Annotated in this window: 48 protein-coding genes, 1 tRNA gene and 1 pseudogene (1 of these 50 running past the window's edge); 41 read left to right on the top strand and 9 right to left on the bottom strand. The window is 72.9% G+C overall.

From position 1 onward, the window contains the following. Nucleotides 1-107, top strand: the 3' portion of a protein-coding gene (locus tag G8D98_RS14715) for a succinate dehydrogenase/fumarate reductase iron-sulfur subunit (protein WP_166105014.1). Its footprint begins 631 nt before the window's first position; 107 of the gene's 738 nt are visible here — the last part of the coding sequence; its start codon lies beyond the left edge, outside the window; the stop codon is at nt 105-107. A 318-nt stretch (nt 108-425) separates the two neighbouring features. Here the strand turns inward: G8D98_RS14715 and G8D98_RS14710 are convergent, their stop codons facing one another. Together G8D98_RS14710 and G8D98_RS14705 are read right to left on the bottom strand one after the other, a co-directional pair. Continuing rightward, nucleotides 426-1,172, bottom strand: coding sequence for a CPBP family intramembrane glutamic endopeptidase (locus tag G8D98_RS14710; RefSeq protein WP_166105011.1), 747 nt, complete (start codon nt 1,170-1,172; stop codon nt 426-428). A 59-nt stretch (nt 1,173-1,231) separates the two neighbouring features. Further along, entirely contained in the window at nt 1,232-1,834 is a 603-nt protein-coding gene (locus G8D98_RS14705; RefSeq protein WP_166105009.1) for a DUF4126 domain-containing protein, read from the bottom strand. Between the two features lie 184 nt (nt 1,835-2,018). Between G8D98_RS14705 and G8D98_RS14700 the strand changes: the two genes are divergently transcribed. The 7 genes from G8D98_RS14700 to G8D98_RS14670 all read left to right on the top strand — a co-directional run bounded on the left by G8D98_RS14700 (nt 2,019) and on the right by G8D98_RS14670 (nt 10,786). Then, nucleotides 2,019-2,810, top strand: coding sequence for a GNAT family N-acetyltransferase (locus tag G8D98_RS14700; RefSeq protein ID WP_166105006.1), 792 nt, complete (start codon nt 2,019-2,021; stop codon nt 2,808-2,810). Between the two features lie 87 nt (nt 2,811-2,897). Further along, the gene (gene metG / locus G8D98_RS14695) at nt 2,898-4,697 is read left to right on the top strand and encodes a methionine--tRNA ligase (RefSeq protein WP_166105004.1); all 1,800 of its coding nucleotides are present in this window, start codon (nt 2,898-2,900) and stop codon (nt 4,695-4,697) included. Nucleotides 4,698-4,701: 4 nt separating this feature from the next. Beyond that, the gene (locus G8D98_RS14690) at nt 4,702-5,556 is read left to right on the top strand and encodes a TatD family hydrolase (RefSeq protein ID WP_166105001.1); all 855 of its coding nucleotides are present in this window, start codon (nt 4,702-4,704) and stop codon (nt 5,554-5,556) included. A 237-nt stretch (nt 5,557-5,793) separates the two neighbouring features. After that, nucleotides 5,794-6,957, top strand: coding sequence for a resuscitation-promoting factor (locus G8D98_RS15640; RefSeq protein ID WP_166104998.1), 1,164 nt, complete (start codon nt 5,794-5,796; stop codon nt 6,955-6,957). 101 nt (nt 6,958-7,058) lie between these two features. Next, nucleotides 7,059-7,931, top strand: a complete 873-nt coding sequence (gene rsmA / locus G8D98_RS14680) for a 16S rRNA (adenine(1518)-N(6)/adenine(1519)-N(6))-dimethyltransferase RsmA (protein ID WP_166104996.1) — start codon at nt 7,059-7,061, stop codon at nt 7,929-7,931. A gap of 79 nt (nt 7,932-8,010) precedes the next feature. Continuing rightward, nucleotides 8,011-8,940, top strand: a complete 930-nt coding sequence (locus tag G8D98_RS14675; RefSeq protein WP_166104993.1) for a 4-(cytidine 5'-diphospho)-2-C-methyl-D-erythritol kinase — start codon at nt 8,011-8,013, stop codon at nt 8,938-8,940. Nucleotides 8,941-9,004: 64 nt separating this feature from the next. Further along, the gene (locus tag G8D98_RS14670; RefSeq protein WP_166104990.1) at nt 9,005-10,786 is read left to right on the top strand and encodes an ABC-F family ATP-binding cassette domain-containing protein; all 1,782 of its coding nucleotides are present in this window, start codon (nt 9,005-9,007) and stop codon (nt 10,784-10,786) included. Between the two features lie 26 nt (nt 10,787-10,812). On the opposite strand, the gene G8D98_RS14665 is transcribed toward G8D98_RS14670, so the two are convergent. Continuing rightward, entirely contained in the window at nt 10,813-11,790 is a 978-nt protein-coding gene (locus tag G8D98_RS14665) for a helix-turn-helix transcriptional regulator (RefSeq protein ID WP_166104987.1), read from the bottom strand. Between the two features lie 101 nt (nt 11,791-11,891). Between G8D98_RS14665 and G8D98_RS15675 the strand changes: the two are divergent. Next, nucleotides 11,892-12,143, top strand: a pseudogene (locus tag G8D98_RS15675) (VOC family protein); the annotation flags it as partial. Between the two features lie 167 nt (nt 12,144-12,310). On the opposite strand, the gene G8D98_RS14655 reads toward G8D98_RS15675, so the two are convergent. Continuing rightward, complete coding sequence (locus G8D98_RS14655; protein WP_166104985.1) at nt 12,311-12,811, bottom strand: MarR family winged helix-turn-helix transcriptional regulator; 501 nt, start codon at nt 12,809-12,811, stop codon at nt 12,311-12,313. A 78-nt stretch (nt 12,812-12,889) separates the two neighbouring features. Between G8D98_RS14655 and G8D98_RS14650 the strand changes: the two genes are divergently transcribed. Continuing rightward, nucleotides 12,890-13,699 carry a methyltransferase domain-containing protein gene (locus G8D98_RS14650; RefSeq protein WP_166104982.1) on the top strand — a complete coding sequence of 270 codons (810 nt, stop codon included), beginning with the start codon at nt 12,890-12,892 and terminating at the stop codon, nt 13,697-13,699. Between the two features lie 43 nt (nt 13,700-13,742). Here the strand turns inward: G8D98_RS14650 and G8D98_RS14645 are convergent, their stop codons facing one another. Continuing rightward, a complete protein-coding gene (locus tag G8D98_RS14645; protein WP_166105062.1) occupies nt 13,743-14,354 on the bottom strand; it encodes a TetR/AcrR family transcriptional regulator in 612 nt (203 codons plus the stop codon). Nucleotides 14,355-14,476: 122 nt separating this feature from the next. On the opposite strand from G8D98_RS14645, the gene G8D98_RS14640 reads away from it, so the two are divergent. The 5 genes from G8D98_RS14640 (at nt 14,477) to G8D98_RS14620 (ending at nt 19,364) form a co-directional block, all read left to right on the top strand. Next, nucleotides 14,477-14,555: transfer RNA gene (locus G8D98_RS14640), tRNA-Gln, on the top strand. Between the two features lie 218 nt (nt 14,556-14,773). Next, nucleotides 14,774-16,252 (top strand): MFS transporter, encoded by a 1,479-nt coding sequence (locus tag G8D98_RS14635; protein WP_308788817.1) that lies wholly within the window; start codon nt 14,774-14,776, stop codon nt 16,250-16,252. A 15-nt stretch (nt 16,253-16,267) separates the two neighbouring features. Next, entirely contained in the window at nt 16,268-16,810 is a 543-nt protein-coding gene (locus tag G8D98_RS14630) for a universal stress protein (RefSeq protein WP_166104980.1), read from the top strand. 68 nt (nt 16,811-16,878) lie between these two features. Next, on the top strand, nt 16,879-18,363 hold the full coding sequence (gene glmU / locus G8D98_RS14625; protein WP_166104977.1) for a bifunctional UDP-N-acetylglucosamine diphosphorylase/glucosamine-1-phosphate N-acetyltransferase GlmU: 1,485 nt from the start codon (nt 16,879-16,881) through the stop codon (nt 18,361-18,363). Beyond that, nucleotides 18,360-19,364: a ribose-phosphate diphosphokinase gene (locus tag G8D98_RS14620; RefSeq protein ID WP_276509395.1), complete on the top strand. Its 1,005-nt coding sequence runs from the start codon at nt 18,360-18,362 to the stop codon at nt 19,362-19,364. Before glmU ends, G8D98_RS14620 begins: the two co-directional genes overlap by 4 nt. 101 nt (nt 19,365-19,465) lie before the next feature. Here the strand turns inward: G8D98_RS14620 and G8D98_RS14615 are convergent, their stop codons facing one another. Further along, nucleotides 19,466-20,029, bottom strand: a complete 564-nt coding sequence (locus G8D98_RS14615; protein WP_166104975.1) for a CGNR zinc finger domain-containing protein — start codon at nt 20,027-20,029, stop codon at nt 19,466-19,468. Nucleotides 20,030-20,143: 114 nt separating this feature from the next. Here G8D98_RS14615 and G8D98_RS15635 point away from each other — a divergent pair, with 114 nt between their 5' ends. The 14 genes from G8D98_RS15635 (at nt 20,144) to G8D98_RS14545 (ending at nt 36,416) form a co-directional block, all read left to right on the top strand. Further along, complete coding sequence (locus G8D98_RS15635) at nt 20,144-21,115, top strand: EamA family transporter (protein WP_262500244.1); 972 nt, start codon at nt 20,144-20,146, stop codon at nt 21,113-21,115. 197 nt (nt 21,116-21,312) lie between these two features. Beyond that, nucleotides 21,313-21,987 carry a 50S ribosomal protein L25/general stress protein Ctc gene (locus G8D98_RS14605; RefSeq protein ID WP_166104970.1) on the top strand — a complete coding sequence of 225 codons (675 nt, stop codon included), beginning with the start codon at nt 21,313-21,315 and terminating at the stop codon, nt 21,985-21,987. Between the two features lie 70 nt (nt 21,988-22,057). Further along, the gene (pth, locus tag G8D98_RS14600; RefSeq protein ID WP_188744902.1) at nt 22,058-22,672 is read left to right on the top strand and encodes an aminoacyl-tRNA hydrolase; all 615 of its coding nucleotides are present in this window, start codon (nt 22,058-22,060) and stop codon (nt 22,670-22,672) included. A 255-nt stretch (nt 22,673-22,927) separates the two neighbouring features. Beyond that, a complete protein-coding gene (locus G8D98_RS14595) occupies nt 22,928-24,457 on the top strand; it encodes a sugar transferase (RefSeq protein ID WP_166104965.1) in 1,530 nt (509 codons plus the stop codon). Between the two features lie 121 nt (nt 24,458-24,578). After that, on the top strand, nt 24,579-25,514 hold the full coding sequence (locus G8D98_RS14590; protein ID WP_166104962.1) for a sulfotransferase family protein: 936 nt from the start codon (nt 24,579-24,581) through the stop codon (nt 25,512-25,514). After that, entirely contained in the window at nt 25,511-26,458 is a 948-nt protein-coding gene (locus tag G8D98_RS14585) for a sulfotransferase family protein (RefSeq protein WP_166104958.1), read from the top strand. The genes G8D98_RS14590 and G8D98_RS14585 overlap by 4 nt, the downstream gene beginning before the upstream one ends. Continuing rightward, nucleotides 26,451-27,395 carry a sulfotransferase gene (locus G8D98_RS14580; RefSeq protein WP_166104955.1) on the top strand — a complete coding sequence of 315 codons (945 nt, stop codon included), beginning with the start codon at nt 26,451-26,453 and terminating at the stop codon, nt 27,393-27,395. Before G8D98_RS14585 ends, G8D98_RS14580 begins: the two co-directional genes overlap by 8 nt. Further along, nucleotides 27,388-27,894 (top strand): PssD/Cps14F family polysaccharide biosynthesis glycosyltransferase, encoded by a 507-nt coding sequence (pssD, locus tag G8D98_RS14575; RefSeq protein ID WP_166104954.1) that lies wholly within the window; start codon nt 27,388-27,390, stop codon nt 27,892-27,894. Before G8D98_RS14580 ends, pssD begins: the two co-directional genes overlap by 8 nt. Next, a complete protein-coding gene (locus tag G8D98_RS14570; RefSeq protein ID WP_166104951.1) occupies nt 27,891-28,439 on the top strand; it encodes a glycosyltransferase in 549 nt (182 codons plus the stop codon). The genes pssD and G8D98_RS14570 overlap by 4 nt, the downstream gene beginning before the upstream one ends. An 83-nt stretch (nt 28,440-28,522) precedes the next feature. Further along, nucleotides 28,523-31,021, top strand: a complete 2,499-nt coding sequence (locus G8D98_RS14565) for a hypothetical protein (protein WP_166104949.1) — start codon at nt 28,523-28,525, stop codon at nt 31,019-31,021. After that, entirely contained in the window at nt 31,018-32,640 is a 1,623-nt protein-coding gene (locus G8D98_RS14560; protein WP_166104947.1) for a tyrosine-protein kinase domain-containing protein, read from the top strand. Before G8D98_RS14565 ends, G8D98_RS14560 begins: the two co-directional genes overlap by 4 nt. Nucleotides 32,641-32,907: 267 nt before the next feature. Further along, nucleotides 32,908-33,930: a hypothetical protein gene (locus G8D98_RS14555; protein WP_166104945.1), complete on the top strand. Its 1,023-nt coding sequence runs from the start codon at nt 32,908-32,910 to the stop codon at nt 33,928-33,930. Further along, nucleotides 33,923-35,479, top strand: a complete 1,557-nt coding sequence (locus G8D98_RS14550; protein WP_166104943.1) for an oligosaccharide flippase family protein — start codon at nt 33,923-33,925, stop codon at nt 35,477-35,479. Before G8D98_RS14555 ends, G8D98_RS14550 begins: the two co-directional genes overlap by 8 nt. Before the next feature lies 1 nt (nt 35,480). Continuing rightward, complete coding sequence (locus G8D98_RS14545; protein WP_166104941.1) at nt 35,481-36,416, top strand: beta-1,6-N-acetylglucosaminyltransferase; 936 nt, start codon at nt 35,481-35,483, stop codon at nt 36,414-36,416. Between the two features lie 57 nt (nt 36,417-36,473). Here the strand turns inward: G8D98_RS14545 and G8D98_RS14540 are convergent, their stop codons facing one another. After that, nucleotides 36,474-37,376, bottom strand: a complete 903-nt coding sequence (locus G8D98_RS14540; RefSeq protein ID WP_166104939.1) for a glycosyl hydrolase — start codon at nt 37,374-37,376, stop codon at nt 36,474-36,476. Between the two features lie 553 nt (nt 37,377-37,929). Between G8D98_RS14540 and G8D98_RS14535 the strand changes: the two genes are divergently transcribed. Beyond that, entirely contained in the window at nt 37,930-38,796 is an 867-nt protein-coding gene (locus G8D98_RS14535; RefSeq protein ID WP_166104937.1) for a sulfotransferase family protein, read from the top strand. On the opposite strand, the gene G8D98_RS14530 is transcribed toward G8D98_RS14535, so the two are convergent. After that, nucleotides 38,732-39,796 (bottom strand): glycoside hydrolase family 26 protein, encoded by a 1,065-nt coding sequence (locus G8D98_RS14530; protein WP_166104935.1) that lies wholly within the window; start codon nt 39,794-39,796, stop codon nt 38,732-38,734. The genes G8D98_RS14535 and G8D98_RS14530 overlap by 65 nt on opposite strands. Nucleotides 39,797-39,980: 184 nt before the next feature. On the opposite strand from G8D98_RS14530, the gene G8D98_RS14525 reads away from it, so the two are divergent. Genes G8D98_RS14525 through G8D98_RS14510 form a run of 4 tightly spaced genes read left to right on the top strand, consistent with a single transcriptional unit; the run spans nt 39,981 to nt 44,227 of the window. Continuing rightward, on the top strand, nt 39,981-41,882 hold the full coding sequence (locus G8D98_RS14525) for a glycosyltransferase family 2 protein (protein ID WP_338088794.1): 1,902 nt from the start codon (nt 39,981-39,983) through the stop codon (nt 41,880-41,882). A gap of 12 nt (nt 41,883-41,894) precedes the next feature. Further along, complete coding sequence (locus G8D98_RS14520) at nt 41,895-42,746, top strand: sulfotransferase family protein (protein ID WP_166104932.1); 852 nt, start codon at nt 41,895-41,897, stop codon at nt 42,744-42,746. Continuing rightward, nucleotides 42,652-43,641, top strand: coding sequence for a sulfotransferase family protein (locus G8D98_RS14515; protein ID WP_338088793.1), 990 nt, complete (start codon nt 42,652-42,654; stop codon nt 43,639-43,641). The genes G8D98_RS14520 and G8D98_RS14515 overlap by 95 nt, the downstream gene beginning before the upstream one ends. Beyond that, on the top strand, nt 43,634-44,227 hold the full coding sequence (locus G8D98_RS14510) for a hypothetical protein (protein ID WP_166104931.1): 594 nt from the start codon (nt 43,634-43,636) through the stop codon (nt 44,225-44,227). The genes G8D98_RS14515 and G8D98_RS14510 overlap by 8 nt, the downstream gene beginning before the upstream one ends. Nucleotides 44,228-44,297: 70 nt before the next feature. Here the strand turns inward: G8D98_RS14510 and G8D98_RS14505 are convergent, their stop codons facing one another. Then, nucleotides 44,298-47,672, bottom strand: a complete 3,375-nt coding sequence (locus G8D98_RS14505; RefSeq protein ID WP_166104929.1) for a PKD domain-containing protein — start codon at nt 47,670-47,672, stop codon at nt 44,298-44,300. A 251-nt stretch (nt 47,673-47,923) separates the two neighbouring features. Between G8D98_RS14505 and G8D98_RS14500 the strand changes: the two genes are divergently transcribed. From G8D98_RS14500 to eno, 7 genes are all read left to right on the top strand, one after another. Beyond that, nucleotides 47,924-48,655 carry a hypothetical protein gene (locus tag G8D98_RS14500; protein ID WP_166104927.1) on the top strand — a complete coding sequence of 244 codons (732 nt, stop codon included), beginning with the start codon at nt 47,924-47,926 and terminating at the stop codon, nt 48,653-48,655. Between the two features lie 102 nt (nt 48,656-48,757). Further along, nucleotides 48,758-52,339, top strand: a complete 3,582-nt coding sequence (gene mfd / locus G8D98_RS14495; RefSeq protein ID WP_166104925.1) for a transcription-repair coupling factor — start codon at nt 48,758-48,760, stop codon at nt 52,337-52,339. Between the two features lie 19 nt (nt 52,340-52,358). Next, nucleotides 52,359-52,874, top strand: a complete 516-nt coding sequence (locus tag G8D98_RS14490; RefSeq protein ID WP_166104923.1) for a SurA N-terminal domain-containing protein — start codon at nt 52,359-52,361, stop codon at nt 52,872-52,874. Continuing rightward, entirely contained in the window at nt 52,871-53,821 is a 951-nt protein-coding gene (locus G8D98_RS14485) for a nucleoside triphosphate pyrophosphohydrolase (RefSeq protein ID WP_166104921.1), read from the top strand. The genes G8D98_RS14490 and G8D98_RS14485 overlap by 4 nt, the downstream gene beginning before the upstream one ends. A gap of 232 nt (nt 53,822-54,053) precedes the next feature. Next, nucleotides 54,054-55,208, top strand: a complete 1,155-nt coding sequence (locus tag G8D98_RS14480) for a PfkB family carbohydrate kinase (protein ID WP_166104919.1) — start codon at nt 54,054-54,056, stop codon at nt 55,206-55,208. Further along, nucleotides 55,205-56,134 (top strand): pseudouridine-5'-phosphate glycosidase, encoded by a 930-nt coding sequence (locus tag G8D98_RS14475; RefSeq protein WP_166104917.1) that lies wholly within the window; start codon nt 55,205-55,207, stop codon nt 56,132-56,134. Before G8D98_RS14480 ends, G8D98_RS14475 begins: the two co-directional genes overlap by 4 nt. A gap of 123 nt (nt 56,135-56,257) precedes the next feature. Next, nucleotides 56,258-57,547 (top strand): phosphopyruvate hydratase, encoded by a 1,290-nt coding sequence (eno, locus tag G8D98_RS14470; RefSeq protein ID WP_166104915.1) that lies wholly within the window; start codon nt 56,258-56,260, stop codon nt 57,545-57,547. The last annotated feature ends 124 nt before the right edge of the window (nt 57,548-57,671 follow it).

Here is a 57,671-nt window from a genome sequence, read left to right as displayed (position 1 = left end):
GCGGCTGCACGAACGTCGGCGCCTGCTCGGCGGCCTGCCCCAAGGGCATCCCGCAGGACGTCATCTCGACGCTCAACAAGGATCTGCGCGCGGCCCTGCGCGCCTGACCCGAACGCGGCCGCACGCCCCGACCCGGCGGCCGCCAGCCCTAGCCCCAGCGTGCCCGATTCGACCAATAGGTCACCTCAGGTACGTCTGGCGCCGCGCCGCCGTGTCTGGATCGACCAATAGGTCACGTCAGGTACGTCTGGTGTGGTGTCGCCGTGTCTGGATCGACCAATAGGTCACCTCAGGTACGTCTGGTGTGGTGTCGCCGTGTCTGGATCGACCAATAGGTCACCTCAGGTACGTCTGGCGCCGTGTCGGGATCGACCTATTGGTCGATCGGAGCACGGCGGGGAGGGGGCGGAGCCGGGAGCCAGGGGTCAGAGCCAGGTGACGTGCGGCGCGAGCAGGGCGTAGCCGACGAAGGCGACGACGTCGAGGATCGTGTGCGCGACGACGAGCGGCATGACCCGGCGGGTGCGGGTGTAGAGCCAGCCGAAGAGCAGGCCCATGACGGCGTTGCCGACGAACCCACCGAAGCCCTGGTAGAGGTGGTAGGTGCCGCGGATGAGCGCACTGGTGACGATGACCCGCCACGGCTGCCAGCCGGCCTGCGACCACCGGCGGAAGAGGTAGCCGACCATGACGACCTCCTCGAGCACCGCGTTCTGCGCGGCCGAGAGCACGAGGACCGGCACGGTGAACCAGGCGGCCCCGGCGAGGTTGGCCGCGGCGACCGTCGCGTTGAGCCCGGCGGCCTTCGCCGCGAGGTACAGCCCGAGGCCCGGGATCCCGACGACGGCGGCCAGCCCGGCCCCGCGCGCCACGTCCTGCCAGGGGCGGCGCAGGTCCAGGCCCATGGTGTGCGGCTCGTCCGGGTCCTCGCGCCGCAGCAGGTGGAGCGCGAGCAGCACCGGGACGAGGGCCAGCCCGATCCCCACGAGCTGGTAGGTGACGTCGAGCCACGGACGGTCCGGCGTGACCGAGGAGTTCATCGTCGCCGTCTGCTGCGCGAGGGACTCGGGCCGGGTCAGCCGCTCGACGATGCGCAGCAGGGCGTAGACCGCCGACGAGCCGAGGGAGACCCCGAGGACCAGCCAGGTCTCGGTGAGGTACCGGCGCCGCATGGGGGCCAGCGTAGGTCGGCCACCCTGGAGGTCTGCTGGGAGCCGTCGCCCGGCGGCGGTCAGGGACCCGCGTAGGACGTGGGCCGCCGCGAGCGGCGCCACTGACGCACCCGCAGGTACATCCACACGAGCAGCCACGCCAGCAGGGCCAGCGCGACGACCACGAACACCGGGGCGAGGACGGCCAGCACGGACAGCCCGATGGACGCGCCGTCCTCGACCGTCGAGACGACCGGCCCGCCGACCCCGACCGTGGCCCCGTTGACCACCGGCCGCGCCGCCATCTTCCCGGTGTGCACCAGCCCGGAGACGAGGACGCCGAGGACGACCGAGACCCAGGGGTGCTCGCCCATCCACGTGGAGCTGTCGAGCTCGGAGGCCGCGCTCGTCGCCGCGAAGACCAGCCCGCCCATGCTCGGCCGGATGAAGGTCTGGATGGTGTCGTTGACCGTGTCGACGGCGGGCACCTTGTCGAGGACCACCTCGGCGAGCAGCAGCACCGCGCCGACCCCGATGGCCCAGTCGCTCGTGATCCACTCGTAGCCCGACGGCAGCGTCACCAGGTCGGTGAACCGGGCGACGAGGGCGACGACGAGGAAGGGGATGTAGGCGTTCAGGCCCGCCGCGGCGGACAGGCCCAGACCTGTGAGGGCAGCCAGCACGGCGTCCTCCTTCACTGCGACGACCGCCCCTCGCGGCCGGTCGAGGAGAGCAACACTGCGTAGACGCCAGCGTAGTCCCGTCGGTTCCCTGTCGGGCGGCCACCGCGGGCGAGCGCGTCCCCGCGTGCGGTCGGCCACGAAACCCGCTCGCGCCCACCGGCGGCGTTGCGCCAGCATCGGGGCGATGAGCATCGACCCCTCCGCGTTGCTGCGGATCTACGACGACGGGCTGCGCACCGACGCAGAGACGCCCGGCGCGCTGTCGCTCACGCGGCTCGGCCCCCTGCGCCTCGCGACCTTTCCCGGCGGCCGTGGCTTCGTCAGCTACCGCGACCTCGGGGGAGCCGACGCCGCGACGGCGTACCGCTGGGTCGGCGAGGTGCTCGAGCACTTCCGCGCCGACGCCGGCGTCGTCGAGGTCGAGTGGAAGACGCGTGGCCACGACCTCGCCCCCGGCCTGCACGAGGCGCTCCTCGGCCACGGCTTCGAGCCGGGGGAGCGGGAGTCGGTGATGATCGGCCCCGCCGACGGGCCGGCCGCCGACGTCCCGCTGCCCCCCGGCGTGACCCTGCGCCGGGTGCAGGGTGAGGACGACGTCCGGGCGATGAGCGCCGCCGCGGACCGTGCCTTCGGTGACCCCGAGTCCACCCGTCGGGCCGACGACCTCGTCCTGCGGGTCGCGCGCGACCCGCAGGTCGAGCTGTGGGTCGCGGAGGCCGACGGCACGGTCGTCTGCTCGGGGCGGCTCGAGCCGGTGCCCGGCACCGGGGTCGCGGGTCTCTGGGGCGGGGCCACGCTCCCGCAGTGGCGCGGCCGCGGCATCTACCGGGCCGTGACCGCCGCCCGGGCCCGCTCCGCGCTCCGTCGGGGCTACCGCTACCTGCACAGCGACTCCACCCCGTACTCCCGCCCGATCCTGCAGCGGTGCGGGCTCGTCGAGGTCACGACGACGACGCCGTACGAGTGGCACCGGTGAGCGTGCCGGCCACCCGCTCGTACCGGACGGCCGCGGCCGCGCCCGGCCCGCGTCGGGCGCCCACGACCGCCGCCTAGGATTCGCACCATGAAGGTCCTCTCCGCCGTCGCCTGGCCGTACGCCAACGGCCCACGTCACCTCGGGCACGTCGCCGGGTTCGGCGTGCCCTCCGACGTCTTCAGCCGGTACATGCGGATGGCGGGCCACGACGTGCTCATGGTGAGCGGCTCGGACGAGCACGGGACGCCCATCCTCGTGCTCGCCGACCAGGCCGGGGTGAGCCCCCGGGAGTTCGTCGACCGCAACCACGCGGTGATCGCCGGCGAGCTCGCCGACCTCGGCTGCACCTACGACCTCTACACGCGCACGACGACGGCCAACCACTACGCCGTGGCCCAGGAGCTCTTCCACCAGAACTGGCTCAACGGCTACATGGTCGAGCGCACCCAGCAGGGCGCGATCTCGCCCTCGACGGGACGCACCCTGCCGGACCGGTTCATCGAGGGCGAGTGCCCGATCTGCCACTACCCGGACGCCCGCGGCGACCAGTGCGACAACTGCGGCAACCAGCTCGAGCCCGAGGAGCTGCTCAACCCGCGCAGCAAGATCAACGGGGAGACCCCCCGGTTCGTCGAGACCCAGCACTTCTTCCTCGACCTGCCGGCCCTCGCCGACGCCCTGCGCGAGTGGCTCGCCGGCCGCGAGGCGTCCGGGACATGGCGGCCCAACGTCATCCGCTTCAGCCGCAACATCCTCGACGAGATCAAGCCCCGCGCGATGACTCGCGACATCGACTGGGGCATCCCGGTGCCGCTCGACGGCTGGCGCGACAACCCCGCGAAGCGGCTCTACGTGTGGTTCGACGCGGTCGTCGGCTACCTCTCGGCCTCGGTGGAGTGGGCCCGGCGCCTCGGCGAGCCCGACCGGTGGCGTGAGTGGTGGAACGACCCCGAGGCCCTGTCGTACTACTTCATGGGCAAGGACAACATCACCTTCCACTCCCAGATCTGGCCGGCCGAGCTCCTCGGCTACGCCGGCAAGGGCGAGCGGGGTGGCGAACCGGGCGTCTTCGGGCCGCTCAACCTGCCGACCGAGGTCGTCTCGAGCGAGTTCCTCACGATGGAGGGCCGGCAGTTCTCGACCTCCCGCGGCTACACCGTCCTCGTGCGCGACGTGCTCGACCGGTACGGCCCCGACGGCATCCGCTACTTCATCTGCGCCGCCGGCCCCGAGAACCAGGACGCCAACTTCACGTGGAAGGAGTTCGTCCAGCGCAACAACTCCGAGCTCGTCGCCGGCTGGGGCAACCTCGTCTCGCGCACGGCGGCCATGGTCGCGCGCAACTTCGGCGAGATCCCGCAGCCGGGGCCGCTCGAGCCGGTCGACGAGGAGGTCCGCGCGAGCGTGCTCGCCGCGTTCGACACCGTCGGGGAGCTGATCTCCCGGCACCGCCAGAAGGCCGCGATCGCCGAGGCGATGCGCGTCGTCGGCGAGGTCAACGCGTACGTCTCGCGCACGGAGCCCTTCAAGCTCAAGGGCGAGGACGAGCGCGAGCGTCTCGCGACGGTGCTGCACACGCTGGTCCAGTGCGTCGCGGACCTCAACCTCGTTCTCTCGCCGTTCCTGCCGCACGCCGCCAACCGCGTCCACCTCGTCCTCGGGGGTGAGGGCGAGCTCGTGCCGATGCCCCGGCTCGAGACGGTCACCGGGCTCGACCCGGAGGACGAGGGCCGCAGCTGGCCGGTCATCACCGGCGAGTACAGCGCCACCCCGAGGTGGGAGTCACGACCGGTGGTCGTCGGCACCCCGATCGCCAAGCCGGCGCCGGTCTTCACCAAGCTCGACGAGTCGGTCGTCGACGACGAGCTCGCCCGGGCGGGTGCCTGAGCGGATGACCTCGCAGCCGAGCCGGCGTGGCGAGCCGGAGCCCCCTGACCCGCTGCCGATCGGGGTCGTCGACAACCACACCCACCTCGACATCAGCCGTGAGGGCGCGCCGGTCAACCTCGACGACCTCGAGCCCGTCCTGCGCGCCGCCGCGGCGGTCGGGGTCGACCGGGTCGTCCAGGTCGGCTGCGACCCGGTCGGCAACGACTTCGCGGTCGCCGCGGCCGCCCGCTACCCCTCGGTGCTCGCGGGTGTCGCGGTGCACCCCAACGAGGCCCCGCCGCTCGCCGCGCGCGGCGAGCTCGAGGACGCCCTCGCCCAGGTCGAGCGCTTGGCGGCCCACCCGCGGGTGCGGGTGGTCGGGGAGACCGGGCTGGACCACTTCCGCACCGGGCCGCAGGGGCACGCGGTGCAGGAGGAGTCCTTCCGGCGCCACATCGAGATCGCCGAGCGGGCCGGGCGTGCCCTGCAGATCCACGACCGGGACGCCCACGAGGACGTCCTGCGTGTCCTCGCCGAGGAGGGCGCGCCGCCGCGGACGGTCATGCACTGCTTCTCCGGCGGTCCGGCGATGGCCCGTGAGTGCGTCCGGCGCGGCTACCACCTCTCCTTCAGCGGGACCGTGACCTTCAAGAACGCCAAGGAGCTGCGCGACTCGCTCGCCGTCACCCCGCTCGAGCTGGTTCTCGTCGAGACCGACGCCCCGTACCTCACCCCGCACCCGTGGCGCGGAGCGGCCAACAGCCCGATGCTCGTGCCGCTCACCGTGCGGGTCATGGCCTCGGTGCTCGGGGTTGCCGTGCCGACGCTGTGCGAGGCCCTCTCGGCGAACGCGGAGCGCCTCTACGGGCCCTGGTGACCCCCTGGTCCAAGGGCTTCCTGTGAACGTCCCGTTACCTAAACTTGACCTTTCGGTGGGGTCTCCTGCACGGTGGTGCCCAGAAAGCCGGGGCCGGACGGTCCGGGCGTCACGCGTGAGCAGCCCCGTCGGCACCGCCGCCGGTCGGGACCGCCCCCGCGCACGGCACGTGCGGTCGTGGCCCTCGTGGCTGGTGCCCGGCGCCGGTGCCCGGGAGGTACCACCCCTGGAGAACTCTTGCCTTCCCGCTCCATCCGCCACGCCGCCCAGGGCGCGGCCGCTCTCGCCGTCGCCGTCGGTTCGGTCGGCGTCGCCCACTTCGACAAGGCCGTCGCCCTGAGCGTCGACGGCTCCCCGAGCACGGTCCACGTCTTCGGTGGCACCGTCGAGGACGCCCTCGACAAGCAGGGCATCGAGCTCGGCGCCCACGACGTCGTCGTCCCCTCGCTCGACGCGCCGCTCGAGGACGGTGACCACGTCTTCGTGCGCTACGGCCGCAAGCTCACCGTGACCGTCGACGGCAAGACCTCGCAGTACTGGACCACCGCGCGGACCGTCGACGCCGCGCTGCGTGACGTCGGCGTGCGCTCCGAGGGCGCAGTGCTCACCGCCTCCCGCTCGATGCCGCTCGGCCGCGACGGGCTCGAGCTGGGCGTGACCACCCCGAAGAAGCTGACCGTCGTCGTCGGCGGCCACGCGCGCACCGTACGCAGCGCCGCCCCGAAGGTCGCCGGCGTCTTCGGCGAGCTCGGCGTCAACCGCAACGCCGTCGACATCGTCGAGCCGGGGCTGGACCACGCCGTCCGCAACGGGATGACGATCCGCCTCAAGCGGGTCGTGACCCGGACGAAGACCTCGACCGAGGCGATCGACTTCTCGACGACGCGGCAGGAGGACTCCTCGCTCTACGAGGGCGAGACCTCCACCGTCACCGCCGGGGTCGAGGGCGCCAAGAAGGTCACCCGGGAGCTGCGCTACGTCGACGGCAAGCTGGACTCCTCCACCGTCGTGCGCACCCGCGTCGTCAGCCGTCCGACCCCCGCCGTGGTCAAGGTCGGTACCAAGGAGCGGCCGGTGGCTCCCGCGCCGACCACCTCGGAGCCGAGCACGTCCTCCTCGTCCTCGAGCGCGGGCAACGTCTCCGGCGCCGGGATCAACCTCGCCAACGCGGCGATGTGGGACCGGATCGCGGTGTGCGAGTCCGGCGGCAACTGGTCGATCAACACCGGCAACGGCTACTACGGCGGGCTGCAGTTCGCCACGTCGTCGTGGCTCGCCTACGGTGGCGCCGACTTCGCCCCCCGGGCCGACCTCGCCTCGCGGGCCGAGCAGATCACCGTGGCGAACCGGTACTACGCCGTCGCCGGCCTCTCCCCGTGGGGCTGCGCACACGCGGCCTGACGCCCTCGCACGACGCCCCGTGACCCCGGTCCCCGGACCGGGGTCACGGGCGTCGGTGGCGGGGCGCCGTGGGCGTCGTCGTGCCTGGCTAGGGTGACCGCGTGACCGACGCCCCCGAGCCCTCCGGAGCCTCCCTGCTCGGGGGCCGCGAGATCCGCGCGCTCGCCGAGCGGCTGGGGGTGCGCCCGACCAAGCAGTGGGGTCAGAACTTCGTCGTCGACGGCAACACCGTCCGCCGCATCGTGCGCGCGTCCGGGGTGGGCGGCGAGGACGTCGTCCTCGAGGTCGGGCCGGGTCTCGGCAGCCTGACGCTGGCACTGCTGCCCGTCGTGCAGCGGGTCCTCGCCCTCGAGGTCGACCCCGTGCTCGCGGCCGCCCTCCCGGACACGGTCCGGGTGCACGCGCCCTCCCGGGCCTCCCGGCTCGACGTGGTGCACGGTGACGCCCTGGTCGTCGAGCAGGTCCCGGGCCCACCGCCGACCGCCCTCGTCGCCAACCTCCCGTACAACGTCGCCGTCCCCGTCGTGCTGCGCCTGCTCGAGCGGCTGCCGTCGCTGCGGCGCGTCCTCGTCATGGTCCAGCTCGAGGTCGCCGAACGCCTGGCTGCCCCTCCCGGCTCGCGCACCTACGGGGTGCCCAGCGTCAAGGCGGCCTGGTTCGGGGAGGTCCGGCTCGCCGGGACCGTCCCGCGCGGTGTCTTCTGGCCCGTGCCGAACGTCGACAGCGGGCTCGTCGCGCTCACCCGGCGGGAGCCGCCGCCGACGAGCGCCTCCCGCGAGGAGGTCTTCCGCGTGGTCGACGCGGCGTTCGCCCAGCGCCGCAAGACCCTGCGCGCCGCCCTCGCCGGATGGGCCGGCTCGGCGGGCGCTGCCGAGGAGGCGTTGCGTGCGGCCGGCGTCGACCCGGTCCTGCGCGGGGAGCGCCTCGACGTCGCGGACTTCGCCCGGATCGCGCAGGCCCGCCACCCGGGCTGAGCCCCGGTGTGCCGGACCGTGCTCGGCCCCGCCGCGCGCTCGGCGCGGACCACAGCCCGGCTCTGGCTAGGGTGAGCGCATGACCTCGGCCCCGCTCGTGCCCGGCCCGGTCACCGCGCGCGTCCCGGCCAAGGTGAACCTCGAGCTGCTCGTCGGGCCGCTGCGGCCCGACGGCTACCACGCGCTCTCGACGGTGTACCAGGCCGTGAGCCTCTACGACGACGTGACCGTGGCCGAGGACGAGCAGTGGGGGGTCAGCGTCTCCGGTGCCCTCGCGGGCGGCGTGCCCACCGGCGAGGACAACCTCGCCCTGCGCGCGGCCCGCCTCGCCGCGGAGCGCTTCGACGGCACCCCGGTGCACGTCTCGATCCGCAAGGGGATCCCCGTCGCGGGCGGCATGGCCGGGGGCTCGGCCGACGCCGCGGCCACCCTCGTCGCGCTCGACCAGCTGTGGAACCTCGGGCTCGACCGCGAGGAGCTCGAGACGGCCGCCGCCGAGCTGGGGAGCGACGTGCCCTTCCTCGTCGCGGGCGGCACCGCGATGGGCAGCGGCCGTGGCGAGCTGCTCGCGCCCGTCCTGGCCCGTGGCACCTACCACTGGGTCCTCGCCCTCGCCGAGGGTGGTCTCTCGACGCCCGCCGTGTACGCCGAGTGCGACCGGCTGCGCCACGGGGTGCCGGTGCCCGAACCGGTGGCCACGCCCGCGCTCATGGCGGCGCTGCGGACCGGCGACCCCCACGAGCTCGCGCCCCAGCTGGTCAACGACCTCCAGGACGCCGCCGTGAGCCTGCGGCCCGACCTCGGCGACGTGCTCTCCTCGGGCATGGAGTACGGCGCGCTCGGGGGGGTGGTCTCCGGTTCGGGGCCGACGGTCGCCTTCCTCGTCGAGAACAACGAGGCGGGCATCGACCTCGCCGTCGCGCTCACCGCGAGCGGCGTCGTCCGCGACGTCCGGCGCGCCAGCGGCCCGGTCCACGGCGCCCACGTCATCCACCAGCGGGTCGACTAGGGCGGGGCGGCCGGGCGCGGCCTGCCGCCCGCGCGCTCTCCCTGCCCACCTACCCTGAGGGGCGATGGCACATCTGCTCGGGGCCGAGGCCCTGCACCTGGAGTTCCCGACCCGCGTGGTCTTCGACGCCGTGACCCTCGGCGTGGACGAGGGCGACCGGATCGGCATCGTCGGCCGCAACGGCGACGGGAAGTCCTCCCTGCTCGCGATGCTCGCCGGGCGCCTCGCGCCGGACGCCGGCCGGGTGACTCGACGGGGCGGCGTGCGCATGGGGGTCCTCGACCAGTCCGACACGCTGGCCGACGACGAGACCGTGGGGCATGCGGTCGTCGGTGACCGGGTCGAGCACGAGTGGGCCGGTGACCCGCGGGTGCGCGACGTCATCGCCGGGCTCGTGCCCGACCTGGACTGGCAGGCGCCGGTCGGCACGCTCTCCGGTGGCCAGCGCCGCCGGGTGGCCCTGGCCGCGCTGCTCGTCGGCGACTGGGACGTCGTGGCGCTGGACGAGCCGACCAACCATCTCGACGTCGAGGGCATCTCGTGGCTCGCCGAGCACCTGAGGACCCGGTGGCCGAGGAACGCCGGTGGTCTGCTGCTCGTCACGCACGACCGCTGGCTTCTCGACGAGGTCGCGACCGCGACCTGGGAGGTCCACGACCGCCTCGTGGAGCCCTTCGAGGGTGGGTACGCGGCGTACGTGCTCCAGCGGGTCGAGCGCGACCGGCAGGCCGCGGCGGCCGAGGCGAAGCGGCAGAACCTCATGCGCAAGGAGCTGGCGTGGCTGCGCCGCGGCGCGCCCGCGCGCACCTCGAAGCCGCGCTTCCGGATCGAGGCGGCCAACCGGCTCATCGAGGACGTCCCGCCGCCGCGGGACCGGGTCGAGCTGAACCGGCTCGCGGTCGCGCGCCTCGGCAAGGACGTCGTGGACCTCCTCGGTGCCGGTGTGGCCTTCGACGGGCGCGAGGTGCTCCGCGACGTCGAGTGGCGGATCGCCCCGGGCGAGCGCACCGCCGTCCTCGGCGCCAACGGCGCGGGCAAGTCCACCCTGCTCGGGCTCGTCGCGGGGACGGTGCAGCCCACCTCGGGACGGGTCAAGCGCGGCACGACCGTCCGGCTCGGCGTGCTCGACCAGCAGTTCAGCGACCTGGCGAGCATCGCCGGCGAGCGGGTGCGTGACGTGCTCGCCCGCTCCAGGACGAGCTACGTCGTCGACGGCCGGGAGATGACCTCCGCCCAGCTGCTCGAACGGCTCGGCTTCTCCCGCGAACACCTCTCCGCCCGGGTCGGGGAGCTCTCGGGCGGGCAGAAACGACGCCTGCAGCTGCTCCTCGTGCTGCTCTCCGAGCCCAACCTCATGGTCCTGGACGAGCCCTCGAACGACGTCGACACCGACATGCTCGCGGCGATGGAGGACCTCTTGGACTCCTGGCCCGGGACCCTCATCGTGGTCTCGCACGACCGCTACCTCGTCGAGCGGGTGACCGACCAGCAGTACGCGGTCATCGACGGACGCCTCCGGCACCTGCCCGGTGGGGTCGAGGAGTACCTGCGGCTGCGGGCCGCCGAGGCCGCAGCCGCGCCGGCCGCCGGGGGGAGCACCGCTCCTTCCGCGGCGGCCCGCCCCTCCGGTGCCGAGGAGCGGGCGGTGCGCAAGGAGCTGGCCGCCGCGGAGCGCCGGCTGCAGCGCCTGGCCGAGCGCGTCGCCGAGGTCCACACCCGGATGGCCGAGCACGACCACAGCGACTACGAGGGCCTCGCCGGTCTGAGCGCGCAGCTGCGCACCCTGGAGACGGAGCAGGCCGAGGTCGAGGACCGCTGGCTGGAGCTGTCCGAGCGCGTGGGCTGACCCGGCTCCGCAGCCTCGGGGCCGGCTCAGCCCGAGGGCGCGACCGGAGGCGTGGACGCGGCCGCCAGCCGGTCCGCCGCGGCGGCGAGGAGCTCGCGCAGCTCGGACGGCTCGTCGACGACGACCTCGGCGTCGAGCCGAACGACGAGCGCCGGCAGCCAGTCCAGCCGGCGGGCACGGATCTCGGCCCGCTGCCAGCCCGGGCCCGCGGGCGTCACCGTGGCGACACTGCGCGGCAGGTGGGCGCGCACCCGTGCGGGCGAGGCGCGGACCCGCAGGACGACGCGCCAGGCGTAGTCGGCCTCGGCGAAGCGGGCGAGCAGCTGCGCGACCGTGCGCTCGGGGACGCCGCCGTGGACGACGCCCGGAAGCCGACGGGCGGTCCGGACCCGGTCGACCCGGAAGATGCGCTCCTCGCCCGGCCCGACGTCCCGGGCGACGAGGTACCACCGGTGGGTGTGGGGGAGCAGGCGGTAGGGGTGCACCGTGCGCCGCGAGGGCACGCCCTCGGCGTCCCGGTAGCGCAGCTCGAGCGGAGAGCGGCTCGCGACGGCGTCCGCGAGGGTGAGCAGGATGCCGGCGTCGAGTGCGTCGGGCTGTGCCGCCGAGGGGTTCGCTGCCTCGGGGAAGGTGGCCAGGAGGGCGGCGACCCGGCGGCCGGACTCGGCCGGCAACAGGCGCCCGATCTTCGCCAGGGCCGTCTGCACGGCGACGTCCGGGGCGTCCGCCGCGGCCTGCGCGCGCAGGAGACCGCCGACCACGGCGACCGCCTCCTCGTCGCTGAGGACGAGCGGGGGCATCCGCCGACCGGAGCCGACCCGGTAGCCGCCGTACCGGCCGCGCACCGTCTCGACGGGGATGTCGAGCTCCTTGAGCTGCTGCACCCACCGCCGGACGGTCCGCTCGTCGACCTCGAGGTGGTCCGCGAGCTCGGGCACGGTGCGCAGCTGTGCGGACTGCAACAGCTCGAGGAGCCGGAGCACCCGGGCGGCGGGGGAGGACATGCCGACATCATCCTCCGATACCGGGCTGATGGTGCCCGGTATCCCTCCTAGGGTCGGGACCGGCCCGGCGTCCGCGGGGCCCCGACACCGAGGAGACCGCCATGGACCTGGCCGCAACCCGCATCATCACCGACGACGTCGAGCGCCTCGTCGCCTTCTACGAGCGCCTCACCGGGGTCGACGCGCATCGCCTGCACCCGATGTTCGCCGAGCTGCGCACGCCCTCGGGCACACTGGCGATCGCCAGCTCGGCCACGGTCCCCTTCCTTGGCGGGGGGGTGGCCGAGGCCGGGGCCAACCGCAGCGTCGTGCTCGACCTGCGGGTCGAGGACGTCGACGCGCGCTACCCCGCGCTGCGGGAGGTGGTCGAGCCCGTCGCGGAGCCGAGGACGATGCCGTGGGGGAACCGCTCCCTGCTCCTGCGTGCCCCGACGGCAACCTCGTCAACGTCTTCACCCCGGCGCCTGCCGAGGAGGGAGCCACCGCCTAGCCGCCGGCCCCCGGCGCCGCCGCGGCGGGCTCAGGAGGAGGCGGACTCGAAGGGGCGCAGCAGCCGGCGCAGCAGCCCGGCGAGCAGCTCACGCTCGTCCGGGGCGAGCTCGGCGAGCAGCTCGTGCTCGTCGGCGAGCAGCTGGGCCATCGCGGCGTCCACGACGGCCCGGCCCTGCGGGGTGAGCCGGACCAGGACGCCCCGACGGTCGCCGGGGTCGGGGTGGCGCTCGACGAAGCCGCGCGCGGCGAGCCGGTCGACCCGGTTGGTCATCGTGCCGCTCGTCACGAGGGTCTCGCTCACGAGCTGGCCGGGGCTCAGCTCGTGCGGCTCGCCGCGGCGGCGCAGCGCCGAGAGCACGTCGAACTCCCAGCCCTCGAGCCCGGTGCCGGCGAAGGCGCGGCCGCGCGCGAGGTCCAGGCGGCGGGCCAGCCGGGAGATGCGTGAGAGGACCGCGAGCGGGGTGACGTCGAGGTCGGGTCGCTCGCGCCGCCACGCGGAGACGATACGGTCGACGTCGTCAACGGCCATGCCGGGATGCTACTCCCGTCAAGTTTCTTGACGTCGAGACGACTGGTCCCGAGCCGGGCCGCTCGTCGAGGAGGACGCATGAGCAGCACTGCGAGCTGGGACCCCACCGCCTACGGGCGCTACGCCACCGAACGCGCGCGGCCCCTCGCCGACCTCCTGGCGCGGGTCGACGCCGCCGAGCCCCGGCTCGTCGTCGACCTCGGGTGCGGCCACGGGCCGGCCACGCTCGCGCTCGCGGAGCGCTGGCCGCGGGCCCGCGTCGTCGGTGTCGACGCCGCCGAGCCGATGCTCGACGCCGCCCGGGCGCTCGACCGGCAGGGCCGGGTCGAGTGGGTGTCGGCCGACCTGCGCTCCTGGGACCCCGCCTCCCTCGGCGAGGCGCCCGACGTCGTCGTCACCAGCTCGACGCTGCAGTGGGTGCCCGGCCACCTCGACCTCGTGCCGGCCTGGGCCCGGGCCCTGGCCCCGGGGGGCTGGTTCGCCCTCCAGGTGCCCGGCAGCTTCGACGCGCCGAGCCACCGGCTGATGCGCGAGACGGCCGAGCGGCACCCGCGCGCCGGTGAGCTGCTCGCGGCCCTCGACGTGCCGGCGGTCGCCGAGCCGGCCACCTACCTGCGGCTGCTCGCGCGCCTCGGTGCGACCGTCGACGCGTGGGAGACGACCTACCTGCACCTGCTCGACCCGCAGGCGCGTGAGCCCAACCCCGTGCTCTCGTGGGTCGAGGCCACCGGGCTGCGGCCGGTGCTCGACCTGCTGCGCGGTGAGGAGGAGCGGGCGGCCTTCCTCGAGCCCTACGCGGCGGCCCTGCTCGAGGCCTACCCGCGCACTTCCGCCGGCGTCCTCTTCCCCTTCCGGAGGCTGTTCGCCGTGGCGCACGCCGCGGGCTGACCGCGCCCGGGCGGGGCCCTGCGGGACGGGGACAGCGGTGTCGCTAGCCCTCCTCGAGGGTCTCCGGGGTCAGGGTCGGCTTGGCCTCCAGCCCGGTCAGCCCGTTCCACGCGAGGTTGACGACGTGCGCGGCGACCTCGTGCTTCTTGAACTTGCGGTTGTCCAGCCACCACTGCCCGGTCAGCGCGATCATCCCGACGAGCATCTGGGCGTACATGGGCGCGGCCTTCGGGTCGAGCTTGTGCCGCTTGAACTGCGCCGCGAGGATGTGGTCGACCTGGGAGGAGATGTCGCTCATCAGGCTGGCGAACGAGCCCGTGGCCTGCCCGGGAGGGCTGTCGCGCACGAGGATCCGGAAGCCGTCGGAGTTGTGGTCGACGTACTCGAGCAGGGCGAGCGCGGCCCGCTCGATGAGCTGGCGCGAGGAGCCGCCCGAGTCCAGGGCGGAGGTGACCCCGGCGAGCAGGGCCTCGATCTCGCGGTCGACGACGACGGCGTAGAGGCCCTCCTTGCCGCCGAAGTGCTCGTAGACGACCGGCTTGGAGACCCCCGCGGACGCGGCGACCTCCTCGATCGTCGTGCCCTCGAACCCGTGGTCGGCGAAGTGCTTGCGGCCGACGCCGATCAGCTGCTCGCGTCGCTCGCGGCCGGTCATCCGGGCCCGGGCAGCGCGGGACTTCTTGGCCACGGTGTCGTCGGTCACCGTGACATTGTGCCGCCTCGGGGGCGGGTGGCCGTCCTCGACTACCCTCGACGCAGCCGCCGATCCGGTGGCGGTCCCCGGTTGGTCTGCTGGCAGGGCCCGCCTGACTTTGAATCAGGACTCGCGACGTAGGTTCGATTCCTACCCGGGGAGCGCGCGAGGGTGGTGCGCGCACGGCCCTCACCCATGACGAATGTCATGTCTTCGGATCGGCCGCTGCCTCGCTCCCCACGCCCTCACCTGCACGGATACCGTGTCGAGCGGCCCAGCAACCAGTCGCCCGCCCGACGGTCCGCGGCCGGCTCCGCCGGCCGGGTCGGAGCGGGCACCCGCCCCCGAGCCCGGGCGGGCTACGCGAGAGGGGACGTGCCGTGACGACAACGGAGTCGACACAGACCGAGGAGCAGCCGGTCAAGAGCCTCATCCCGGCCCGGATGCACGACATGCCGTGGGTGAAGTTCCACTGGCTCGTGATCTTCGGGCTCGGGACGGCCTGGATCCTCGACGGCCTCGAGGCGCAGATCGTCGCCGCGGGCGGCTTCGAGAAGAGCCTCGAGATGACCGCCGCCGACGTCGGCCTGGCCGGCACCGTCTACCTCGTCGGGCAGGTGTTCGGCGCCATCCTCTTCGGCCGGCTGACCGACTCGTGGGGGCGCAAGCGGCTCTTCACGCTCACCCTGGCCCTCTACCTGGTCGCGGCGGCCGCGGCGGGCCTCGCGCCGAACATGCTCATCTTCCTCATCTGCCGGTTCATCTCCGGGATGGGGATCGGCGGCGAGTACTCCGCGGTCAACTCGGCGGTCGACGAGCTCATCCCGGGCCGGTTCCGCGGGCGGGTCGACCTCGCGATCAACGGCACGTACTGGGCGGGTGCGGCGATCGGCGCCTTCGCCTCGACGATCCTGCTCGACACCGACCGGTTCGCGCAGAACGTCGGCTGGCGGATCGCCTTCTTCATCGGCCCGATCCTCGGCCTCGGCATCATCTACCTGCGCCGGCACATCCCCGAGAGCCCGCGGTGGATGGTCACCCACGGCCACCGCGAGGAGGCCGAGCGGGTGGTCTCCGCCCTCGAGGACGAGGTGCGTGCCGCCGGCCGGGAGCTGCCCGAGCACTCCGACGACGACGCGATGTGGATCAAGGGCCGCGAGGGGCTCACGCCCAAGCAGCTGCGCTACGTCTTCTTCCAGCTCTACCCGACGCGCACGGTGCTCGGGGCGACCCTGATGATCACCCAGAGCTTCCTGTACAACGCGATCTTCTTCACCTACGCGCTCGTCCTGCAGAACTTCTACGACAAGTCCGCCTCGGAGGCCGCGCTCTACTTCTTCCCGTTCGCGATCGGCAACCTCCTCGGCCCGCTGCTGCTCGGGCCGCTGTTCGACACCGTCGGGCGCCGGCGGATGATCACCGGCTGCTACGCGTTCGCCGGCATCGTCCTGGCCGTCTCCGCCTGGCTCTTCCAGCAGGACGCCATCTCGGCGGGCATCCACACCGTGTTCTGGTGCGTCGCGTTCTTCTTCGCCTCTGCGGGGGCCTCGGCCGGCTACCTCACCGTCTCGGAGATCTTCCCCCTCGAGGTGCGCGGGCAGGCCATCTCGTACTTCTTCGCGATCGCCCAGATCTTCGGGTCGATCGGCCCGGTGTTCTACGGCTGGCTCATCGGCGACGGGAAGGACCGCACGCCGATGTTCTGGGGGTACATCATCGCGACGGTCATCATGCTCGTCGGCGCCCTCGTCGCCCACGTCTGGGGCGTCGACGCGGAGAACAAGTCGCTCGAGGAGGTCGCCCCGCCGCTCACGAGCTACGACGAGGATGGCAACGAGACGGTCCACCTTCCGGTCTGAGCGAGGAGGAAGACGATGTCCGAGCACCAGTACACCGTCGTCGTCGGGGTGAGCCCGCGCTCGAGCTCCCCCACCGCCCTGCGCTGGGCGCACGAGCAGGCCCGGGTCCACGGCGGGCGGGTGATCGCCCTGCGCGCCTGGCACACCGGGGCACCCCAGGCCACGCCGTCGGGGACGACCGCGGCCCGGGTCCCCTCGAGCACCGAGGCCGAGCACGAGGCGGTCAGCCGGCTCGCGGCCGACGTCCTCGAGGTCCTCGGTCCGGACCACGGGGTCGACCTGCGGGTCACCCGGGGCGACCGGCACCGGGCCCTGCTCGAGGCGGCGCGCGACGCCGACCTGCTCGTCATCGACGCGCCCCGCTCGCTGGCCTCCGCGCCGCTGTTCGCCCACCGGCTCGTCTACGCCGCCGAGTGCCCGGTCGTCGTCATGCCCCCGCACATCTCGGGCGAGCCGGAGTCCCGCTTCCACCGGGCCGCCCGCGCCGCGGGGTGGGCCACCGTGCGGGCCGCGGGACGCGCCGGGCGCCCGGGGCTCGGGACGCCGCACGGGGACTGAGCCCGGCCCGGCCGACGACGGTAGGCTGACGCCGGCCCGTGGCACCGACCCCACCTGGAGCACAGCGCGTGAACGCGACCCGACCGGCCGCCGTCATCGTCCTCGCCGCCGGCGAGGGGACGCGGATGAAGTCCTCGACCCCCAAGGTCCTCCACCGCATCGGCGGCGCGCCCCTGCTCGGGCACGCGGTCCGGGCGGCCCGAGCGACGGGGGCCGAGCACGTGGCGGTCGTCGTGCGGCACGGTCGCGAGCGCGTCGTGGAGTTCTGCTCGGCCTTCGACGCCGGTCTGCTCATCGCCGACCAGGACGAGGTCAAGGGCACCGGGCGGGCCGTCGAGTGCGGTCTCGAGGCGCTGCCGACGGACCTCGACGGCACCGTGCTCGTCACCTACGGCGACGTCCCGCTGCTCACCGGCGAGACGCTCCTCGCCCTGACGCAGGAGCACGTCGCCACCGGCAGCGCCGTCTCCGTCGTCACCGCCCACCTCGCCGACCCCAGCGGCTACGGGCGCGTCGTCCGCGACGCCGACGGCCAGGTCTCCCGGATCGTCGAGCACCGCGACGCCAGCGACGAGGAGCGGCAGCTGACCGAGGTCAACTCCGGCATCTACGCCTTCGACGTCTCCGTGCTGCGCGAGGCGCTCGGGCAGGTGCGCCGCGAGAACGCCCAGGGGGAGAAGTACCTCACCGACGTCGTCGCGATCGCCCGTGGGGCGGGCCGGGCGGTGCGCGCACACGTCGTCGACGACGCCTGGCAGACCGAGGGGGTCAACGACCGCGTCCAGCTCGCGACGCTGGGGCGGGTGCTCAACCAGCGGGTGTGCGAGCGGCTCATGCGCTCCGGGGTGACCATCGTCGACCCGGCGACGACCTGGGTGGACGTCGACGTCTCGGTCGGCACGGACACGACGCTGCTGCCCGGCACCCAGCTGCTCGGGGCGACGAGCGTCGGCTCCGAGGCGGTCATCGGACCGGAGGTCACCCTGACCGACACCGAGGTCGGCGACGGCGCCCAGGTGCAGCGGGCCGTCGCCGTGCTCGCCGTCATCGGGGCCGGCGCGACCGTGGGGCCGTACTCCTACCTACGGCCCGGGACGACCCTGGGGGCGGGCGGCAAGATCGGTGGCTTCGTCGAGACCAAGAACGCCGACATCGGGCCGGGCGCCAAGGTGCCGCACCTCACCTACGCCGGCGACGTGACGGTCGGCGAGGGGGCCAACATCGGCGCGGGGACGATCTTCGCCAACTACGACGGGGTGGCCAAGCACCACTCGCGCGTCGGGGCGCACAGCTTCGTGGGCTCGCAGACGGTCGTCATCAGCCCGGTCGACATCGCCGACGGGGCGTACGTCGCGGCGGGCAGCGCCGTCACTGCGGACGTCGAGCCCGGGCAGCTCGCCATCGCCCGGGGGCGGCAGCGGGCGGTCGACGGCTGGGTCCAGCGCCGGCGGCCGGGGACGTCGACCGCCGAGGCGGCGGCCCGCGCGAGCGCTCCGCCACCGGGCGGGGACGAGGGTGGCGCGGCCGTGCCCGGTGAGGGGGCCGGCTCGTGAGCAAGGACACCCGCCCGCCGTCGGCGAACATCCGCAAGCGGCCCAAGAAGCAGCTCATGGTCTTCTCCGGGCGAGCCAACCCCGGTCTCGCCCAGGAGGTCGCGGCCCAGCTGGGCACCGAGCTCGTGCCGACGAGCGCCTACGACTTCGCCAACGGCGAGATCTACGTCCGCTTCGAGGAGTCGGTGCGGGGCTCGGACGCCTTCGTCATCCAGAGCCACACCAGCCCGATCAACGAGAACATCATGGAGCACCTGCTCATGGTGGACGCGCTGAAGCGGGCGAGCGCGAAGCGGATCACCGTCGTCATGCCGTTCTACGGGTACGCCCGCCAGGACAAGAAGCACCGCGGGCGGGAGCCGATCAGCGCCCGGCTCGTCGCGGACATGTTCCGTACGGCGGGGGCGGACCGGCTGATCTGCGTCGACCTGCACACCGACCAGATCCAGGGGTTCTTCGACGGCCCGGTCGACCACCTCATGGCCATCCCGGTGCTCTCGGAGTACGTGGCCCGGCGCTACGGCGAGGAGCACCTGGCCGTGGTCTCGCCGGACGCGGGGCGGATCAAGGTCGCCGAGCAGTGGTCCAAGCGGCTCGGGGGCGTGCCGCTGGCGTTCATTCACAAGACCCGCGACATCAACCGCCCCAACGAGATGGTGGCCAACCGGGTCGTCGGCGAGGTCCGTGGCCGGGTGTGCGTCCTCGTCGACGACATGATCGACACCGCGGGGACGATCACCAAGGCCGCCGACGCCCTGATGGCCGAGGGGGCCAAGGACGTCGTCATCGTCGCGACACACGCCATCCTCTCCGAGCCCGCGCTGCACCGGCTCGCCTCGTGCGCGGCGCGGGAGGTCATCGTCACGAACACCCTGCCGATCCCGCCGGAGAAGGAGTTCGAGGGGCTGACGACGCTGTCCATCGCCCCCCTGATCAGCGCGGCGGTCAAGGAGGTCTTCGAGGACGGCTCGGTGACGAGCCTCTTCGGCGGGCGTGCCTGACCGTCCCCCGACCGACCAATAGGTCGATTCGGCGACAGGTGCGTGCCCCTGTCCGTGCCTGGCGTGACCTATTGGTCGATTCAGCGACGGGGGTGGGGGTGTCAGGGAGCGGGGGAGGATGCCGCCTTGCGGGCACGGTAGGCGGCGACGTTGGCGCGCGTCCCGCAGGTCCCGTCGCAGAACTTCCGGGACCGGTTGCGGGAGAGGTCGACGTAACGGTCCTCGCAGTCGTGGGCCGAGCACACCTGCAGCCGCTCGCGCTCCCCGGCCCGGATGACGTCGATGAAGGCCATCGCGACCTCGACGGCGACGCGCTGCGGAAGCGCGGCGCCGTCCTCGGTCGCGTGGATGTGCCAGCCCTGGTCGTCGTGCTCGACGAGCCGGGGGACCGCGCTGCTCTCGGCGAGCAGGGCGTTGACCTCCGCGACCTGCTCGAGCAGCGGTGCCACCCACAGCCGGTCCACCCGGGCCCGCACCTCGTGCAGCTCCGCGACCTCACCGGCGCGAGCCGGGCGAGCGCCGGTCCAGCCCCAGGTGTCCATCCAGGCACGGACGGCAGCGAGATCGGGAAGGTCCTCGACCTCGCTGGACCCCCGGCCGGGGGCGGTGTTGACGAGCGCGGCCGCGTGCCGGAGGACGAGGTCGGTGTCATGGGTGAAAACCATCTTGACTCCTGACAGGTCGCTGTCCTAGCGTCAGGACCCACATCATACTTCACCCCTTACATGCGCTCCCCGGTGATCCGGCGGGCGGGGGGCCGAGCGGGCCGGAGGTCCACCGTGGTCGAGATCGTGCGCCGGCACCTCGGTGTCGGGCTGGCCGCACTGCTGCTCTCCAGCGCGGCGTTCGGCACCTCCGGCCCCTTCGCCAAGGCCCTGATCGCCGCGGGGTGGTCCCCGGGGGCCGTCGTCCTCGTCCGGATCGCCGGAGCAGCCCTGCTCCTCCTGCCGGTCACCCTCTGGGGCGCGCGGGGGGACCTGGCGGCGCTCGCGCGCGAGGCGCCCCTGGCCGCGGGCTACGGCTGCCTGGCGGTCGCGGCGGCCCAGCTCGGCTACTTCCAGGCCATCGAGCACCTCGAGGTCGGGGTGGCCCTGCTCATCGAGTACCTCGGCATCGTCCTCGTCGTCCTGTGGGTATGGCTCGTCACCCGCCGCCGGCCGCACCGGCTCACCCTGCTCGGCGTCCTCCTGGCGATGGCCGGCCTCGTCCTCGTGCTCGACATCGCCGGCGCCAGCCCGCCGGACCCGGTCGGCGTCGCGTGGGCGCTGCTCGCCGCCACCGGGCTGGCCGGCCACTACGTGCTCGCCGTGCGGGAGACGACGCTGGCGCCGATGTCCTTCGCCGCCCTGGGGCTCACCGCCGGTGGGGCCGTCCTGGCCGTGCTCGGTCTGACCGGGGTGATCCCGATGCACGCCGGCGCGTCCCGGGTCGTGCTCGCCGGGGTCGACGCCCCGGCGTGGGCGGCACTCGCCGAGCTCGTCGTCGTCGCGGCCGTGCTCGCCTACGTCCTCGGGGTGCTCGGCGCACGGCATCTCGGCTCGACCCTCGCCTCCTTCGTCGGGCTGACCGAGGTGCTCTTCGCCGTCCTCGCCGCCTGGGTCGTCCTCGGCGAGCTCCCGGGCCGGTGGCAGCTCCTCGGCGGGGTCGTCATCCTCGGCGGGATCGTCGCGGTCCGGCTCGGGGAGCGCGCGAGCGCGGCACCCCCGGCGCCGGGCGAGGTCGATTTCGACGTTCGCTCCCCGGTCGCCTAGACTCTCGGGGTTGCCTCGGCGAGGGACGTCGCACCGGACGAGGAGGTCCGGCCGGCCGCAGGGCCCGCGACCATCCGTGATCGACGCTGGCGGCGCGCTGACCCCTCCGGGTGAGCGGGTCGTCCGTGCACCGCTCCGGTGCCACGTCCCGCGCCGAGGACCACGAACCATCCGTTTCGAGTCCCCAGGAGTCCCCCGTGTCCACCGAGGTCACCAAGCTCGTCGCCGAGCAGCGCACGCAGTTCGGCAAGGGTGCGGCGCGCAAGATCCGCCGCGCCGACAAGATCCCCGCCGTCATGTACGGCCACGGCACCGCGCCGGTCCACATCACGCTGCCCGGCCACGAGGCCATGCTCGCGCTCAAGCACACCAACGCCCTCCTGACGCTCGTCATCGACGGCGAGGAGCACATGGCCCTGGCCAAGGACGTCCAGCGCGACCCGATCAAGCCCGTCATCGAGCACGTCGACCTCGTCGTCGTCCGCCGTGGCGAGAAGGTCACCGTCGAGGTCGGCGTGCACGTCGAGGGCGAGGCCGCTCCGGAGACCGTCGTCACGACCGTCCTGAACACCCTCGAGGTCGAGGTCGAGGCGACGAACATCCCCGAGTGGGTCACCGTGTCGGTCGAGGGCGCCGAGGCCGGCACGCAGGTCCTCGCCGGCGACGTCACCCTTCCCGAGGGCGCCGCGCTGCTCACCGACCCCGAGTGGCTCGTCGTCAACGTCACCCAGCAGCAGTCGCAGGCCGAGCTCGACGCCGAGCTCGAGGAGGCCGAGACCGAGGCCGGCATCGAGCGCGAGGAGTCCGACGAGGAGGCCGGTGCAGAGGCGCCCGCCGCCGAGGAGGGCGCGCCGGAGGCCGAGGAGGCCTGAGCCGCACCACGCCGCCCGAGGGCCCGGTCCGCGCGCGGACCGGGCCCTCGGCATGTCCGCCGCCGATGGCATGATCGGCGGCGTGACAGACAGTGGGCCCTGGCTCGTCGTCGGCCTCGGCAACCCGGGGGCGCAGTACGCGGGCACCCGGCACAACGTCGGCGCGATGGTGCTCACCGAGCTCGCCGAGCGCAGCGGCGTCAGCCTGCGCACCCACAAGGCACGGGCCCACGCGGCACAGGTCCGGGTCGGGACTGGGCCCGGGGGGGTGCCCGGGCCGCCGGCGGTCCTCGCCGTGCCCACGTGCTACATGAACGAGTCCGGCGGACCGGTCAAGGCACTGCTGTCCTTCTTCTCCGTCCCGCCGGAGCGCCTCGTCGTCGTCCACGACGAGCTCGACCTCGACGCCGGGACGGTCCGGCTCAAGCGCGGCGGAGGCGAGGGCGGCCACAACGGGCTGCGCTCGGTCAGCTCGGCCCTGGGCACCCGCGACTACCACCGGGTCCGGGTCGGCATCGGCCGTCCGCCGGGGCGGATGGACCCGGCCGACTACGTCCTGCGCGACTTCTCCCCGAGCGAGTGCAAGGAGCTGCCGTTCCTCCTCGGGGACGCCGCCGACGCGGTCGAGGAGCTCGTGACGTTGGGGCTGCTCGACGCCCAGCAGCGCGTACACGCCCCTCGCTGAGGCGTTCTCGCCCTGAGGCGACCGGATGGCTCGATTCGCCGTCGTCCGCCCGGGCGCCGCGAGGAGCATGAGCGACTTTTCTCCCAATTGGGTGCACGCCCCCAGGTGGGGGACTACAGTGGCTCGCACAACGGACGCCGCGGGTGGAAGCAGGGCCACTCGTGACGTGAAGATCGACGCGGATGCGGACCGGTAGCAGGGGCCGAGTCATCGTCACTCTTCGAACACCATCGATTTGCAGGGGTCGACGGTTCGATGAGCATCGCTCAGAACACTGGTGTGCACCCGTGGGTCTCCGCCCCCGGTCTCGCGCACATCGATCTGGCCACGTACGGCCATGCCCGGGTCCGTCCAGCGCTGACGGCCTGGGAGCGCGTCCACCGCCGCTCGGCGGTCGCAGTCGACGCCGCTGCGGCCGCGGCAGGAGCGCTCACCGGTCTTGTCGGCCGCAATGCGCTCGTCGGTGCGGAGAACCTCTTCGGCGGGTCCGCCGAGTCGGCGCGCCTCACCCTCGTCGTCGCCGCCCTCGCGTGGATCGCGCTCCTCGCGAAGAACGGTGCCTACGCGACGCGGTTCGTCGGCGCCGGCAGCGAGGAGTACCGGGCCGTGACGCGCTCGGCCCTCGGCCTGGTCGCGCTCGTGGCGTTCGCCTCGTTCGCCCTCCAGCTGGAGTTCTCCCGCGGGATCCTCCTGCTCACCGTCCCCACCATGACGGCGACGACACTGGCGGGGCGCTTCGTCCTGCGCCACCGGCTGGCCGCCTCGCGGTCCGCGGGGCTGCACCTGCGTCCGACCGTCGTCGTCGGGGACGCCCGCGCCGCGTTGGATGTCGCACACCGCATCGAGGCCGACCCGCGGACCACCGGGATGCGGGTCACCGGCATCTGCGTCACCGACCCCAGCGACCCCTCGCTCGCCGCAGAGGAGCATGCCGGCGTTCCGGTCCTCGGCGTGGAGGCGGACACCCTCCACATCGTCGACCAGCTCGACGTCGCGGCGGTCGCCGTCGCGAGCAGCCCGACGATGTCGGGTCATGCGCTGCGACGGCTCGGGTGGGCGCTCGAGCAGCGCGACATCGACCTCCTCGTCGCCCCGGGCGTCGTCGAGGTCGCCGGGCCCCGACTGACGATGCGCCGCGCCGCCGGGCTGCCGATGCTGCACGTCGAGCGGCCCGTGCAGAGCGGATGGCGCTACAACCTCAAGCTGCTGGCCGACCGGGTCATCGGCGTCACGGCTCTGGCGCTGCTCGGCCCGGTCCTGCTCGCCATCGCCTTCCTCGTGCGCCGCGACTCTCCCGGTCCGGCCCTCTTCCGCCAGGACCGGGTGGGGGAGGCCGGGCGCGTGTTCTCGATGTTCAAGTTCCGCACCATGGTCGTCGACGCCGACCGTCAGGTCCCCGGGCTGGAAGCCGAGAGCGACGGTAACGGGGTGCTCTTCAAGCTGCGGCGTGACCCGCGAGTGACCCGCATCGGCGGCGTCCTGCGCCGGTTCTCCCTCGACGAGCTGCCCCAGCTGCTCAACGTCGTCCGTGGGGAGATGTCGCTCGTCGGCCCGCGCCCTCCCCTGCGCGAGGAGGTCGACCGCTACGAGAGTGACGCCGTCCGCCGCCTGCGGGTCCGTCCGGGCATGACCGGCTTGTGGCAGGTCTCCGGCCGCAGCGACCTGTCGTGGTTCGACTCGGTGCGGCTCGACCTCTGGTACGTCGACAACTGGTCGCTCGCGCTCGACGGTCAGATCCTCCTGCGCACGGTCCAAGCCGTCGCCCGTGGGCGGGGAGCGTACTGACGCCGTGGAGCGAGCGACGACGACACGACACCTGTCCCCCGAGACGCAGCCCGCGGGCTGCGCCGCGGCCACGACGCAGGTCCCCGCGCTGAACGTGCCGGAGGCCGGTACCCCGATGAGAGTGGCGTTCATCGGTGGGCACGGACGCAGCGGGAGCACGCTGCTCGGTCGGCTTCTCGGGTCCGTCGACGGGGTCTTCTCGGCGGGCGAGGTCTGCTATGTCTGGGAACAGGGGGTCCTGCGGGACTGGATCTGCAGCTGCGGCGAGCCCTTCTCGCGGTGCGACTTCTGGCAGGCCGTCGGTCAGGAGGCGTTCGGGGGGTGGACCACCGACGTCGCCGAGCGGGGCCTGGCGCTGCGCAAGCTCGTGGACCGCAACCGCTACGTCCCGAAGCTCCTCGCCCCGGGTGCTTTCCCGGGCTATGCGCGCGCGGAGCGGGAGTACGCACAGATGTACTCCGCCGTCCACCGCGGGATCGCCCGGGCGAGCGGGGCGCGCGTCGTCGTCGACACGAGCAAGACGCCGTCGACGGGGTACCTCCTGCGCCGCATCCCGCAGGTCGACCTGCGCGTGGTCCACCTCGTCCGCGACGTCCACGGCGTCGCCTACTCCTGGGCCAAGAAGGTGCCGCGCGCCGACCGTGACGGCGCGCTCATGACACGGCTCAGCCACCGGCGCACCGCCCTGGAGTGGACGGCCTTCAACGCTCTCGTCGAGGGGCTCGGGCTGCTCGGGGAGCCGCGGCTGCTGCTGCGCTACGAGGACCTCGTGGCCGCACCGGAGACCCGGTTGCGGGACGTCCTCGGCTTCGTCGGGGAGGGTCTGCTGCCGGCCGAGCCCGGGCTCGGTTTTCTCGAGGCGGACACCGTCACGCTCGCCCGCGGTCACGAGGTCACGGGCAACCCCATGCGGCTGCAGGGGGGTGCCATCCAGCTGCGCCTGGACCAGGAGTGGCGTCGTGCGATGCCCCGTTCCCAGCGGCGCGCCATCACCACGGCGGCGGCACCCGGGCTCGTGCGGTACGGGTACCTGGGTCGCTCGGGGGTGGACCGATGACGGTGCAGGTGGCGTTCATCGGGGGCCACGGCCGCAGCGGCAGCACGCTCCTGGCGCGGATGCTTCACGGGCTGCCCGACGTGTGCTCCGTCGGCGAGCTGCGCAACATCTGGGACCGCGGCGTGCTCCGCAATGCCGCATGTGGGTGCGGTCAGCCCTTCTCCGAATGCCCCCTGTGGGTGCCGGTGGGGGAGAAGGCCTTCGGTGGCTGGGAGACCAACCTGGCCCAGCACGCCCTGGATCTCAGGCGCCACGTGGACCGGGTGCGGTCGGTACCTGCGCTCGCGGTCGGCGGGTCGAGTGCCTTCGCGCGCGCAGCCGACGAGTACGCCGGCCTGGTCTCGGCGATCTACCGGGCTGTGGCCGAGGTCAGCGGCGCCCGGCTTGTCGTCGACTCCTCGAAGGTGCCCTCCACGGGCTTCCTCATGGGGCGTGCCCAGGGGGTCGACGCGCGCGTCGTCCATCTCGTGCGAGACGCCCGCGGCGTGGCCTACTCCTGGACCCGGGTGGTCCAGCGCTCCGACGCCGACGGGGCGATGGCCCGCTCGGCGCCGGTGCGCACGGCGCTGCGGTGGGAGACCTTCAACATGATGACCGAGCTGCTCGGCCATCGGGGGCTGCCACGGGTCGTCGTCCGCTACGAGGACCTCGTGACCGACGCGGCTGGCGAGCTGGCACGGATCGCACGCTTCCTCGAGCTGCCGAACTCGCCCGAGCAGCTCGCTTTCATCGACGGCGAGGTCGTCGACCTGCCGATGGACCACAACGTGTGGGGGAACCCGGTCCGCTCGGCGAGCGGGCCGCAGCGCCTGCGGCTGGACCAGGCGTGGCGCACGGAGCTGCCGCCCCTCCAGCGCCGGATCGTCTCGACGGTGGCCGTTCCCGGCCTGTGGCGGTACGGCTACCTCGACGCGCGACAGGAGGAGGTGGCGGCGCATGGCTGACCAGGTGCCCACCGAGGTGACGGTGCTGTACATCGGCGGCATGCCCCGCGGAGGGACGACCCTCCTCGACCTCATGATCGGGCAGCTGCCCGAACACGTCGCGGTCGGCGAGCTCTTCTACGTCTGGCTCACCGGCGTGGAGCGGGACCGGCTGTGCGGGTGCGGGCGTCCCTTCCACCAGTGCGAGTTCTGGCAGTCGGTCGGCGAGGAGGCGTTCGGTGGCTGGGACCAGGTCGACCTGCCCGCCATGAAGCGGCTCGTCGCTCGGGTGGACCGCTCCGCCTACCTCCCGCTGTTGCTCGCACCGTCGCTCAAGCCCGGCTTCCGTGAGGACCTGGCCGCCTACCAGGACACTCTCACGCGCCTGTACCGGGCGGTCGCCGCGGTCTCCGGCTGCCGAGTCGTCGTCGACTCGAGCAAGCGCCCCTCTCTCGCCTACGCCCTGCGCACCGCGCCCGGTATCGACCTGCGGGTGGCGCACATCGTGCGCGACCCCCGCGGTGTCGTGCAGTCCTGGAGCAAGGAGGTCGCCCTGCCCGAGGGCGCGGGCGCCAACTCACACCTCAAGAGGCGCTCGGCCCGGCTCGTCACCCGCCGATGGATGACGGTGCACTCGATGATCGAGAGTCTGGGCCGGCTCGGCGTCCCGATGACGACCCTGCGCTACGAGGATCTCGTCGTCGACCCGCATCGGGCCGCGCAGGCGGTGGCTGCCCTGACCGACACGCCCGTGGGCCCGGACACGCTGGGCTTCCTCGGCCCGGACGGCCTGAGCGTCCGGCCCCACCATACGGTCGCCGGTGGACGAATCCGCTTCCACGACGGTCCGATGGCGCTTCGCCTCGACGAGAGGTGGCGGCGGGAGATGCCCTCGGCACGTCGCCGGCTCGTCGCCGTCGGCACCTGGCCGATGCGCAGGAGGTACGGCTATGAGTGAGCCCGACGTCCGCGAGCGGCCGCCGCTGGCCGGGCCGGGCGCACCGGCGCGCAACGTGCTCTTCGTGTGCTCCAACGGAGGCCACCTCGCCCAGCTCCTGGCGCTGCAGCCGTGGTACCGCCACCAGAGGCGCACCTGGGTTACCTTCGACCAGCCGGACGCCGTGAGCCGGCTCCAGGACGAGTCGGTGGTCTTCGCACACCATCCGACGACGCGCAACGTCCCCAACCTCCTGCGCAACGCCGTCCTCGCGTGGCGCACCCTCCGGCGGGTCCGGCCCGACCTGCTGGTCTCGAGCGGTGCGGGCGTCGCCGTGCCGTTCTTCGTCCTGGGTCGCCTCCTCGGGATCCCCACCGTCTACATCGAGGTGCTCGACCGGGTGAACAGCCGTACTCTCACGGGCCGCCTCGTCGGTCCGTTCACGACCTCGTTCCTCGTGCAGTGGGAGGCACAGCTTCGGCTCTACCCCAAGGGCACCGTCCTCGGGAGGCTCCTGTGACCACCCGCCGTGTCCTGGTGTCCGTCGGGTCCGACCACCACCCCTACGACCGCCTGGTGCGCTGGGTCGACGCCTTCGCAGCACAGCGACCCGATGTCGACGTCTTCGTCCAGTACGGGACGTCGGCAGCGCCGCGGCATGCCAGCGGTGCCGCCTACCTGCAGCACAGCGAGCTGACGCGCCTCATGGACGAGGTGGACGTCATCGTGACCCAGGGGGGACCGACGGGCATCACCGAGAGCCGCCGGCACGGGATCAAGCCGGTCGTCGCGCCCCGGCATGCGCGCCTGGGTGAGCACGTCGACGACCACCAGCGGGCCTTCGCGCGCTTCCTCGGTGAGATCGGAGAGGTCATCCTCGTCGACACCGAGGACGCCTCGGAGTTCACCGCGCGGCTGAGCGCCGTGCTCGAGGACGTGTCGTCGGTGCGCGTCGACCCCAGCGCCGACGACGTTGCCATCGCCGCGTCGGTCAGTCACTTCGCCGAGCTCGTCGCCGCACTGCCCCGGCACCGGGGCGCCGAGGCCGAGCAGGTCCTGCGATGAGTGTGGTTGCGCCCCTTCCCCGGACGGCGACCGCGGCGCCGCGTCCGGCTGTGCGCAGGGCCGGAGGCGGGGGGTCTCGTGTGGTGGGCTGGCTCTTCCCCCCGGGGTGGCCGCTGGCCTGGCTGTTCATCGGCTACCCGCTGTGGTGGATCCTCGGCGTCTCCCAGGCTGCCGTCCCTGTCCTGTCCGCGTTCATGCTCGCCGCCGTCCTGCGCCGCCATCGCATCCTCGTCCCGCGGGGCTTCGGGTTCTGGCTGCTCTTCCTCGGGTGGACGGTGGGCGGGCTGCTCCTGCTCCAGGTCGATGCCCCCGGCGCGGTGCCGGGCGAGAGCACCGGCCGCTACGGCGTGTGGGCCCTCCGGGCGATGTGGTACGTCTCCGCGACGATCATCCTGCTGTACATCGGCAACCTGCGCGAGCAGCTGCCCCTGTCACGCGTCGCGCGGTACTTCGGCTGGATGTTCGTGTGGATCGTCATCGGCGGGTTCGCGGGTGCTCTCTTCCCGAAGGTCGACTTCCCCTCCCTGGCGGAGCTCGTCCTGCCGCACGCCCTCACCTCCAACACGTTCGTCAACGGGATGGTGCACCCCAGCCTCGCGCAGTACCAGCGGGTCCTCGGCTACCAGGAGGCTCGGCCGAGCGCGCCGTTCAGCTACACCAACACCTGGGGCCTGGCCCTGGCGACCTTCATGCCCTTCTTCGTCGTCTCCTGGACCAACGGAAGCCGCCGCCGTCGCCTCGTCGCCGTGGCGTTCCTCGCCGCGGCGATGTTCCCGGTCGTCCAGTCGCTCAACCGGGGCCTGTGGGGTGCGCTCATCGGGATGGTGGTCGTCGTCGCGGTGCGGTATGCCGTCATGGGACGCGTCCGCGTACTGGCGGCCCTCGTCCTGTCCGTCGCGGTGCTCGGCGTCGGCATCGTGGCCACCCCGCTCGGGGAGACGATCGCGGCCCGCTGGGACCACCAGCACAGCAACGAGGGCCGCACCGACCTCGGGACGTTGACGTTCGAGAGCGTGATGTCGGGTTCCCCGGTGGCGGGCTTCGGCACCACCAGGCAGGTGCAGGGGAACTTCAACTCGATCGCCGGCGGGGCCACCGCCCAGTGCCCGAAGTGCAGTCCGCCCTCGCTGGGGACGCAGGGCCAGACGTGGCTGCTGCTCTTCACGACCGGTGCCGGCGGACTGTTGCTCTACGGGGCGTTCATGGCCGGCGCCGCCGTGCGGGGGATGCGACAACGCTCGCCATACGCGACGGCGGGTCTGGCAACTCTCGTTGCGCATGCGGTCACCTCGGTCGTCTACAACGTCAACGGGCCCGGGCTCTTCGCGATCATGGCCGGCGTCGCCTTCATCTGGCGCGAGGAGATGGGCGCGACCTCGAGCCTCACGGAGCGCATGGGCGGGAGCCTGCGGAGCATCTGGCCGACGATGGCCGGCTACGCGGCGCTCGTGCGACGCAATGTCGTCATTCTGGCCCTCGCGCCGGTGATCGGTTGCGCTGCAGGGCTGCTGCTCCTCGCCTCCGGGGGCCTCCCGGTGAGCTCGACGATCTCGGTCGTGCTCCCAGAGGAGTCGAGCGTGAACTCGGAGGCAGCGGAGCTCACCATCGACAGCGAGGCCCAGTACCTGGTGTCCGGACCAGTCCTCGAGGCCGTCGCCGGTGCTGTGGGGCACCAGGTCGACGGGAAGGACCTGAGGGTCACCGCGACCGCCAACTCCCGGGTTCTCCAGCTGACCTACCGGGCATGGAGCTCTCGTGACGCCGTCGCCGGTGCCGAGGCCGCCGCGAGCGCCTTCCTGGACCAGCGTCGGGACCGTCTCGAGGCCGAACGTTCCGCTGCGGAGGTGTCGCTGGAGCGTCGAGCGGACGCCGCGCGGCAGGGGGTCACCCGGTCCCACTACGTCATCTCGGAGCTCGAGTCCCGGGCCGCCTATACCGGACAGCCGGTCGACACGCGGTTGCTTCGTGCGGACATGGAGGAGCAGTCGGGCGAGCTCGGTGAGCTCTCGGCCGCCCTCTATGCCGTCGAGAACCAGTCCGTCGACCCGGGCGAGGTCCTGCGCGGACCCTTCACCCGCACCGACGACAGCCGCATCTACATCGACGCCGTCAGCGGCGCGCTGGTCGGCCTCCTGGCCGGCCTCGGCCTCGCCCTGGCCCGCGACCTGCGCTCCCTGCGGCTCAGCCGCGCGACCCGGGTGACCCCGCTGACGGGCCTGCCGCTGCTCGCGGCGGCCGACGACCCGCAGAGTGCTGCCCTGTACTCAGCGGCGCACGCGGCCGCTGCCCATGGTGCGACGACCAGTCTGCTGGCCGGCGCGAGCCGACCGGCCCGCGCCGCGTCTCGAACGGTCGACGCGATCCTCTCGCACCGCGAGAACGCCCTCGGCCTCCTCGCGCGAGAGGAGAAGGGGTTCGTCCCGGGGGCGGTCCTGGTTGCCGACCCGCGCTCGCGCACCAAGGACGTGCTGGGCGTGGCCCGCCGCACGGAGGGAGCCGGAGTGCGCGTGCTGGGCGTGATCCATGTGCGCCGACCTCGGCGGTCCCTGCGTCGGCTCCTGCGACCCCGGAACGCCCGATGACCCACCGACCCACCCTCACCACCACCGACGAAAGAGATCCCATGGACGGCCTTCCTCACACCGACGAGCGCACCGACCTCGTCCGCGACGCCTTGCGTCGGCACGCGATCGTCATCCTCGTGCTCGGCGTGGTGTTCGGCGCCCTGGGCTTCGCCCTGACGCAGCGCTCGCACGACGTGTACACCTCCGAAGCCAAGGTGCTCATTCGCCCGACCGTGGGCAACCCGCTCTCGCCGGACGCCACCTCGAGCAGCCAGCGGGTCACCGTGGCAATGGTCACCGAGGCTGCGCTGGTGGACTCCCCCGTGATCGCGGACCGGGTCGCGGAGGCGACCGGGGAGAGCGCCGCCGACGCGTTGCGCTCGGTCTCCGCGGACGTCCCGGCGAACACCCAGCTGGTCGCCATCACGGTCCGGAGCGAGGACCCCGCAACCGCGCAGGCGGAGGCGCAGCGGTTCGCCGAGGAGTACCTCGCCTACCGCGAGGAGCAGAGCACGTCCGTGACGACCACCGAGATCGACAACCTCAAGAAGCAGGAGGAGTCGGTCCAGAAGAGCCTCGCGGCCGCGGGCAAGGCGGCCGCCGTGACCGACGCGCAGCCGGACGCGAACGCGCAGGTCCAGCTCTACGCGGGGCGCCTGGCGACCATCCAGAACAGCATCGCGACCGCGCAGGCGACAGACATCCGGCCGGGCTCGGTCGTCCTACCGGCGACCTCCGGCTCGGTCCAGCGCAACCTCATGCGGCTGGCTCTGCCGGTGCTTGCCCTCGTCATCGGTCTGGCGCTCGGCGTCGCGTGGGCGCTGCTGCGCAGCCGGCGGGATGACCGCGTGCGCGCGGTCACGGGCCACACGCTCGACACCGTCCCGGTCCTCGCGACCGTGCCCGCTACGGCCCCGGGAGCCCGGGAGGTCGCGGGGGAGGACGACGCGGCCGTGGCCGAGAGCTACCGGCTGGCCCGCGCCGCCCTGCTCGCAGAGCCGCAGCGTCGGGGCCGCGTGGTCGCCGTGGCGGGTTGCACCCCGCAGACGAGCGCGGGCGACGTCGCGGCGAACCTCGCACTCTCCCTGGCCCGGGCCGGGTACTCCGTGGTGCTCGTCGACGCGTCCGGGAGCCAGGACGGTGTCGGGGCAGAGCTCGGCATGCGCTCGGCCGTCGGGTTTGCCGACCTCCTCGGCCACGCCGCCCCCGATGCCGACGACATCGAGGTGACGCGGCTCGGAGGCGTGAGCGGCGTCGACGTCGTGGCCGCGGGCCGCAACGTCGACCGGGCGCGCGACCTGTACTACAGCGAGTCGATGGGAGCGGTCATCGCCTCGCTGGTCCGCCGGTACGACCTCGTGGTCCTGGCGGCCGCGTCGGTGCCGAGCGCGGAAGGCAGCGGGGTGGTCCTCGCCGCCGACTCGCTCGTCGCGGTCGTCGAGGAGGGGCGCACGAGCCACCGCGACCTCCAGGTCACGGCCGAGCGAGCCGCCGAGCTGCGCAGCACCCTGTTGGGCGTTGTGGTGGTTCCTTCCGCGGCCCCGGCGCGGCGACGGATCCGTGGCCTCCGGACCTCGGACGGTGCTGTCGCGCCGCAGCCGGATGCGACTACCGTCGGGTCTGCCGACCACACCTGACCGCACGAGGGCCCCGTCATCGAGAACCACACCGCCGATGTCACCGCGACGAGCCTGGCGACCGAGGACCAGGACGACGAGGTCGGCCTGCCGACCGAGGCGTGGCCGGTCGAGGTCGTCCGGATCCTCTGGCCGCAGGGGAACGTGCGGGCTCGCTTCCTGGCCCGGTCACCGTCCCAGCCGGGGGCGACCGTGCTCCTCGCGCTGCCATCCGCGAGGCGCCCGGCCGCGTTGGTGCCGGCCTCCTCGGCTGCGGCCGCTTCCGCGTTGACCGCCCTCGCGACGGGAAGCAACCGGCGCAGCCGCCAGCGGCTCAAGGCGATGTCCACGGTGGTCAGGACCCTCGGGACGTGGGTTCTCCCGTGGCGGCTGGTCGTGACGCCGAGCCCGGAGCCGGGCTCGGCGCCCCTGGTGGACTGGCTCGAGGAACAGCTGGGCAGCCGCCCGCTGGTCGGGGTGAAGAAGACTGCGCCGCGCGCCAACAACAAGCCGGTCCTCGTCCTGCTCGACGCGGACGGGGGCGTTCTCGGGTACGCCAAGGTGGGCATCAACCCCCTGACGCAGCGCTTGGTCAAGGCCGAGACCAAGGCCCTCGGCCGGATCGCCGCGCGGTCCATCCCCGGCCTGCGGACGCCGGAGCTCCTTGCGAGCGGTGAGTGGAACGGGAGCCACGTCCTGGTCCAGGGCGCGCTGCGACCCACCGGCGACCAGTCGTGGGCCCCGGAGGAGCTGATCCCCCGGTTCGCGGCCTTCGCCGGCTCTGCGGGGCTCGCCACCACCCCGCTGCGGTCCAGCCCCTACCTCGAGCGCCTCCGGCGCCGCCTGCGCAAGCACCGCGCCTATGTGCCCGGTGCACTGGGCGCCGAGCTCGAGCGGGTCGTCACCGCCGCGGGCGACGTCCCCCTGACACTCGGGAGCTGGCACGGGGACTGGACCCCGTGGAACATGGGACGCGACGGCGACGACCTGCTCCTGTGGGACCTCGAGCGCGTGAAGTCGGGCGTGCCCGCAGGCTTCGACGCGGTGCACTACACCCTCCAGTCCGAGATCGTCCGGAAAGGGACGCCACCCCTGGCTGCCGCCCGCTCGTTGCTCGAGCAGGACGTCACGCTGGCGGCATCGTCCCTGCAGGCGTCTCGCCGGCTGCTCGCCCGGCTGTACCTCATCGAGATCGGCACCCGCTACTGCGTCGACCGGCAGGCCGAGGCCGGCGGGGCGCTCTCCGACCTGGGCTCGTGGCTGCTGCCGGCGCTCGCCGGGCCGCTGCGCGAGGAGGCACTGCATGGCTGACGCGGCCACGGGCCTCTCGGCCGAGTCCCAGCGTTCCATCGGCCGGCTGGGGCGCGGCAGTGTGGCCAACTTCGGCGGGGCCATCGTCTCGGCCGTGGCCAACTTCGGGGTCGCCGTCCTCATCACCCGCGCCCTCCCGCAGACCCAGGCCGGGGTGTTCTTCTCGGTCTCCTCCCTCTTCCTGCTCGCCGTCTCGGTGGGCCAGCTGGGAACGCCGACGGGGCTGGTGTACTTCCTCAGCCGGGCCCGTACGCTCTCCCAGCCGGAGCTGTTGCGCCCTTACATCCGGGCCGCCCGGATCCCGGCCATGACTGCTGCCTTCCTCGCCGGTGCGGTGGTGGTCGTCGCGGCGCCGTGGATCGCGGCCTGGAGCACCCCGGGTCACGTGGACCTCGGCACCACCTTCTTGCGGGTGCTCGGTGTGTTCATCCCGTTCGCAAGCCTCAAGACGCTCAACCTGTCGGCCTCTCGGGGGCTCGGGACCATGAGGCCGACGGTGCTCGTCGAGCAGGTGGTCCGGCCGGTTCTGCAGCTCGTCCTGGTCGCCCTCGTCCTGGCCTTCCACGCGACCCCTCTGCTGCCGGCGGCCTGGGCGGTCTCCTTCGTCGTCGGCGCGGCCGGGGGGCGGGTGCTGCTCTCTCGGCGGATCGAGGCCGCGGGTCCGGTCGTGCACGAGCCTCGCCCCGTCATGGGTGAGTTCTGGCGCTTCACCTGGCCGCGTGCCATCGCCAACGTGGCACAGACGGCCATGCAGCGGTTCGACATCGTGCTCGTCGCGGCACTGGCCGGCGCGGGCCCCGCGGCGGTGTACGCGGCGTCGACGCGCTTCCTCGTCCTCGGACAGCTGGGCAACCGGGCCATCCTCACCGCTGCCCAGCCGCGTCTCGCCGAGGCGCTCGCCCGCGGCGTCCGGCGGGACGTGCTGGACATCTACGGTCTGTCCACGGCGTGGCTCATGGTCGCCACCTGGCCGATCTACCTGTTGTTCGCGACCGTCGGAGCGCCGCTGCTGTCGGTGTTCGGCTCCGGGTACGCGGAGGGAGCGGGGCTGCTCGCCCTGCTCTCCCTGGCGATGCTCGTGGCGACCGGGTGCGGGATGGTCGACATGGTCATCAACATGGCGGGGCGCAGCTCGTGGAACCTCGGTTACGTCCTCCTCGCGGCCGTGACGCAGTTCGGCCTCGACGTGCTGCTCATCCCGCGGCTAGGTGTCCTCGGCGCGGCGATCGGCTGGGCGAGCTCGATCGTCACCCAGAACGTCTTCGCGGTGACCCTGCTGGGGATCCGCCGGCGCATCCACCCGTTCGGCTTGGCGACCGGCGTGGTGGCGGGTGTGGCCGTTCTCAGCTTCGGCGTGGTTCCCCTGGTGACCCGTGGGCTGCTCGGGTCGGGAGTCGCGACGACCGTCACCGGCGCGGCCCTGGGGTCCCTGGCCTACGGCGCGTTGCTCTGGCGGTTCCGCCACACCCTCCACCTGCGCTCGCTCCTCGTGATCCGTCGCCGCCGCCCGACCCGCTCCGGGTCGGCCACCGAGACCGGGGAGCAGTGAGATGCGGATCGCCTACCACCTCCAGACGCACAAGGACCCCCGCCAGATCCTGCGCCTCGTCGACCGCATCCGGCGCGGAAGCGACGGCGAGACCATCGTGCTCGTGAGTCACCAGACCGGTGGTGAGCCACTGGCCCAGCGTGACCTCGAGGCCGGCGGAGAGGCGGTCCTGTTGCCCAGCTCGGGGGGCTATGGGGACTTCAGCCACGTGGACCGCTACCTCGAGAGCGTCGACTGGCTGCTCGACCGCGACGACCCCTTCGACTGGTTCGTCAACATCTCGGGCCAGGACTACCCCCTGCGTCCGGCGCGGGTCTGGGAGGCGGAGCTCGCGGCGGGCCAGGCCGACGCGTGGATCGGCTTCTTCGACGTCTTCGGCCCGGAGAGCAAGTGGCCACGGGCACGAGGGGTGACGAGATACGACTTCCGGCACTGGCGGACCACCCGGATGACCCAGCGCTGGCAGCGCCGGCTGCGTCCGCTCGGGGCGGTCAACCTCGTCCAGCCCGTGGTCCGGGTCAGCCCGTCCTTCGGTGCGGTGGGGGTGCGGCGACGCTCGATGTTCACCGAGGACTTCCGGTGCTACGGCGGGTCGTTCTGGGGCGCTGTGAGCCGGGAGGCGGCCGCCTATGTCGCGGACTACACGCACTCCTCGCCGCAGCTGGCCGCCTACCTGCGCGGGAGTCTGGCACCGGACGAGGTGTACGTGCAGACCGTGCTCGGCAACGCCGGGCGGTTCACCATCCGCCCCGAGGCGCGCCGCTACTTCGACTTCTCCCTCGGCATGGGCAACCACCCCAAGGTGCTGACGACGCAGGACCTGCCGCGGATGACCGCGTCGACGGCGTGGTTCGCGCGCAAGTTCGACCCCGCAGTGGACTCCGCGGTGCTCGACGCGCTGGACCGTGCCAACGGCTGGGACGAGTCGGGAGGCTAGACGTGGACGGGCCCGCGACCGGGAGGTCGCGGGCCCGTCCACGGTCGTGGCGTCCGGTCAGGGAACCTGTTGGCGGAAGAGGCTCGAGCTGGCCCACCGCGACAGCGCGGTGGCCGCGGTGCTTCCCGGTGTCACCCGGGCCAGTCGTCGCGTCCCGGAGTTCCAGTACGCGATTGCCTTGACCTTGGGGAACGACGACGCCTGCGACAGGGCCGAACGGATGACGGCCGCCTTGCGCTTGTCGTGCGTGTTGTACACACCGAACTCCGCGACCATGAACGGCTTGTTGCCGTGGTGGGAGGACATGTAGTTGTACATGCCCGGCCACGGGGAGCGCTTGGAGAAGCGCACGTTCATCATCCCGGCGAAGTCCCGGCACGGGCCGTTCTTCGGCTTGACGCAGGAGTAGGAGTCCCAGGCGATCCAGTCGACCACGTCGTCGCCGGGGTACATCGTCGGCCACCACTTCTCGAGGTGGAACTTCTGGGTCCCCTGGAAGTTCACGACGAACACCGCGTTGTCCACGCCGCGGTTACGCAGCCGGTGGACCACGTGCCGGAACATGGCGCGGAAGTCCTTGGCCTGCATCCCCGAGCCCGCCCTGGCCACGACGTCGTTCTCGGGCTCGTGGTGGATGGTGAGGAAGAACGGCTTGTTGTACGTCGAGCGGATGTGGCGTGCCAGGCGGTTGAGGTAGGCGTCCTCTGCACCGGCTGCGACCTGGGCCCAGGTGTGTCGGGTCGTCGGCATGAGGCTGAGCAGCAGGTACCTGTGGCCTGTGGGGTCGTTGGCCAGGGCGATCTCGGAGCTCGTCGGGAACATCTGGCCGATCCGGTGGTAGCCGTGGTAGATGTCCGTCCGGGCGCCGGTCATCCGTTCGAACGCGGCAACACCGTCGGTGCCGGTCGGCGTGGAGACGCCCCACCAGGCGCCGCAGGAGGGGACGAGCGTGGCCGACACGCTGCAGCTCTGGGTGGCGGAGGCCGCCGTCGCGGTGCCAGCCGTGACTGTGGCCGAAGACGGCGCGCGGTGCGTCAGGGGACCGGCGCCGGCGGGTGTGGGAAGGGCGGCGCAGACGGCCGCGCAGGCGACGGCGCCGAGCCGGAAGGCCCAGCGGCGCCCCGGCGGAGGGGCAGGGGGACGGGGAGGGGGCATCACAAATCTCATGATGAGAACTTTCGACAGAGGGGGTGATGACATCGCATTCGGCGACCGCCCCCGCCGGTGGCCATGTGTGCAGGGTGGACACCGGCGAAACGGGAACCAAACTCGCGGGAGCATAGCGGTCGAGGGCGCCCGACGGGGGTATCTCGGCGCCCAAGTGTCCTGCGTCATTCGACGACGGGCGGCCCTGGGGCCCCTTACGCTGGAGCCACGGACGGCGCGTCGCCGGCCCGGCCACTGCGTCGAGCCGCCGCCCGGTATCTCGGCCGGCATGTGCGACGGGCGCAGGGCCCGGGCAGGGATGAGAGGCGAGCAGGTGGATACTTCCGGGCCCGTGGAGGCCGCAGACGTGGGGGGACCCCTCGGGGGCGCCGACGCGGTCGCGTCCGCTCGCCTGGTGTTCGTCGGGGGGCTGCACCGCAGTGGGACCACCGCATTGGCCCGCGCCCTGTCCGAGCACCCCGACATCTCCGGGCTCGAGGACACCCAGGCCAAGGAGGACGAGGGCCAGCACCTGCAGGACGTCTACCCTCCCGCGCGTACCCACGGGGGGGCCGGGCGCTTCGCGCGGCGGCGGATGGCCCACCTGACCGAGTCCTCCCCCCTCGTCTCGCAGGACAGTGCCGAACGTCTGCTGGCCGCCTGGGCCCCGTACTGGGATCTCTCCTCCCCGCTGCTCGTCGAGAAGTCCCCACCGAACCTGCTCATGACGCGCTTCCTGCAGGCCCTGTTCCCGGATGCGGCGCACGTGGTCGTCATCCGACATCCCGTCGTCGTGGCCCTCTCGACGAAGAAGTGGGCCCGAACCCGCACCTTGGCCCAGCTGGTCGAGCACAGCCTGCGCGCGTACGAGATCTTCGAGGAGGACTCGCCGGCGCTACGCCGCCTCGTGGTGCTGCGCTACGAGGAGCTCGTGACCGACCCCGCCACGGTCCTCGGTCGGGTCGGTGACGTCCTGGGGCTGGAGTCTCCCTTTCCCACCGACGCCATCCGAGCGGGCCACAGCTCGGCGTACGAGCGCCGATGGGAGGAGTACCGCACCGGAGCGCCGTGGCTGCGGTGGCAGCGGCGGGTCATCGAGAGCCGCTTCGCGGGCCGGCTGGCGCGCCTGGGCTACTCGCTCGAGGACCTCTCGGCGCTGGAGCCACCGGTCACCCGCTGGTCGGCACCTCCAGAGCCGCCAGCTTCCGCCCGGCCTTCGCCACACCCTGGGTGATGACGTCGTTGTCCTGGAACCGGTAGCTGCAGTGGTTGGGGCCGCCCCCACCGCTGGCCCACAACGTCACCGCCTTGACCTGCGGGTAGTGCCTGAGCGCATCCGGGATCTGGGCGTACCAGCGCGCGCTCTCCTCGGGTGCGTCGGGGTACTGCGCCGACCCCGCCTCGCTGATCATCATCGGCTTGGTGGCGTCGATGCCCTGGGCGGCCCCCTCGGTCGTCACCCAGTCGTAGAAGGTCGCGATGCCGGTCCGGAACGACTCGTACTTCGAGACCACCGGTTTCTCGCCACGGCAACCGGACTGGTTGTAGATGTTCCACGAGATCCAGTCGACCACGTCGTTCCCCGGCCAGAGGGAGCCGGCGCGCTCGAGGTTGCGGGCGTTGCCCGTCATGACCCATACCCATACCGCGTTGTCGGCGCCCGCCTGCTGGAAGACGTCGTGCACGTGCCGCCATGCCGCGACGAACTCCTGAGCCGTCCCACGGACGTCGAGCTTGTCGCGCTGGTTGCCCTCCTGCTCGAAGGTCACGTAGACCGGCACGCCGAGCTCGGCGATCCCCTCGGCGTGCCGGCGTAGCACCTCGTCGTAGCGACCCGCCGCGACGTCGGCGTAGGGCACCGAGCCGCTGCCGAAGATCCGCGAGGCGATGGCGACGTGCAGCAACGTACCGCGCTGCACGACCTGCTGTTCGGCCTCGTCCGGGAGCTCACCGGCGAGGTCGTGGTAGCGATAGACGATCTGGAACTGACGGCCCACCTCCGTCTCGATGGCCTCGACGGCCTGAAGGGTCGGCGGTCGGGTGGCCACGCCCCAGAGGACCTCGCACGACGGGACCGCCTTCGGCCCGAGGCATCTGCTCGCCGTGACCGTCGGGGCGGGCCGGGAGGGGCCGGGCGAGGAGTCGACCTGCCCGGACGGCGTGGTGCATCCCCCGAGGACGGCGATGAGCCCGAGGAACGCGGTGGCGGCCGTGCGCCACCTCGGTCGTGCCATCCATCCCCCTGCGCCGGGACGAGTCGACGGCCGCGCCAGCGGCCGTCCTGGGTCCTCCATGGTACGGGTGTGCTCGGGCGGGCCCACAGGCGACGCCGGCGTCCAAGATCGGTGATCCGGCCAACGGAACCCGCGATGACCCCTAGGCTGGCCCCTGTACCGGTCCAGATCGCAGGGAGGACGGATGAGGTACGAGGGTGCTCCGACGGTGATCTATGTCGCCGGCTCGAGCCGCTCCGGGACCACACTGGTGGAACGAGCCGTCGCCGCTCGCGCCGGAGCGTGCACCGTGGGAGAGGCCGTCGACCTGTTCCGCGGAGCGGTGCGTGCCGACGAACGCTGTGGCTGTGGGCGGCCACTCAGCGAGTGCCCGTTCTGGACCGCCGTGACGCAACGGGTGCCGGCGCTCCACGACCCCGAGGCGTTCGCCCGCATGGAGCGCATCCAGGCCCACCTGGTCCGGCAGCGCCGGATGCCGGCGCTGCTCGCCGTCGCCCGCCGCGAGACCCCGCCACCACAGGAGCTGATGGAGTACGGGCGCGGTTTCGCCGAGGTCTACCGGGCCGCGGCCGACGTCGCGGAAGCCGACCTCGTCGTCGACGCCAGCAAATGGCCGGTCCAGGCGCTCGCCCTGGCCGTCGCCGGGCTCGACGTCCGCCTCCTGCACGTCGTGCGCGACCCGCACGGTGTCGCCCACAGCCAGGCCAAGGTGGTCTCCCGCCCGCAGGACCGCGACGGGGCACCCATGGTGCGGCGCCCGACGCTCAGCACGGCCGCGCGCTGGTCGGCCACCCAGGCGCAGGTCGGGCTCGTCCGGTGGTGTGGCGTCCCCACGGGCCGTCTGGCCTACGAGGACTTCGTGCGCGAGCCCGCAGGCTCGCTGGCGGCTGCGCTCTCTGCCGCCGGCGTGGCGACCACTCCCGAGGACCTCCGCCATCTGCACCCGGGCAGCGCCGAGCTCCCGGCGAGCCACGGGGTCGCGGGCAACCCCTCTCGCTTCACAGCCGGCACGGTCCCGCTACGGCTCGACGAGGCCTGGCGTACGGAGATGCCCGTGGCCGACCGGGTGGGTGTCTCTCTGCTCACGGCCCCGGCTCGGCGCTTCGCCCGCGGCTCGTCACCGGCGCCGACGGCGCCCACCCTCACCTGGTCGCGGTTCGTCCTCGGCACCTGGCCGCGGGTCTCCGTCATCGTCCCCACCCGCGGGCGCCCCGATCTGGTCCGTGACACGGTTCGGGCGGCGGTCGCCCAGGACTACCCGGGTGAGCTGGAGATCCTCGTCGTGCACGACCAGGAGGCCGAGGACCCCACGCTCACGTCGCTCGGCACGCCGGGCCGCCGGGTGGCCGTCACGTCCAACCGGCGTCGTGCCGGTCTGGCCGGGGCACGCAACACGGGTCTCGAGCTCACGGACGCGCCGTTGGTCGCGAGCTGTGACGACGACGACGTCTGGCACCCGACGAAGCTCACCCGGCAGGTCACCCGCCTCGCCGAGGACCCCGATCTCGGCGTCGTTGGCTCGGGTATCCGCCTCATGATGCCCGGTGGCTCCGTCGCCGAGTGGCCCGCGCGTGCCGAGCGCTTCCCTCTCGAGCGCCTCCTGCGCAACCGGGTCAAGGAGCTGCACTCCTCGACCCTCCTCGTGCGGCGCGAGGTGCTCGACGCCGTCGACGGCTACGACGAGTCTCTGCCGCACGGGTACGGCGAGGACTACGACCTCATCCTGCGGGCCGCCCGGGTGGCGCCCGTGGGGTGCGTCACCGAGCCTCTGGCCGACATCAACAAGCGCGTGCAGTCGTGGTACCAGGGACGCTCGCGCAACACCCTCGACGCCCTGACGGCCTTCGTCGAGCGCCATCCGGAGATCGAGAGCTCCCGGCGGGGGTACGCGCGCGTGCTCGGGCAGATGGCGTTCGTCGAGTCGACGATGGGCCGGCGGCGCGATGCCGTGCGGCACGCGACCCGCGGCCTGCTCACCTGGCCCGTGACGCCGCACGTGGCCCTGGCCTACGGGCACATCGTCACGGGGGTCGACCCCGGCCGGCTACTGAGCCTGGCGCGCCGCTTCGGGCGCGGTCTGAGCTAGGACGGAGAGCGCATGACCTTGCCGAACTTTCTCTACCTCGGCCCCGACAAGGCGGGGTCGTCGTGGTTGCACGAGGCCCTCATCACCCATCCCCAGGTGTACCTCTCGCCGGCGAAGGACCTCTACTTCTTCGACCGGTACTACGAACGGGGCCTGGACTGGTACGCCGGCCAGTTCCGGGGCGCGACGCCGCAGCACGCGGTGGTCGGCGAGGTCTGTCAGGACTACCTCGCCGACCCTCGGTGCCCCGCGCGCATCCACGAGGCCCTACCCGACGCGCGGCTCATGGTGAGTCTGCGTGACCCGGTCTCGCGTGCCTTCTCCTCCTACCTCTACGCCCGCAAGCACGGGCTGTGGCCCGAGACCTTCAGGGAGGCCGTCGAGCAGGTCCCCGAGCTCGTCGAGCACGGGCGCTACGGCGCCCAGCTGCGGGCCTACCGGGAGCTCTTCCCGGCCGAGCGCATTCACGTGGCGGTGTTCGATGATCTTGGGGCGGATCCGCAGGGGTACTTCGACGCTGTCACCGACTTCCTCCAGGTGGACCGGCTGACGCTGTCGGCCGAGCTGCTCGCCGAACGACTGGTGGCGAGCAGGGCCAGAGCGGTCCCGGTGGCCCGTGCCGTCCGGGCGTTCGCCGATGTCGCCCGCAGGCTCGACGGCGCGCGTGTCGTCGCGCGCGTGAAGCGCTCCTCGATGGTCCACCGGGTGCTGTACACACCTCTGGGCGAGGACCGTCCCGTCATGACGCCCGAGGACCGCGAGTACCTGCGTGGCCTGTACGTCGACGACGTCCGCCTGCTCGAGGAGGACTGGGGGCTCGATCTCCGGTCACGGTGGGGGTGGGACAGTGTCGCGGCAGGGTGAGCACGTCGGGACGGCACCCACGCCCCTGCGGACCCGTGCTCCCGCCCGCGTGCGCGTGGCCGGTCGCCGGCTCGCGACACAGGTTGGCACGGCGACCGCGGGCCTTCGGGTCCGGCCCGACTTCGTGCTCGCCGGGGCGCAGCGTTGTGGCACGACCTCGCTGTTCCGAGCCCTCATGGCCCATCCGCAGGTCGTGCGGCCCTCGTTCCACAAGGGGGTCAACTACTTCGACGTCAACTACGAGCGCGGCCCGGCCTGGTACGGAGGTCACTTCCCGCTGCGGTCCGCCGTCTCGGTGCGCACCGCACGGGCGGGGGGGCCGTGCGTGTTCGAGGCGAGTGGCTACTACCTCTATCACCCCTTGGCCATAGAACGGCTCGTGCGCGAGCTGCCGCAGGTCAAGGTCGTCGTCATGCTCCGCGACCCCGTCGAGCGCGCCTTCTCCGCGTGGAAGCACGAGTCCGCTCGCGGGTTCGAGACCGAGAGCTTCGAGCGTGCCCTCGAGCTCGAGCCGGAGCGGCTGGCGGGGGAGGAGGAGCGCATCCGCAGCGACCCCGCCTACCAGAGCTTCGCGCACCGGCACCAGTCCTATCTCCACCGAGGGCACTACGCCGACCAGCTCGACCGAGCCAGTGCCGTCCTTCCACGGGAGCAGCTGCACGTCATCGAGAGTGCCGACTTCTTCGGCGAGCCCGAGGGCACGTTCCTCGAGCTCACCGACTTCCTCGGGATCAGCCGGACGCTGCCACCGCACTTCGACCGCTACAACGCCCGCCCGGGTGACATGGACCCCGCCACCCGGCTGCGCCTCGGGGAGTACTTCGCACCCCACGACGCACGTCTGGAGGCGTATCTGCGCGGTGTGCCGAGCTGGCGGGACGCGGCGGGTGCCTGAGCGACGGCGCGCCGCGGGCCTCGCCCTGGCCGCCGCCGTGCTCGTCCTTCCCGGCTGCGCTGCCACGCCCGGCGCGGGCGAGGCCCTGCTGCCCCGCACGGCGGGCCCGACCAGCGCGGGCCCGCAGGCGAGTGTGTCCGTCACCGTCCCCGCAGCGAGCACCGAGGCGACGACGCCCTCGGGGCAGGCGGGCCTCCTGGCCCGTCTCCCGGGGCCCGCTGACGGCTCGTGCACGCCGACGCCTCAGCGCAACCTCCGCTCGGGGGGTATCGGAGCGGGCGACTTCGTCAGGGCCCGGGAGGCCTTCAAGGCCGGCGGCTCCGGGCGCAAGGGCGCTGAGATCCGCCTTCACGTGATTCCCGCACACCCGCGGCAGGCGTCCGGTGCCACGGTCGTCCTCACCCGGCTGCGCAAGCCCGCGGTCACCGCGCGGGCCACGGCCACGAGGGCACGCGTCACGCCGGACGGGGTGCGCTACTACGCGCTGCGAGTCACCGTCCCGGGCCCCGGTACATGGCGGGCAGCGATATCGGCGGGCCGCGACCACGGGTGCTTCACGATCGCGTTCAACCGGCGCGCCCAGTAGGGGGCTCGGCGGCGACCGCACGAGGGGAGGGGGGCGGCCGCCCACAGTGGCCGCCCCCCTCCCCCCGTGGTCAGGGACGCAGCGCGATCGCGAAGGAGAGACCGCGCCCCGAGGGGGCGTCGACCGTCGCGGTGACCGACGGGTAGGTGCCCGTGGAGACCAGCGAGCCGTCGTCGGCCACGAGAAGGCTGTAGGCTCCCGCGCCCTGCCCGATGACCTCCGTGCGAGCCGCCCAGCCGGCGGGCTCGGTCCAGTCGGTGGTGTCGGCGGACTTGTCGCTCCAGAGGCCGACGACCAGGTCACCCGCCTGCACGGGGATCTCCGGCGTCGTGTGCGCAGCCTCCTTGACGTCCTGAGTGGAGTCGATGGCACCGACCGACGAGAAGCCCCGGTAGGCGGCGAGCCCGACGATGGCCTTCTGGGCCGAGGACTGCGTCAGGGTGACCGAGGTCCCGAGGTCGGCGCTCGTGGCCACCTTCCACCAGACCGAGGTCGCCAGGGAGTAGTTCACCGAGGACTGGGCCAGGGTCCACCCCGCGGGCGGGGCGGGCACGTCGTCGTTACCCGTGTACGACAGCAGGAGCAGGTCGCCGACCTGCACCTCGGACGGGGGCGTCACCGTCTTGTCCGCCGACTTGCTGGCGTTCGTGGCGTCCTGCCCGACGAACCCCGCGTCGGCCGGCGCCGTGGACGGCGACACGGTCCGGGTCGCCGTGCCCTGGCCCCCGCGGTCGTCGGTGACGGTGAGCGACACTTCGTAGCTGCCGTCCGCGGCGTAGGTGTGCGACGGCGCCGGGTCGGTCGAGGTAGCGCCGTCCCCGAAGCTCCAGTCGTAGGACACGATGCTGCCGTCGGAGTCGGCCGAGCCGGAGCCGTCGAACGAGCACTCCAGGTCCGTGCACAGCGACGTGAAGGTGGCGGTCGGACGCTCGTTCGCCGGGGGGTTGCCGAGGAAGAGCGCCCGACCGCGCCAGTCCACTCCGCCGGTCGAGGGACCGTTCACCAGCGTCGGTGACCCGGAGACGACGCCTCCGCTGAAGGACACGCGGTACATGTCCCCGGTGGTGCGGTTGACGTAGTACAGCTGGTCGCCGCTGACGAACATGCCTCCGACGTTGGCGAAGCTCACCGAGCTCGTGACCGTCTTGGGGTTGGGGGCGACGATGCCACTGTCGGGTGAGAACCAGAGGGAGCGCAGCGTGGAGCTGCCCACCTGGTTGTAGTAGAGCTTGCCGCCGGAGAAGAACATCCCCCCGACGCTGGAGAGCTGCGAGTAGAACGAGGGACTGGCCCCGTCGAAGGTCTGACCGCTGCCGGTGTCGACGTCCTTCCACTCCGGGTCGTGGTACGGGTCGACCTTCTCCGGAGTACCGATGCTTGCTCCGTTGAAGGGCGCCCGCCAGAAGGTGCCGTCGCTCTTGCCGTAGTAGAGGAGGTCCCCGACCGCGAACGCGCCCCTGACGCTCGCCCAGTCGATGGGGGAGTCGAGCGTCGTCGGGGTGCTCGCGCTCGTCCCGTCGAACTGGGTGCGCTCGAGAGTGCTCGTGCTCGGCTCGGGGGTGACGTCGGTGCGCACGATCTCGATGGCGTTGACGAGCGGGTTCTCCGTCACGTGACCGAAGGAGATGTCGATGCTGCCGTCGCTGGTGACATCGAACTTCTTCGTCGTCGCGACGTTGTGACCGACATCGGCCACGAGGTCCTCGTCGTCGAGGACCCGGGTGCCCTCGAGGTCGACGTCGAACACCCGCGAGCCGACGCTCGAGGTACCCGAGTACTGGTTGGCCATGTACAGGCGGACCTCGACGGGGGTCCCGGCGGTGACGGGGAAGTGCCACTGCATCTCGGGGTCGTCGCCCCCGTCCCAGCGTTCGCTGTTGAACAGCGCGAGCGGTGTCCCCGAGGGAACCGACGAGCTGTAGGACACCGTCGAGGAGTAGCCGGTTGCCGTGCTGCCCGAGTTGCGGTAGTCGCTGGTACTGCCGCTGTCGTCGGACCAGTCCGGTCCCGAGTCTGCCGAGCCCACCACGCCTCCTCCAGCGTTGACCCGGTAGAGCACGTTGGTGGAGGAGCCGAGCCCACCGCTGCCGACGAAGACCGTCGCGGGCAGCTGCGCGGTCGTCGAGGCGTGGACGGTGCTGCCGCCGTCGTAGGGGAAGAAGGCCAACCGTGGACGCTTGTACTTCCGGTTGCCCACCCAGACCGTGTCGTAGCCCATCCACAGGCCCTTGTCGGTCGCGAGCATCGCCTTGACGGACACGCCGCGTGGGTTGCGTCCGGGGTTCCACTCCAGTGGTCGGCCGCTGACCGGGTCGAGGGCCGCCAGGCCGGCTCGCGGCACGGCGCCACTACCTGCGTAGTCGTTCCCGTTCTCGTTGTTCGCCCACCGCTGGTGGCCGCCGATGAAGACCGCCGTGTCGGTCACCGTCGTGGCCCAGAACGTGTCACCGCCGGCGTAGTCGACCCAGGTGGGCTGGACGTCGGTGCCGGTGGCGTTCGCCTCCCACCGGGAGACCGTGTCGCACAGCGTGGTGTGACCGCCGCCGGTCGCGGAGATGACGAAGTACGAGCCGTCCGGGGAGAAGGCGAGACCGCGCATGTACGAGTCGTAGGCCCAGTTGTAGCAGAGCGGCTCGTACCCGCTGGTCGCCCAGTAGTCGGCGACGGCCGCGCTGGCGCCGGTGAGGTCGATGAGCACGGCCTGGACTCGGGCGTTCCCGTCGGCCTTCTTGAAGTTGCCGAGGACGACGAGCTTGGTGCCGTCCGGGGAGACCGCGATGTTCGTCGCGCCCACCGGGGCCTTGGCGGCGCCGCTCACGCCGTCGTTGTGCCGGATGGTCAGCTTGACCTGGAGGTACGGGTCGAACGCCCCGGTGGTGGCATCGAGGCTCAGCAGACCGCCGAGCGCGCGGCCGCCGACCTTGGTGAAGACGCCGCCGACGAACAGGCGGTTCCCGTGTCGGTCCAGGTCGTTGACCGGACGGTTGATCGTCGGTGCCTTGAACGACGTGACGGTCGAGCCGTCCACGGTGCTGAGCAGCGTGAGGTTCTTCACCGAGGCGCCGTTGACGGTCGTGAAGTTGCCGCCGACGTAGACCGTGTCGGCGCTCGGGCCCGGCAGCACGGTGAGCACCTTGCCGTCGATGCTCGGGTTGAACGAGGTGTTGAGCGCCCCGGTGTCGGCGTCGAAGACCGCGACCCCGTCGCGCGCCTGACCGGCGACCGTGGTGAAGGGACCGCCGATGACGATCTGGTCGCCCACCGAGGCGATCCCGAGGATGTTGTCCCCGTTGACCGCCGGGGTGTACGACGCTGGAACCTCGCTCGGCATCTGGCCCGTGGAGGGCGGGTTGACCGAGATCTGGCTCGCATTGGCCGAGGTGGGTGCGACGAGGACGGCTGCCATCGTGACGGCCGAAGCCGCGGCAGCGAGAAGCTTCTTCATGTGTTCCGAGTCCCTGCTCTCTCGGACGGGTCTCCGCGCTGCGGGTACCCGATGTTGTGGTCCGGCGCCGAGGAGCCGGACGGCGAACGCCCTCCTGCTGGGTAGTCGCCGGGCCTACCGTAACGGGGCAGCCGCCGATTGTCTGCCGATTCGAGACAAAAAGGCCTGCCGGAGCTGCGCTCCACGGCCGGACCGGGCCCCAGGTGCCCCGGGGCGGTGTGCCAGGGCCCGTCGGCGTGGTTAGATCCAGCATGCGGACCCCAGGGTGGGCCCGGCTCGCCCTCTACGGCGTCGTCGTGGCCCTGTTGCTCCTCATCCTGACCCGTACCTTGGCCGACCTCCTGCCCGGGCACCTCGGACGGACGGTCTCGCGCAACAGCGAGGGCTTCCTCATCCTCCTCGTGGTGGCTGCCTGGCTGGACCTGGTGCGGCCGCGGCTGGGCGCCAGCCGGCTGCAGTGGCCGCTGACTCTCGGGGCCGGTGTGGTCCTCGTCGGCGGTGGGCTGCTCCTGCGCCAGGCGCCGTGGCCCTCGCAGGTGGTCACCCTCAACGAGGCCCTCGTCGGGCTCGGGATCCTCGTCGTCTACCTCCAGCTCCCGCGTCCGTTGTCCCGGTGGGCACTGGTTGTCCCCGCCGTGGGCGTCCTCTTCCCCGTCCTGGCAGGCCGTAGCGCCCTGGCGACCGACATGGCGGAGGCCCTGGGAGCCTTCGTGCTCGTCCCCCTGGTGGTCGACGCGGTGGACCCCGCCCTGCTGCGGGACGGTCCGCCACACCGCTGGCGGAACATCGTCTCCGCCGTCGCTCTCCTCGCGCTCATCCTGGCGCTGCACGTCGTGACACCGGCCCGACCCGAGGGCGTCGTCGAGAACGTGACGTACTACGTGCAGCGGGCCACCGAGGACTTCGTCGCGGCCGCGGTACTGCTCGTGTACTACGCGACCCGCCGTCGGGGCCAGCCAGCGGCCGGTTCCGCCGCGGCATAGTCCCTGGTCAACGGAAGCCCTCACCGGGCTGCTGGGCCGACGACCGGGCCGCAACGCCTCGCTCCGTCCGTGTCGGTGGTGCGCACTATTCTGGTCGGTGACATGCCCTCCCTCGCCCCGGTGCGATCGCACCTCGCCGCGCTCCCGCAGCTGACCACCCTCTCCGACGCTCTCGCCGTGCCGGCGGCCGCGGTGGAGGCGTACGCCCCCGCCGGCGCCCGCCCGGCCGTCGTCTCCGCGCTCAGCCCTCGCCCCGGTGGCGCCCCCGTGCTCGCGGTGTGCGCGACCGGGCGCGAGGCCGAGGACCTCCACGCCGGGCTCGCCGCGACCCTCGGGGAGGACGCCGTCGGGCTGTTCCCCTCGTGGGAGACCCTGCCGCACGAGCGGCTCAGCCCGCGCAGCGACACCGTGGGGCAGCGGCTCTCGGTCCTGCGCCGGCTGGCGCACCCCGATGCGGGTGACGCCACCCACGGGCGGCTGGCCGTCGTCGTCGCGCCCGTCCGCGCCGTCCTCCAGCCGGTCGCCAAGGGGCTCGGCGAGCTGCGCCCGGTCGCGCTCGCCGCCGGCGACGAGGTGCCGCTCGAGCGCATCGTCGAGGACCTCGCCGCGGCGGCCTACGCCCGGGTCGACCTCGTCGAGCGTCGTGGCGAGTTCGCCGTCCGTGGAGGCATTCTCGACGTCTTTCCGCCCACCGAGGAGCACCCGCTGCGGATCGAGATGTGGGGGGACACCGTCGAGGAGATCCGCTGGTTCAAGGTGGCCGACCAGCGCTCCCTGGAGGTCGCCGAGCACGGGCTGTGGGCACCTCCGTGTCGCGAGCTGCTCCTCACGCCCGCCGTCCGCGAACGTGCCGCCGCCCTCGCCGACCAGCTCCCCGGGGTCGCCGACCTGCTCGAGAAGCTGGCCCAGGGGATCGCGGTCGAGGGCATGGAGGCGCTCTCACCCGCGCTCGTCGACGGCATGGAGACCCTGCTGGAGGTCATGCCCCCGGGCTCGGTGCTCGTCGACTGCGACCCGGAGCGGGTGCGCACCCGTGCCCACGACCTCGTCTCGACGAGCGAGGAGTTCCTCCAGGCCGGGTGGGCGAACGCGGCCGGGGGCAGCGCGGTGCCCATCGACCTCGAGGCGGTCCTCGGCACCGCCTCCTTCCGCACGATCGCCGAGCTGCGTGAGCAGGCCCGAGACCTCGGCCTCGGCTGGCTCGACCTCACCCCCTTCCCCGGCGACGGCGCGGACGACGTGCTCGACCTCGGGCTCGCGCCCGCACCCACGTTCCGGGGCAGCACCGAGGACGCCGTGGCCGAGCTGCGCCGCCTCGTCGGGCAGGACTGGGCGGTGCTCGCCGCCACCGAGGGGCCGGGCCTGGCGCAGCGCGTCTGCGAGGTCCTCGCCGAGCACGAGGTCCGCTGCCGGCTCGTGCCCGGGCAGGCCGAGCCGGAGCCGGGCGTGGTCATCGTGACCACCGGGGCAGTCGGCCACGGCTTCCTCGCGCCCGACGAGCGGCTCGCCGTCATCACCGAGGCCGACCTCACCGGCGCGGCCGGCGGCTCCGGCACCTCGACCAAGGACATGCGGCGGATGCCCTCCCGCCGCCGCAACCAGGTCGACCCCCTCCAGCTGCGCCCGGGCGACTTCGTCGTCCACGAGCAGCACGGAGTGGGGCGCTTCGTGGAGATGATGCAGCGCACGGTCCAGGGCGCCACCCGCGAGTACCTCGTCCTCGAGTACGCCGCCTCCAAGCGTGGCCAGCCGGGGGACCGGCTCTACGTCCCCACCGACCAGCTCGACCAGGTGACCCGGTACGTCGGCGGGGAGCAGCCGACGCTGAACAAGATGGGTGGCTCGGACTGGCAGCAGACCAAGGGCCGCGCCCGGCGGTACGTCAAGCAGATCGCCGCCGAGCTCATCCGGCTCTACTCCGCCCGGATGGCGACCACCGGCCACGCCTTCGGGCCGGACACCCCGTGGCAGCGCGAGCTCGAGGACGCCTTCGCGCACGTCGAAACCCCCGACCAGCTGAGCACGATCGAGGAGGTCAAGGCCGACATGGAGCGCGCCGTGCCCATGGACCGCCTCGTCTGCGGCGACGTGGGCTACGGCAAGACCGAGATCGCGGTCCGGGCGGCCTTCAAGGCGATCCAGGACGGCACGCAGGTGGCCGTGCTCTGCCCCACCACCCTGCTCGTCCAGCAGCACCTCAACACCTTCTCCGAGCGCTATGCCGGCTTCCCGGTCACCGTCAAGGCGCTCTCCCGCTTCCAGAGCGACGCCGAGGCCCGGGCGGTCCTCGCAGGCCTGGCCGACGGCTCGGTCGACCTCGTCATCGGCACCCACCGACTCCTCTCCAGGGAGGTCCGCTTCAAGAACCTCGGCCTCGTCGTCGTCGACGAGGAGCAGCGCTTCGGCGTCGAGCACAAGGAGCAGCTCAAGGCGCTGCGCACCTCGGTCGACGTCCTCGCCATGTCGGCGACCCCGATCCCCCGCACCCTCGAGATGGCGGTCACCGGCATCCGCGAGATGTCCACGCTCGCCACCCCGCCCGAGGAGCGCCACCCGGTGCTCACCTACGTCGGCGCCTACGACGAGAAGACGGTGACCGCCGCCATCCGACGCGAGCTGCTGCGAGAGGGCCAGGTCTTCCTCGTCCACAACAAGGTCTCGACGATCGAGCGTGCCGCCGCCCGCATCCGCGAGCTCGTCCCCGAGGCCCGGGTGGCGACAGCGCACGGGAAGATGGGCGAGCACAAGCTCGAGCAGGTGGTGGTCGACTTCTGGGAGAAGCGGTTCGACGTGCTCGTGTGCACGACGATCGTCGAGACCGGGCTCGACATCAGCAACGCCAACACCCTGATCGTCGAGCGGGCCGACCGGCTCGGCCTCAGCCAGCTGCACCAGCTGCGCGGACGGGTCGGCCGCGGCCGGGAGCGGGCGTACTCGTACTTCCTCTACCCGCCCGAGACGCCGCTCACCGAGACCGCGCTCGACCGGCTGCAGACCATCGCGAGCAACACCGACCTCGGTGCCGGCATGCAGGTGGCGATGAAGGACCTCGAGATCCGCGGCGCGGGCAACCTGCTCGGCGGCGAGCAGTCCGGGCACATCGCCGGGGTCGGGTTCGACCTCTACGTCCGCCTCGTCGGGGAGGCCGTGGCCTCCTTCCGGGGCGAGGGCGAGGAGGCGCCGGCCGAGATCCGGATCGAGCTGCCGGTCGACGCCCACCTCCCGCACGACTACGTGCCGCACGAGCGGCTGCGCCTCGAGATGTACAAGAAGCTGGCCGCCGTCGTCGACGAGGCGCAGCTGGCGGAGATCGAGGGCGAGCTGGTCGACCGCTACGGGCCGGTGCCCGAGCCGGTGCGCAACCTCCTCGAGGTGGCCCGGCTGCGGACCGTGGCGCGCGAGGCCGGGGTCGCCGACATCAGCCTCCAGGGCAACCACGTGCGCTTCGGTCCGGTGGAGCTGCGCGAGAGCCAGCAGCTGCGCCTGCAGCGCGTCTACCCGCGGTCCATCCTCAAGGCCGCGACACACAGCCTGCTCGTCCCCGCGCCCCGCACGGCCGCGGTGGGTGGCCGCCCCCTGCGCGACCGTGACATCCTCGAGTGGGCCGCCGAGGTCCTCCGCGCGGTCGTCATGGACAATGTCGGTGCGGCCGCCCGCGCCGCGAGCGCCCCCGCCCGGGGGTGACCGGACGAAAGGACTGCTCGTGACCCCCTCGGTCCGCCGCGTCAGCGCGGCCCTCGCCCTCGGTGTCGCCCTCGTCACGACCGGGTGTGGCACGACGCAGGCCAACCGGGCGGCCACGGTCGACGGACAGGTCATCACCGAGACCGAGGTGCACACCGCGCAGTCCCAGATCAACGCGACCTTCCCCAGTGCCAACCTCTCGACGAGCGATGTGCTGAGCCGGCTCATCCAGGCCCCCGTCATCCTCGACCTCGCCGAGCAGCAGGGCTCCCCGGTCTCGGAGACCGTCGCCGAGCACACCTACGAGCAGCAGCCCGACTACGACGGCGAGCCCGCCGAGGAGCCGACGCTCGAGGTGCTGCGCGCCGAGCTCGCGCTGCAGGCCATCCAGGACGCGGGCGTGCAGGTCCCGATCTCGCTGTTCGAGAAGCTCGACGTCGAGGTCAACCCCCGCTACGGGGACTTCGACCCCTCGACCGCGAGCGTCGCGGAGACCCAGCCCGAGTGGGTCGAGTCCTACAGCACCTCGAAGTGACCGCCGGGCGTCTGGCGCTCCTCGTCACCTCCCCGAGGGTCGCCCCGGGGCTGCTGTCCCACCAGGCGTGGGAGGTGCTCACCGGCGCCACCCGCCGACTGGCCCGCAGCCCGCAGGAGCCCCTCGCGGAGGCGCTGACCGAGGCGGGCCTCGAGCTCGAGTACGTCGGCGAGCTCCCCCCGCCGGCGCTGGCCCGTCGGCTCGTCGAGCTGGCCACCGCCGACCCGGTCGTCTGGCTCGGCTCCGCCGACACCGACCCGGGGCTCTCGGACGCAGTCGCGGCCGAGGTCTCGCGTCTCGAGACGCCTCCCGAGGTCGAGCTCGTCGTGGGCTCCTGGGACGTCCAGGGCGGCCGCCTCCTCGACGCCGTCGCGGCCATGGACCGCCTGCGCTCGCCCGGCGGCTGCCCCTGGGACGCCGAGCAGACGCACGCAAGCCTCGGGCCCTACCTCGTCGAGGAGACCTACGAGGTGCTCGAGGCCATCGAGCACGGCGACCCGCGCGCGGTCGCCGAGGAGCTCGGGGACGTCCTGCTCCAGGTGCTCTTCCACGCCCGGGTCGCCGAGGACGACACCGCCGACCCCTTCGACATCGACACCGTGGCCGGGCTGCTCGTCGACAAGCTCGTACGGCGCCATCCGCACGTCTTCACCGACGGTGACGCGAGCACCCCGGCGCAGGTCGAGCAGGAGTGGGAGCGGATCAAGGCCGCCGAGAAGGCGGCCTCCGGCGGCGAGTACTCCGCGGACCCCCTGCACGGCATCCCGGCCGCCCTGCCTGCGCAGCTCGCCGCGGAGAAGGTGCTCGCCCGGGTCCGGCGCCGTGCCCTCACCCCGGGGGAGGGCACCCTCGAGGCACTCCAGCGGGCGCGCACCGAGCTGACCCTGGCCGAGGAGCGGGTGCGCGCGGCGCTGCGCGACGTCGCGGACGATGCCGCCGCAGGCTGAGCCGCAGGCACCCACCCCACCCAGCCACCCACCGACCGGCGGCGAGTGCGCAGGTGGCTGTCCTGGCAACCGCGCCCGCACTCGGCGCCGTGGCGGCCGGGCGCCTCACGGCGGCGAGTGCGCAGGTGGCTGTCCTGGCAACCTCGTGCGCACTCGAGGGCCGGGCGGTGGGGCGCAGAGCGCGAGGGGGCCGGTGTGCTTGCAGATGCGAAGGGCCTTTAGAGTTGCAAGCGTGGACCTCACCGAGCGCGAGCGCGAGATCGTCGCGCTGCTGCGCGCCGACCCGCTCCTGGACGCCGCGGCCCTCGCCCACCGGCTCGGCTCCACCCGGGCCGCCGTCTCGGTCCACCTGAGCAACCTCACCCGCAAGGGCGTGCTCCTCGGGCGGGGCTACCTCGTCAGGCCCGACGCGCGCTCCGTGCTCGTCGTCGGCGGCGCCGTGCTCGACGCCAAAGTCCGCACGCGCGCCGCGCCCGTCCTCGGCACGAGCAACCCGGGCACCTCCACCTCGAGCGTGGGAGGCGTCGGACGCAACATCGCCGAGAACCTCGCGCGGCTCGGCCGGCCCACCCGGCTCGTGGCCGCCGTCGGCGACGACCTGCCCGGACGTACCGTCGTCGCCCGCACGGCGGCCGCCGGCGTCGACTGCCGCGAGGTCGTCACCTCGGCGCACCCGACGGGGTCGTACACCGCCGTGCTCGACGACGGGGGCGACCTGCTCGTCGCCGTCGCCGACATGCGCGCCACCGACGAGCTGTCGGTCCCCGAGCTCGCCGCCGTCCCGGGGCTGCTCGCCGCCGCCGACGCGCTCGTCGTCGACGGCAACCTCGGCGCCGACGTCGTCCGGTGGCTGCTCGCTGCCGCCGGGGACGCCGGCGTCCCCGTGGTCCTGGAGCCGGTGAGCGTCGCCAAGGCCACCCGGGTCGGCCGGGTGCTCGGCGGCCCGGCCGTGGTGCACACCCTGACCCCCAACGTCGACGAGCTGGGGGCGCTCGTCGGCCACTGCGTCGGGGAGGACCCGGCGGCGATCCTCGAGGCGGCGGGGACCCTGCACGCCCGCGGCGTCGAGCACGTCTGGGTCCGCCGGGGCCGGCAGGGGAGCCTGCTCTCGCAGCGCCCGGAGGCCGGCCACCCCGGCCGCGCGGTCGCCGTCGCCGCCCCGGAGACCACGGTGGAGGACGTCACGGGCGCCGGCGACGCGATGACCGCCGGCTACGTGCACGCGCTGCTGGGCGGCGCCGACCCGGTGGAGGCGGCGCGCTACGGCCAGGTGCTCGCCGCGCTCACCTGCACCTGCCCCGACACCGTGCGCCCGGACCTGACCGCGGCCCTCGTCGCGACCCATCTGACCCCCACCGAGCCATCCGTCGAGGAGCTGACCCGATGACCACGCCCGAACCGCACCCGCTGCTCGCCCTCGCCCCGGAGGTGCGCGACGCGCTCGCCGAGGGACTCCCGGTGGTCGCCCTGGAGTCGACGATCATCAGCCACGGGATGCCCTACCCGCAGAACGTGGCGATGGCGCGGCGCGTGGAGGCCATCGTCCGCGCGGGCGGCGCCGTGCCGGCCACCATCGCCGTCATCGCCGGCCGGCCGACGGTCGGGCTCGCCGACGACGAGCTCGAGCTGCTCGGGTCGGACGGCCAGATCCCCAAGGTGAGCGTCCGCGACCTCGGCTACGTCGTCTCCACCGGCTCGCACGGGGCGACGACGGTGGCGAGCACCATGCGCATCGCCGGGCTCGCGGGCATCGAGCTGTTCGTCACCGGCGGGCTCGGCGGGGTCCACCAGGGGGCGGAGTCCTCGATGGACGTCTCCGCCGACCTCACCGAGCTCTCCCGCACCCGCGTGGCGGTCGTCTCGGCGGGGGTGAAGTCCATCCTCGACATCGGCCGCACCCTCGAGGTGCTCGAGACCCTCGGGGTCCCCGTCGTGGGCCTCGGCACCGACGACTTCCCGTCGTTCTTCTCGCGCTCCTCCGGGGTGCCGGTGCCGATGCGCCTCGAGCGCCCCGAGGAGGTGGCGCGGATGGCCCGGGCCACCTGGGACCTCGGCCTACCCAGCGGGATCGCCGTCGCGAACCCGGTGCCCGTGGAGGACGAGCTGCCGCGCGAGGAGATCGACGAGGTCATCGCCCGTGCGCTGGCCGACGCCGACCGGGCCGGGGTGCGCGGCAAGGACATCACCCCCTACCTGCTCGGCCGGGTCGTCGAGCTCTCCGGTGGACGGTCGCTGGCGACGAACATCGCGCTCGTCGAGCACAACGCCCGGGTCGGGGCGGCCATCGCCGTCGCGCTCGCGGCGCTCGGCTGAGCCGGCCGTCGACGGGCCCGCGCGAGGCCACCCGGAGGCCGCGGAGGCGGGTCGGTCGTGGGCGACCGGGGCGGGCCCGGCTAGGCTCGGGAGGAAAGGATTCCCCCTACCCAGGAGGCCGTTGTGGCCAGCATCGAGGCAGTAGGCGCGCGCGAGATCCTCGACTCGCGCGGCAACCCCACGGTCGAGGTCGAGGTCGCCCTCGACGACGGTACGGTCGCGCGCGCGGCAGTGCCGAGCGGCGCGTCGACCGGCGCTTTCGAGGCCGTCGAGCGCCGCGACGGCGACAAGGGGCGCTACGGCGGCAAGGGCGTCGAGCAGGCGGTCGACGCCGTCATCGACGAGCTCGGGCCGAAGCTGCTCGGCTTCGAGGCCAGCGAGCAGCGGCTCGTCGACGCCGAGATGCTCGCCATCGACGGCAGCGCCAACAAGGAGAAGGTCGGCGCCAACGCCATCCTCGGCGTCAGCCTGGCCGTGGCGCGGGCCGCGGCCGACTCGGCCGACCTGCCCCTCTTCCGCTACGTCGGCGGGCCCAACGCCCACGTCCTGCCGGTGCCGATGATGAACATCCTCAACGGGGGCAGCCACGCCGACTCCAACGTCGACATCCAGGAGTTCATGATCGCGCCGGTCGGCGCCGAGTCCTTCCGCGAGGCGCTGCGCTGGGGCGCGGAGGTCTACCACGCGCTCAAGGGCGTCCTCAAGGACAAGGGCCTGGCCACCGGTCTCGGCGACGAGGGCGGCTTCGCGCCGAACCTCGAGTCCAACCGGGCCGCGCTCGACCTCATCCTCGAGGCGATCGAGAAGGCCGGCTACACCCCGGGCGAGCAGATCGCGCTCGCGCTCGACGTCGCCGCCTCGGAGTTCTTCGAGGACGGCGCGTACGCGTTCGAGGGGGGCTCGAAGTCCGCCGCCGAGCTCGTCGACTACTACGCCGAGCTCGTCGAGGCCTACCCCCTCGTCTCCCTCGAGGACCCGCTGGACGAGGACGACTGGGAGGGCTGGAAGAGCCTCACCGACCGGCTCGGCACGAGCATCCAGATCGTCGGTGACGACCTGTTCGTCACCAACCCGGAGCGGATCTCCCGGGGCATCGAGTCCGGCACCGCCAACGCCCTGCTCGTCAAGGTCAACCAGATCGGGTCGCTCACCGAGACCCTCGACGCCGTCGACCTCGCCCACCGCAACGGGTACCGCTGCATGATGAGCCACCGCTCCGGCGAGACCGAGGACGTCACCATCGCCGACCTGGCCGTTGCGACGAACTGCGGCCAGATCAAGACCGGCGCGCCCGCCCGCTCGGAGCGGGTGGCGAAGTACAACCAGCTGCTGCGCATCGAGGAGGAGCTCGACGACGCCGCGGTCTACGCCGGCCTTGGCGCCTTCCCGCGGTTCGCCGCCCGGCTGGCCTGAGCCGGAGCAGGAGCGCTCCCATGGCTGCCGGCCGCACCGGACCCGCCTCGCGTCCGCCGCGACGCGGGACCTCGGCGCGCGCCGGCGCCGGGGGCGGCCGGGCCGGGTCGGCGCGCCCCACGGC

Origin of the sequence: Phycicoccus endophyticus, assembly GCF_011326735.1 — a bacterium.
Classification (GTDB): Bacteria; Actinomycetota; Actinomycetes; order Actinomycetales; family Dermatophilaceae; genus Phycicoccus; species Phycicoccus endophyticus.
This window is presented reverse-complemented; position numbering and strand designations above follow the sequence as displayed.

Coding starts and splice junctions, on each gene's coding strand:
- G8D98_RS14615 (WP_166104975.1), bottom strand. CDS start 20,029: ATGGTTTTCACCCATGACACCGACCTCGTCCTCCGGCACGCGGCCGCG.
- G8D98_RS14675 (WP_166104993.1), top strand. CDS start 8,011: ATGACCTCGGCCCCGCTCGTGCCCGGCCCGGTCACCGCGCGCGTCCCG.
- G8D98_RS14530 (WP_166104935.1), bottom strand. CDS start 39,796: ATGGCACGACCGAGGTGGCGCACGGCCGCCACCGCGTTCCTCGGGCTC.
- G8D98_RS14665 (WP_166104987.1), bottom strand. CDS start 11,790: ATGTCCTCCCCCGCCGCCCGGGTGCTCCGGCTCCTCGAGCTGTTGCAG.
- G8D98_RS14630 (WP_166104980.1), top strand. CDS start 16,268: ATGTCCGAGCACCAGTACACCGTCGTCGTCGGGGTGAGCCCGCGCTCG.
- pssD (WP_166104954.1), top strand. CDS start 27,388: ATGAGTGAGCCCGACGTCCGCGAGCGGCCGCCGCTGGCCGGGCCGGGC.
- G8D98_RS14505 (WP_166104929.1), bottom strand. CDS start 47,672: ATGAAGAAGCTTCTCGCTGCCGCGGCTTCGGCCGTCACGATGGCAGCC.
- G8D98_RS14560 (WP_166104947.1), top strand. CDS start 31,018: ATGACCCACCGACCCACCCTCACCACCACCGACGAAAGAGATCCCATG.
- G8D98_RS14550 (WP_166104943.1), top strand. CDS start 33,923: ATGGCTGACGCGGCCACGGGCCTCTCGGCCGAGTCCCAGCGTTCCATC.
- pth (WP_188744902.1), top strand. CDS start 22,058: ATGATCGGCGGCGTGACAGACAGTGGGCCCTGGCTCGTCGTCGGCCTC.
- G8D98_RS14645 (WP_166105062.1), bottom strand. CDS start 14,354: ATGACCGGCCGCGAGCGACGCGAGCAGCTGATCGGCGTCGGCCGCAAG.
- G8D98_RS14595 (WP_166104965.1), top strand. CDS start 22,928: ATGAGCATCGCTCAGAACACTGGTGTGCACCCGTGGGTCTCCGCCCCC.
- G8D98_RS14500 (WP_166104927.1), top strand. CDS start 47,924: ATGCGGACCCCAGGGTGGGCCCGGCTCGCCCTCTACGGCGTCGTCGTG.
- G8D98_RS14690 (WP_166105001.1), top strand. CDS start 4,702: ATGACCTCGCAGCCGAGCCGGCGTGGCGAGCCGGAGCCCCCTGACCCG.
- G8D98_RS14585 (WP_166104958.1), top strand. CDS start 25,511: ATGACGGTGCAGGTGGCGTTCATCGGGGGCCACGGCCGCAGCGGCAGC.
- G8D98_RS14710 (WP_166105011.1), bottom strand. CDS start 1,172: ATGCGGCGCCGGTACCTCACCGAGACCTGGCTGGTCCTCGGGGTCTCC.
- metG (WP_166105004.1), top strand. CDS start 2,898: ATGAAGGTCCTCTCCGCCGTCGCCTGGCCGTACGCCAACGGCCCACGT.
- mfd (WP_166104925.1), top strand. CDS start 48,758: ATGCCCTCCCTCGCCCCGGTGCGATCGCACCTCGCCGCGCTCCCGCAG.
- G8D98_RS14650 (WP_166104982.1), top strand. CDS start 12,890: ATGAGCAGCACTGCGAGCTGGGACCCCACCGCCTACGGGCGCTACGCC.
- G8D98_RS14655 (WP_166104985.1), bottom strand. CDS start 12,811: ATGGCCGTTGACGACGTCGACCGTATCGTCTCCGCGTGGCGGCGCGAG.
- G8D98_RS14670 (WP_166104990.1), top strand. CDS start 9,005: ATGGCACATCTGCTCGGGGCCGAGGCCCTGCACCTGGAGTTCCCGACC.
- G8D98_RS14475 (WP_166104917.1), top strand. CDS start 55,205: ATGACCACGCCCGAACCGCACCCGCTGCTCGCCCTCGCCCCGGAGGTG.
- G8D98_RS14700 (WP_166105006.1), top strand. CDS start 2,019: ATGAGCATCGACCCCTCCGCGTTGCTGCGGATCTACGACGACGGGCTG.
- G8D98_RS14525 (WP_338088794.1), top strand. CDS start 39,981: ATGAGGTACGAGGGTGCTCCGACGGTGATCTATGTCGCCGGCTCGAGC.
- G8D98_RS14580 (WP_166104955.1), top strand. CDS start 26,451: ATGGCTGACCAGGTGCCCACCGAGGTGACGGTGCTGTACATCGGCGGC.
- G8D98_RS14520 (WP_166104932.1), top strand. CDS start 41,895: ATGACCTTGCCGAACTTTCTCTACCTCGGCCCCGACAAGGCGGGGTCG.
- G8D98_RS14545 (WP_166104941.1), top strand. CDS start 35,481: ATGCGGATCGCCTACCACCTCCAGACGCACAAGGACCCCCGCCAGATC.